Annotated in this window: 47 protein-coding genes and 1 tRNA gene; 37 read left to right on the plus strand and 11 right to left on the minus strand. The window is 70.2% G+C overall.

Annotated features, from left to right (window positions below; translation table 11 throughout):
* From KDK95_RS17415 to KDK95_RS17435, 5 genes are all read left to right on the plus strand, one after another.
* Positions 1–1,008: CPBP family intramembrane glutamic endopeptidase (locus KDK95_RS17415; RefSeq protein WP_212519244.1), on the plus strand; the 1,008-nt coding region annotated here is incomplete at its 5' end.
* 116 nt (positions 1,009–1,124) lie between these two features.
* On the plus strand, positions 1,125–1,823 hold the full coding sequence (locus KDK95_RS17420; protein ID WP_212519245.1) for a WXG100-like domain-containing protein: 699 nt from the start codon (positions 1,125–1,127) through the stop codon (positions 1,821–1,823).
* On the plus strand, positions 1,820–2,722 hold the full coding sequence (locus KDK95_RS17425) for a hypothetical protein (protein WP_212519246.1): 903 nt from the start codon (positions 1,820–1,822) through the stop codon (positions 2,720–2,722). Before KDK95_RS17420 ends, KDK95_RS17425 begins: the two co-directional genes overlap by 4 nt.
* Positions 2,719–3,123, plus strand: coding sequence for a hypothetical protein (locus KDK95_RS17430; protein WP_212519247.1), 405 nt, complete (start codon positions 2,719–2,721; stop codon positions 3,121–3,123). The genes KDK95_RS17425 and KDK95_RS17430 overlap by 4 nt, the downstream gene beginning before the upstream one ends.
* Positions 3,120–3,845 (plus strand): hypothetical protein, encoded by a 726-nt coding sequence (locus KDK95_RS17435; protein WP_212519248.1) that lies wholly within the window; start codon positions 3,120–3,122, stop codon positions 3,843–3,845. The genes KDK95_RS17430 and KDK95_RS17435 overlap by 4 nt, the downstream gene beginning before the upstream one ends.
* 70 nt (positions 3,846–3,915) lie before the next feature.
* Here the strand turns inward: KDK95_RS17435 and KDK95_RS17440 are convergent, their stop codons facing one another.
* Both KDK95_RS17440 and KDK95_RS17445 read right to left on the minus strand, forming a co-directional pair.
* Positions 3,916–4,563 carry a TetR family transcriptional regulator gene (locus KDK95_RS17440; protein ID WP_212519249.1) on the minus strand — a complete coding sequence of 216 codons (648 nt, stop codon included), beginning with the start codon at positions 4,561–4,563 and terminating at the stop codon, positions 3,916–3,918.
* A 51-nt stretch (positions 4,564–4,614) separates the two neighbouring features.
* A complete protein-coding gene (locus tag KDK95_RS17445; protein ID WP_249161446.1) occupies positions 4,615–6,906 on the minus strand; it encodes an FdhF/YdeP family oxidoreductase in 2,292 nt (763 codons plus the stop codon).
* Between the two features lie 154 nt (positions 6,907–7,060).
* Here KDK95_RS17445 and KDK95_RS17450 point away from each other — a divergent pair, with 154 nt between their 5' ends.
* From KDK95_RS17450 to KDK95_RS17515, 14 genes are all read left to right on the plus strand, one after another.
* The gene (locus KDK95_RS17450) at positions 7,061–7,792 is read left to right on the plus strand and encodes a hypothetical protein (RefSeq protein WP_212519251.1); all 732 of its coding nucleotides are present in this window, start codon (positions 7,061–7,063) and stop codon (positions 7,790–7,792) included.
* 94 nt (positions 7,793–7,886) lie between these two features.
* On the plus strand, positions 7,887–8,309 hold the full coding sequence (locus KDK95_RS17455) for a hypothetical protein (RefSeq protein ID WP_212519252.1): 423 nt from the start codon (positions 7,887–7,889) through the stop codon (positions 8,307–8,309).
* Positions 8,306–8,890, plus strand: a complete 585-nt coding sequence (locus tag KDK95_RS17460; protein WP_212519253.1) for a hypothetical protein — start codon at positions 8,306–8,308, stop codon at positions 8,888–8,890. The genes KDK95_RS17455 and KDK95_RS17460 overlap by 4 nt, the downstream gene beginning before the upstream one ends.
* Positions 8,887–9,198, plus strand: coding sequence for a hypothetical protein (locus tag KDK95_RS17465; RefSeq protein WP_212519254.1), 312 nt, complete (start codon positions 8,887–8,889; stop codon positions 9,196–9,198). Before KDK95_RS17460 ends, KDK95_RS17465 begins: the two co-directional genes overlap by 4 nt.
* A 26-nt stretch (positions 9,199–9,224) precedes the next feature.
* Entirely contained in the window at positions 9,225–10,322 is a 1,098-nt protein-coding gene (gene cds1, locus KDK95_RS17470) for an L-cysteine desulfhydrase Cds1 (protein ID WP_212519255.1), read from the plus strand.
* Positions 10,323–10,367: 45 nt separating this feature from the next.
* Positions 10,368–11,702, plus strand: coding sequence for a GlnX family signal transduction membrane protein (locus KDK95_RS17475; RefSeq protein WP_212519256.1), 1,335 nt, complete (start codon positions 10,368–10,370; stop codon positions 11,700–11,702).
* 100 nt (positions 11,703–11,802) lie between these two features.
* Positions 11,803–13,338, plus strand: coding sequence for an efflux RND transporter periplasmic adaptor subunit (locus tag KDK95_RS17480; RefSeq protein WP_212519257.1), 1,536 nt, complete (start codon positions 11,803–11,805; stop codon positions 13,336–13,338).
* The gene (locus KDK95_RS17485) at positions 13,335–14,147 is read left to right on the plus strand and encodes an ABC transporter ATP-binding protein (protein ID WP_212519258.1); all 813 of its coding nucleotides are present in this window, start codon (positions 13,335–13,337) and stop codon (positions 14,145–14,147) included. The genes KDK95_RS17480 and KDK95_RS17485 overlap by 4 nt, the downstream gene beginning before the upstream one ends.
* Positions 14,148–14,152: 5 nt before the next feature.
* Positions 14,153–15,382 carry an ABC transporter permease gene (locus KDK95_RS17490; protein ID WP_212519259.1) on the plus strand — a complete coding sequence of 410 codons (1,230 nt, stop codon included), beginning with the start codon at positions 14,153–14,155 and terminating at the stop codon, positions 15,380–15,382.
* Positions 15,383–15,401: 19 nt separating this feature from the next.
* Positions 15,402–16,082 (plus strand): hypothetical protein, encoded by a 681-nt coding sequence (locus tag KDK95_RS17495; RefSeq protein ID WP_212519260.1) that lies wholly within the window; start codon positions 15,402–15,404, stop codon positions 16,080–16,082.
* A complete protein-coding gene (locus KDK95_RS17500; RefSeq protein ID WP_212519261.1) occupies positions 16,079–16,687 on the plus strand; it encodes a hypothetical protein in 609 nt (202 codons plus the stop codon). The genes KDK95_RS17495 and KDK95_RS17500 overlap by 4 nt, the downstream gene beginning before the upstream one ends.
* 129 nt (positions 16,688–16,816) lie before the next feature.
* Positions 16,817–17,518: a response regulator transcription factor gene (locus KDK95_RS17505; RefSeq protein ID WP_307844427.1), complete on the plus strand. Its 702-nt coding sequence runs from the start codon at positions 16,817–16,819 to the stop codon at positions 17,516–17,518.
* A 7-nt stretch (positions 17,519–17,525) separates the two neighbouring features.
* Positions 17,526–19,004, plus strand: coding sequence for a sensor histidine kinase (locus tag KDK95_RS37750; RefSeq protein ID WP_212519262.1), 1,479 nt, complete (start codon positions 17,526–17,528; stop codon positions 19,002–19,004).
* A gap of 45 nt (positions 19,005–19,049) precedes the next feature.
* Positions 19,050–20,057 carry a hypothetical protein gene (locus tag KDK95_RS17515; protein ID WP_212519263.1) on the plus strand — a complete coding sequence of 336 codons (1,008 nt, stop codon included), beginning with the start codon at positions 19,050–19,052 and terminating at the stop codon, positions 20,055–20,057.
* An 83-nt stretch (positions 20,058–20,140) separates the two neighbouring features.
* Here the strand turns inward: KDK95_RS17515 and KDK95_RS17520 are convergent, their stop codons facing one another.
* Together KDK95_RS17520 and KDK95_RS17525 are read right to left on the minus strand one after the other, a co-directional pair.
* The gene (locus tag KDK95_RS17520) at positions 20,141–21,307 is read right to left on the minus strand and encodes a glycosyltransferase family 4 protein (protein WP_212519264.1); all 1,167 of its coding nucleotides are present in this window, start codon (positions 21,305–21,307) and stop codon (positions 20,141–20,143) included.
* A complete protein-coding gene (locus KDK95_RS17525; RefSeq protein WP_212519265.1) occupies positions 21,307–24,180 on the minus strand; it encodes a bifunctional glycosyltransferase/CDP-glycerol:glycerophosphate glycerophosphotransferase in 2,874 nt (957 codons plus the stop codon). Before KDK95_RS17525 ends, KDK95_RS17520 begins: the two co-directional genes overlap by 1 nt.
* A 145-nt stretch (positions 24,181–24,325) precedes the next feature.
* Between KDK95_RS17525 and KDK95_RS37755 the strand changes: the two genes are divergently transcribed.
* The 11 genes from KDK95_RS37755 (at position 24,326) to KDK95_RS17580 (ending at position 35,189) form a co-directional block, all read left to right on the plus strand.
* Positions 24,326–26,017, plus strand: coding sequence for a DUF5941 domain-containing protein (locus KDK95_RS37755; RefSeq protein ID WP_212519266.1), 1,692 nt, complete (start codon positions 24,326–24,328; stop codon positions 26,015–26,017).
* A gap of 97 nt (positions 26,018–26,114) precedes the next feature.
* Positions 26,115–27,101 carry a UDP-glucose 4-epimerase GalE gene (galE, locus tag KDK95_RS17535; protein WP_212519267.1) on the plus strand — a complete coding sequence of 329 codons (987 nt, stop codon included), beginning with the start codon at positions 26,115–26,117 and terminating at the stop codon, positions 27,099–27,101.
* A gap of 139 nt (positions 27,102–27,240) precedes the next feature.
* Positions 27,241–28,002: a phosphocholine cytidylyltransferase family protein gene (locus tag KDK95_RS17540; protein ID WP_212519268.1), complete on the plus strand. Its 762-nt coding sequence runs from the start codon at positions 27,241–27,243 to the stop codon at positions 28,000–28,002.
* Complete coding sequence (locus KDK95_RS17545) at positions 28,003–29,073, plus strand: iron-containing alcohol dehydrogenase family protein (RefSeq protein ID WP_212519269.1); 1,071 nt, start codon at positions 28,003–28,005, stop codon at positions 29,071–29,073.
* Complete coding sequence (locus KDK95_RS17550; RefSeq protein WP_212519270.1) at positions 29,051–29,818, plus strand: CDP-alcohol phosphatidyltransferase family protein; 768 nt, start codon at positions 29,051–29,053, stop codon at positions 29,816–29,818. Before KDK95_RS17545 ends, KDK95_RS17550 begins: the two co-directional genes overlap by 23 nt.
* Before the next feature lie 21 nt (positions 29,819–29,839).
* On the plus strand, positions 29,840–30,724 hold the full coding sequence (locus KDK95_RS17555; RefSeq protein WP_249161451.1) for a glycosyltransferase family 2 protein: 885 nt from the start codon (positions 29,840–29,842) through the stop codon (positions 30,722–30,724).
* Positions 30,725–30,754: 30 nt separating this feature from the next.
* Complete coding sequence (locus tag KDK95_RS17560; RefSeq protein WP_212519272.1) at positions 30,755–31,735, plus strand: ABC transporter permease; 981 nt, start codon at positions 30,755–30,757, stop codon at positions 31,733–31,735.
* 103 nt (positions 31,736–31,838) lie between these two features.
* Complete coding sequence (locus tag KDK95_RS35910) at positions 31,839–32,642, plus strand: ABC transporter ATP-binding protein (RefSeq protein ID WP_372463340.1); 804 nt, start codon at positions 31,839–31,841, stop codon at positions 32,640–32,642.
* Positions 32,643–32,767: 125 nt separating this feature from the next.
* Positions 32,768–33,730, plus strand: coding sequence for a hypothetical protein (locus tag KDK95_RS17570; RefSeq protein WP_212519274.1), 963 nt, complete (start codon positions 32,768–32,770; stop codon positions 33,728–33,730).
* Positions 33,727–34,932 (plus strand): alpha/beta hydrolase, encoded by a 1,206-nt coding sequence (locus KDK95_RS17575; RefSeq protein ID WP_212519275.1) that lies wholly within the window; start codon positions 33,727–33,729, stop codon positions 34,930–34,932. The genes KDK95_RS17570 and KDK95_RS17575 overlap by 4 nt, the downstream gene beginning before the upstream one ends.
* Before the next feature lie 32 nt (positions 34,933–34,964).
* A complete protein-coding gene (locus tag KDK95_RS17580) occupies positions 34,965–35,189 on the plus strand; it encodes a hypothetical protein (RefSeq protein WP_212519276.1) in 225 nt (74 codons plus the stop codon).
* Positions 35,190–35,549: 360 nt separating this feature from the next.
* Here KDK95_RS17580 and KDK95_RS17585 read toward each other — a convergent pair whose 3' ends face one another.
* From KDK95_RS17585 to KDK95_RS17605, 5 genes are all read right to left on the minus strand, one after another.
* Positions 35,550–35,963, minus strand: a complete 414-nt coding sequence (locus tag KDK95_RS17585; protein ID WP_212519277.1) for a VOC family protein — start codon at positions 35,961–35,963, stop codon at positions 35,550–35,552.
* Positions 35,964–36,001: 38 nt separating this feature from the next.
* Positions 36,002–36,400 carry a hypothetical protein gene (locus KDK95_RS17590; RefSeq protein WP_212519278.1) on the minus strand — a complete coding sequence of 133 codons (399 nt, stop codon included), beginning with the start codon at positions 36,398–36,400 and terminating at the stop codon, positions 36,002–36,004.
* A gap of 613 nt (positions 36,401–37,013) precedes the next feature.
* Positions 37,014–37,086, minus strand: a tRNA-Arg gene (locus tag KDK95_RS17595).
* 251 nt (positions 37,087–37,337) lie between these two features.
* Positions 37,338–38,777: a hypothetical protein gene (locus tag KDK95_RS17600; protein WP_212519279.1), complete on the minus strand. Its 1,440-nt coding sequence runs from the start codon at positions 38,775–38,777 to the stop codon at positions 37,338–37,340.
* A complete protein-coding gene (locus KDK95_RS17605; protein ID WP_212519280.1) occupies positions 38,767–39,729 on the minus strand; it encodes a site-specific integrase in 963 nt (320 codons plus the stop codon). The genes KDK95_RS17600 and KDK95_RS17605 overlap by 11 nt, the downstream gene beginning before the upstream one ends.
* Positions 39,730–39,843: 114 nt before the next feature.
* On the opposite strand from KDK95_RS17605, the gene KDK95_RS17610 reads away from it, so the two are divergent.
* Entirely contained in the window at positions 39,844–40,206 is a 363-nt protein-coding gene (locus KDK95_RS17610; protein WP_212519281.1) for a helix-turn-helix domain-containing protein, read from the plus strand.
* A 179-nt stretch (positions 40,207–40,385) separates the two neighbouring features.
* Here the strand turns inward: KDK95_RS17610 and KDK95_RS17615 are convergent, their stop codons facing one another.
* Complete coding sequence (locus KDK95_RS17615) at positions 40,386–41,243, minus strand: hypothetical protein (RefSeq protein ID WP_212519282.1); 858 nt, start codon at positions 41,241–41,243, stop codon at positions 40,386–40,388.
* 436 nt (positions 41,244–41,679) lie between these two features.
* On the opposite strand from KDK95_RS17615, the gene KDK95_RS17620 reads away from it, so the two are divergent.
* The 4 genes from KDK95_RS17620 (at position 41,680) to KDK95_RS17635 (ending at position 45,340) form a co-directional block, all read left to right on the plus strand.
* Positions 41,680–42,657 (plus strand): hypothetical protein, encoded by a 978-nt coding sequence (locus KDK95_RS17620; protein WP_212519283.1) that lies wholly within the window; start codon positions 41,680–41,682, stop codon positions 42,655–42,657.
* A gap of 243 nt (positions 42,658–42,900) precedes the next feature.
* Positions 42,901–43,767 carry a hypothetical protein gene (locus KDK95_RS17625; protein ID WP_212519284.1) on the plus strand — a complete coding sequence of 289 codons (867 nt, stop codon included), beginning with the start codon at positions 42,901–42,903 and terminating at the stop codon, positions 43,765–43,767.
* A gap of 61 nt (positions 43,768–43,828) precedes the next feature.
* On the plus strand, positions 43,829–44,761 hold the full coding sequence (locus KDK95_RS17630; protein ID WP_212519285.1) for a hypothetical protein: 933 nt from the start codon (positions 43,829–43,831) through the stop codon (positions 44,759–44,761).
* Positions 44,762–45,340: a hypothetical protein gene (locus tag KDK95_RS17635; RefSeq protein WP_212519286.1), complete on the plus strand. Its 579-nt coding sequence runs from the start codon at positions 44,762–44,764 to the stop codon at positions 45,338–45,340.
* A gap of 20 nt (positions 45,341–45,360) precedes the next feature.
* Here KDK95_RS17635 and KDK95_RS17640 read toward each other — a convergent pair whose 3' ends face one another.
* Positions 45,361–46,245 carry an IS5 family transposase gene (locus tag KDK95_RS17640; protein WP_212519287.1) on the minus strand — a complete coding sequence of 295 codons (885 nt, stop codon included), beginning with the start codon at positions 46,243–46,245 and terminating at the stop codon, positions 45,361–45,363.
* 520 nt (positions 46,246–46,765) lie between these two features.
* On the opposite strand from KDK95_RS17640, the gene KDK95_RS17645 reads away from it, so the two are divergent.
* Both KDK95_RS17645 and istA read left to right on the plus strand, forming a co-directional pair.
* A complete protein-coding gene (locus tag KDK95_RS17645; protein WP_212519288.1) occupies positions 46,766–47,428 on the plus strand; it encodes a tyrosine-type recombinase/integrase in 663 nt (220 codons plus the stop codon).
* Between the two features lie 151 nt (positions 47,429–47,579).
* Positions 47,580–49,084: IS21 family transposase (gene istA, locus KDK95_RS17650; protein ID WP_212519289.1), on the plus strand; the 1,505-nt coding region annotated here is incomplete at its 3' end.

The following is a 49,084-nucleotide window of genomic DNA, read 5'->3' on the forward strand; positions in this document are numbered from 1 at the left end:
AACGTGCTCCCGCCGCCCCAGCCCCAGGCCGGTGACCCGCGGCAGCCCGAGGGCACGCCGGAGTTCCAGCAGCACGGTCCGCCGCCACCCGCACAGCCCCGGCAGCAGGCCCCGAACGGCGGCACCGTCCCGAACGGCGGCACCGTCCCGAACGGCGGCACCGTCCCGAACGGCTACTTCTGGCCGGGCTACGCCCACTACATGCCGCCGCGGCCGCCGGCCCAGCGCGGCCGGGCCTGGCAGTTCAGCCGGTCCTACTTCCTCTCGATGGCGGGCGTCGTCGGCTTCCTGCTCTCCGTGGTCATCTACACCGCGATCACGAACTCCCAGACCGGCGCGCCGAGCCAGGGCACCAGCGTCTTCCTCATCCCGGTGGGCTTCTTCGTCGCGCTCGCCGCGGGCTTCGGCGAGGAGATGCTCGTCACCGGCCTGACCGTGAACGCGCTGGAGTCGGCGGGGGCGGTCGGGAAGAAGGCCTGGCTGATCTACGTCGTCGCGATCTGCCTGCGCATCCCGTTCCACCTGTACTACGGCTGGGCCTCGCTCGGCGTGATCATCTTCACCGTCGTGAACATCTGGGTCTACCGCCGCTGGCGGCTGCTGTGGCCGATCGTCCTCGCGCACGCCACGTACGACTTCGTCGAGTACCTCGCCTCGGTCGCGCCGAACGCGGTCGGCGGCCTGCTCATCCTCGCCCTGGGCCTCGGCACGCTGGTGATGCTCATCGTCGTGGTCTGCATCGAGCTGTCCGACCGCGCCTCCCGCCGCCGCTACGCGCGCTACAACGCCGCGACCCGGGCGGCCTACGCCGCGCAGGGCGGATACCCGGCCCAGGCCGGGTACTCCGCGCAGCCTGGATACTCCGCGCAGCCCGGGTACCCAACCGAGCCGCCGCCGCTGCCGCCGACGGCCGCCCAGATCGCTCCGGCATCACCCCCGGTACCGCCGACGGCACCCGCCGTACCCGGCGGGCGCCCGGGCCCGGAAACGGCCGCCGAACCCGAGTAGGCCGATCGCCGAACTCTGGTACTGTCCGAATTCCGGCGGCTTCCGTACGGGACGCGGGGGCTGACAACTCAATGAAGGGGAGGGGACTCGTGGCGCTTGACCCACCAAGCGAGGTCGTGTCGTTCTTGCAGGTCATCGGCATCAACTGGCCGGCCGTGAACGAGGACTCGGTCCGCGATTTCGCAACCCACGTGCGGGACTTCGCGAACAACCTCACTTCGGCGCACGAAGAGGCGACCGCCACCGTCAACCAGATCGGCGGGTCGTACACCGGGGCGGCGTACGACGCGATGAAGGATCGCTGGAACAACGTCACCACCAAGCACACCAACGACATGGTCGAGGCCTGCCACATCGTGGCGACGGCGCTGGACGCGGCCGCCGACGTGATCGTCGCGATGAAGGGCGTCGCCATCGCCGAGCTCGTCGCGCTGGCCGTCAGCTTCGTCGCCGACCAGGCGGCGGCCGTGCTCACCTTCGGCATCGCCGAGGCGGCCGAGGCGCTGGTGATCGAGGCGGCGGAGAAGGCCTGCGACTTCCTCGAGAACCAGATCGAGCAGTACATCATCGGCGAGGTGATCGAGGCCGCGATCAAGCCGCTCGTGGCGAAGATCGAGACCGTCATCCAGGGGCTGGAGTACACCGCCACCTCCGTCGCGACCGGCGGCGTGTCCACCACCCCGATCGGCTCGGGCTTCTCGATCGACACGGAGGCCGTGCAGCGGCACGCCGCCACCTTCCAGGACCACGCGGCGACCGTGCGCGGGCACACCCGGACCCTGACGTCGAACCTGTCGGGGGTGAGCTTCGCGTGAGCAAGATCACCGAGGCACTGGACGACGGCCTCAAGGACGTCGTCAAGGCCGGCGAGGAGGGCGGCGAGGGGCTCGCCAAGCACCTCGAGGAGACCGGCACCCGGGTGGGCGACGGCGCCACCGCGCACGCCGAGACCGAAGTCAAGAACACCGAGGAGCTGACCAAGGCGGGCTCCAAGCCGGCTGACCCGGTCACCGACGCGAAGCCGAAGGACGAGACGCCCGAGGCCACGGACTCCACTGCTGGCTTGTCGGCCGAGGACAAGGCCAAGGCGGAGGCCGAGGAGGCGGCGCGGGCCGCCGCGCTCAAGGCGAAGGTAGCCGAGCTGCGCTCCGAGGGGCACGCCCCGCAGCGCCACCTGGACTCGAGCGACGACCAGCTCAAGGGCCGGCTCGGCCAGCCGCTGTTCAAGCGCGACGGCAAACCGCAGACGGACGCGAACGGCTACGTGGTCTCCTCGAAGAAGATGGACCCGGCCCGCACCGACGCGCTCTCGCTCCCGGACACGGACCCGCTCAAGTACAAGGACATGTACACCGCGGACGCCTCGGGTGCCCTGAAGAACCACAAGTGCGGTGCGTTCGCCACGAAGTTCGGCGACGAGGAGTCCCTGGCCAAGGCGGACGCGGCCTCCCGCGCGGCGATACCCGCCGGCGCGACCGGGCGGATATCCACCTCGATCGACGCGAAGGCCGCGATCGGCGACGACGGCATGGCGAAACTGTCCGGCAAGTACATCGACCCGGCCAACCCCGCCGACTCCGCCGGTAACATCAACTACAAGGACGTCGACTTCACCGGGTCCACGCTGACCGGCGTGTTCGACCACGACCCGGCGACCGGGAAGTACAACCTGGTCACCCTCTACCCCGAGCCGGACAAGGCGGTGAACCCGTGAGTCGGGAATGGCAGCAGCGGGTGCCGAACATCGACGACGGCAACGTGCGCTGGTCCGTGGTCAACCTGCACAGCGTCGAGTTCTCCAACGAGTTCGAGCAGAGCGCGAAGCGGCTGCGCGACGAGGTCAGGCGCGATCCCGCGATGCGCGCCAAGCACGAGGAGGCGTACCGCTACCTCCTGGAGAACACGCCGACGGTGCGCGAGTGGGCCGAGTCGACGGACACCAGCTTCTGCAGCCGCGCCCAGCTGCACGAGTACCTGCAGGCCTTCTCCGACTACGTGTTCGGCGACCGGACCGCACCGATCGCCCCGCCGGACAGCGACGAGCCGTGCGAGCACGAAGAGCGCGATGAGAACGGCGAGTGCGTGCCGTTCGACGCCGAGGACGGAGAACGATGAGCCAGCCCACCGAGACCAACCGCTCCGACCTGCCGCACCGGGTCGGCCCCTGGGCCACCCGCTTCGACTCGGCGCAGGCGCTGGCCACGGCCGACGACGTCGCCCGCGAGTACGCGCTCAAGCACCGCGACCTGAACCCGATCCTGCCGTTCGCCCAGGTCTACGGCCCCGGCCTGCACATGGACAAGGCCACCGCGATCGGGATCAGCCCGCAGATGCCGGTGAACGAGGACGGCAGCACGAACTACACCCGCGGCGACTTCATGGGCGGGCTGGTCTACTCGGTCTACCGGCCCGCCGACACGGCCTCGCCGGGCGAGGGCCCGGCCGACGGCGAGCAGCTGTGGAACACCACGATCTACCCATACCCGGCCGGCCACGTCGACCCGGTCTCGGTGCCGCTGGCGGCCCTCGGCCTGGACGAGGTGCCCGGCGTGGACCGACGCTTCGTCAACTTCTGCGCTGCCGCCCTCGGCTGCGAGGCCGTGGACGACCTCGGGATGCTCCAGGCGACGTTCCACCTGGCCTGGCCGGACTACCGCGAGTGCGTCGGCGCCGGGCTCAAGCACCTGCTGGCGCAGCGCACCGTCTCCCCGGACTTGTGGTACGAGCTGACCTACGTGCCCTTCGACTCGGCGGACCGGCTCGCGCTCTACCTCGCGCAGGTCTACGCCTACCTCTTCGACGGTTTCGGCGCGATGCCGGTGGCGCCCAGCCAGTAGAAGGCGGCGTCCCCTCATCCCGGCGCCGCGCGGGCATCGGGGTGAGGGGACGCGGGCTGCTGCCGGGACGTCAGACCGTGGTCGGCTTCTTCCCGGTGACTCCCCAGGTCACCAGGCGGATCAGCGCGTTGCGCAGGTCCTTGTCCTTGACCGACCAGGACTCGAAGCTCTTCGGGTGCGCGGCCGAGGCGGCGAGCATGGTGACCAGCGCGCCGGCGGTCGCCGCGGCCGGGACCTCGCGCTCCAGCTTGCCGCCGCGCTGCAGGTCGGTGATCGCCGTGCTCAGCGCCTTGTGCACCGCGTCGAGCACGCGCATCCGGTGCCGGGTGAAGCGCTTGTCGCCCTCCGCAGCGGCAAGGTCCACCACCCGCAGGATGGAGTCGTGCTCCTGCCAGAAGTCCATCAAGCCGTTGACCAGCTCGGTCGCCGAGACGGTGCCGGCCCGGCCGGCCCAGCTGCGCTCGGCGGCCAGCTCCTTGAGCTCGGCGGCCTCCTTGACCACGTCGGCGGCGAGCTCCAGGATCGCCGCCTCGATGTCCGGGAAGTACTGGTAGAAGGTGGCGGGCGAGGTGCCGGCGTCCCTGGCCACGTCGATGACGGTGACGTCCCGGTAGGACCGGGCCGCCAGCAGTTCGGCGAGGCACTCGAGGAGGCGCGCCCGGGTCTCCTGGCCGCGCCGGCCGGCTATCCGTCCATCGACGGTACGTACTTGTGTCATACCGTCAGTTTATCTACGTATGAGCAGTTAGCTCAGGTGATGACCTGCCACTTACTCCGTTCGGGTCGGCTCCAGTCTCACCACCACCGACTTCGACGTGGGGGTGTTGGAGGTGTCCGCGGTCGAGTCGAGCGGCACCAGCACGTTCGTCTCCGGGAAATAGGCCGCGGCGCAGCCCTTCGCGGTGGCGTAGCTGACGATCCGGAAGGCCGCTGCGCGCCTGGTCAGGCCGTCGGACCAGGAGGAGACGAGGTCCACCGACTGCCCGTCGGACAGCCCGAGCTCGGCGAGGTCCTCCGGATTGACGAAGACCACCCTTCTTCCTTGCTTGATACCGCGATAGCGATCATCGAGCCCGTAGATAGTGGTGTTGTACTGGTCGTGCGAGCGGACCGTCTGCAGCAGCAGCGAGCCCGCCGGGACGCGCAGCACCTCGAGCTCGTTCACGGTGAAGTTCGCCTTGCCGGTGGCGGTCGGGAAGGTCCGCGAGTCGCGCGGGCCGTGCGGCAGCTGGAAGCCGTCCGGCTGCCTGACCTTGGCGTTGAAGTCGGCGAAGCCCGGGATGACGCGGGATACATGGTCCCTGATCAGGTCGTAGTCCCCGGCCAGCGACGTCCACTCGACCGCGTCCCCGGCGCCGAAGAGCTCCTGCGCCAGGCCGGCCACGATCGAGACCTCGCTGCGCAGGTGCTTGGAGGCCGGGGCGAGCCGGCCGCGCGAGGCGTGCACCATCGACATCGAGTCCTCGACGGTGACGAACTGCGCGCCGCCGTCCTGCTCGTCCTTCTCGGTGCGGCCGAGGCAGGGCAGGATCAGCGCCGCCTCGCCGGTCACCGCGTGCGAGCGGTTCAGCTTCGTGGAGACCTGGACCGTCAGCCTGCAGCCGCGCATCGCGGCCTCGGTGACGGCGGTGTCCGGGGTCGCGGCGACGAAGTTGCCGCCCAAGCCCATGAACACCCGCACCTTGCCGTCGCGCATGGCCCGGATCGCCTCGACGGTGTCGTAGCCGTGCTCGCGCGGCGGCTCGAAGGAGAACTCGGCGCCGAGCGCGTCCAGGAAGGCGGCGGCGGGCTTCTCGTAGATGCCCATCGTCCGGTCGCCCTGCACGTTGGAGTGGCCGCGCACCGGGCACACGCCCGCGCCGGGACGGCCCACGTTCCCGCGCATGAGGAGGAAGTTGACGACCTCCCGGATCGTCGGCACGGAGTTCTTGTGCTGCGTCAGGCCCATCGCCCAGCACACGATGACGCGCTCCGAGCGCAGCACCCGCGCGGCCACCGCCTCGATCTGCCCGCGCGTCAGGCCGGTCGCCTCCAGGACGTCCTCCCAGGACGTCTTGCGGACGTCCGCGGCGAACTCCTCGAACCCGTGCGTGTGCCGCTCGATGAACTCCCGGTCCAGCACCGTGCCGGGTGCCGCGTCCTCGGCCTCCAGCAGCAGCCGGTTGATCCCGCGGAACAGCGCCAGGTCCCCGTTGAGCCGGATCTGCAGGAACTCGTCGGACAGCGCCGTGCCCGAGCCGAGGACCCCGCTCGCCTTCTGCGGGTTCTTGAAGCGGATCAGGCCCGCCTCCGGCAGCGGGTTGACCGACACGATCGCCGCGCCGGCCTTCTTCGCCCGCTCCAGCGCGCTGAGCATCCGCGGGTGGTTGGTGCCCGGGTTCTGACCGGCCACCAGGATCAGGTCCGCCTTGTACAGGTCCTCCAGCGAGACCGAGCCCTTGCCGACGCCGAGGGTCTCGGTGAGGGCGGAGCCGCTCGACTCGTGGCACATGTTCGAGCAGTCCGGCAGGTTGTTGGTGCCGTGCCGCCTGACCAGCAGCTGGTAGAGGAACGCGGCCTCGTTCGAGGTGCGGCCGGAAGTGTAGAAGACCGCCTCGTCCGGCGTCCCGGCCCGCAGCTCGTCCGCCGCGATGCGGAACGCGGCGTCCCAGCTGACGGGCCGGTAGTGGTCCTCGCCGGGAGCCTTGTACATCGGATCGGTCAGCCGGCCCTGCTGGCCCAGCCAGTAGTCCGTCTTCCCGGCCAGCTCGTGCACCGAGTGCTCGGCGAAGAACTCCGGAGTGACGCGGCGCACGGTCGCCTCCTCCGCCACCGCCTTCGCGCCGTTCTCGCAGAACTCGAAGTGGCTGCGCTCCGGACCCTCGGGCCAGGCGCAGCCCGGGCAGTCGAAGCCGTCCTTCTGGTTCACCCTCAGGAGCGTCAGCGCGGTGCGCCGCGCGCCCATCTGCTGCTGCGAGATCTGCAGCGCGTGCGCGACGGCCGGCGCGCCGACCGCCCAGGTCTTCGGCTTGCCGACCTGCAGCTCGCGGTCGTCGGGGTCGTGCACGGGAGGCTTGGACATAGCACAGACTCTAGTGCTCGGACTGGATTTCGCCATGTTCACGCCTTTGGGTGATTCGGGAACGATAAGCCTTCGACCGGCGTGTCGCAGCCCGTGCAATGGAAGCGAAGGTCCTCGTGGTCGCCCGCTTTCAGCTGAAGGGATCCGTGACGTCATGGGCTCGCACGCCAAACCTCGCACCACCGGCCGCAAGGCCGCGCTCGGGGCGCTCGCGCTCGGAGCGTCGCTCACCGGCGTGGGGCTGATCGCCGCCGCGCTCGATCCGGCCACCGCCGTGCTCACCGCCTCCGGTCCCGACGACGAGGGCGCCACACAGCTGTCCGGCCTGTCCTCGCCGGTGAGCGTGGATCTGAGTCCGACCGCGGACTCGATCGCGAACCTCTCCTCGGCCCCGCTCCCCTCGGCCGGCGCCCTGGCCGCGACGAGCCGGCAGAGCGCCGCGGACTCGGCCGCCTCCGTGGTCCGGCACGCGCGGCCGGCGGCCGGATCCGACGGCTCCTCGGGCTCGCAGGACGCGGTGAAGCCGAGCGGCGGCTCGAACTCGGCGTCCGGCTCCGGCGACGGCTATACCGGCAAGCACAAGGCGAGCGGTTCGGGCACGCCGCCGACCGGGACCGCCGCGGTCACCTCGGCGATCCAGGACGCGGTCTCGCCGGTCACCTCGACCGTGCAGAGCGTCGTCGCGCCGGTCACCTCGACTGTGGAGACCGTCGTATCGCCGGTGGTCTCGACCGTGCAGAGCGTCGTCGCGCCGGTCACCTCGACCGTGGAGACCGTCGTGACGCCGGTCACCGTGGTCGTGCAGAGCGCCGCGTCCCCGGTCACGTCCACGGTCGGCAGCGTCCCGGTGGTCGGCAGCCTGCTCGGCGGCACCGGGCTGTTGTAGAGAGCGGATCTCTCACCGCTTCGAGTGGTCCGCGATCACCCGATCTGATGATGAAGTCTGATATGCCGGTCGGCGGCTGGCAGCATGGACTGCCATGAGCAACGGCATGGAGTCGCTCATCCACCGCGACTACGCGGCGCTGGTCGCCGCCGTGCCGCTGATCGCGGCGGGCGCGGTGGCGAGCTTCGCCTGGCGGGACCGCGGCCGGATGCCCGTCGGCGCGCACGAGCCGGAGCCGGCCGTCGCGGCGCTTCCGCAGGACGTGGAGTACGCGCTGATCGGCGTGCTGCTCGCGGTGATGGCGGAGCGGCTCGAACACGATCCGGCCGCGTACCCGCAGCTCGCGGGCGCCGCCTCCCGGCTGCTGCCGCCGGGACGCCGCGCCGGCACCGGGCCGCACGGGTGGACGGGGCTGACCGAGCAGGCCAGGCAGGCGGCGGTGCAGGTGCTGCGCCCGACCGCGCTGAGCACGCTGGTCCGTGCCGCGACGTACGACTACCTTGGGGGCCTCGCATGAGCGAAACGGCTGACCCGGACACCGATCCGGACTACGGCGAGCGCTGCGCCGACTGCCCGGCGACGGTGATCGCCGAGCCGGTTCCGGTGCTCGGTCCGTTCATCGGGCTCGTCGCCGCGGTGCTGTGCGCCCTGGCCGGGGCGCTGCTGCTGCTCGCCCCCTTCGCCTTCGACTACCGCCAGGGCGCGGGCTCGATGCCGCGCAGCAGCGTGGTCGACCTGGCCACCGGCGGCGCCGTGCTGGTCGTCGGCGTGCTGACGGCGCTTCTGTTCGGCGGCTCGCTGCGGCGCCGGCTGCAAGCGCTCGTGCCGGCGGCTTCGCCGGAGCCGCTGCCCTCGATGCCGCCGCGTCCGGCGGCCGGACCGGAGCTCGGGGCCGTGCCCGAGCAGCGGCATTCCGAGCCCGAGCCCTGGCGGGAGGAGCCGCGACGGGAGGAGCCGCGGCCGGCGCCGCCGCCCGCCGCCCCGGCCGTCGATCCGGGCGCCGCGTTGCGCGATCTGCTGGCGCCGCTGGTCGCCGCCCTGGCCGCGGATCTGCGGGCCCGGGAGACGAGCGTCGAGTCCGAAGGAAGGCAATCGTGACGTACGACCCCTACGCGCAGACCGAGTCCATCCCCATGGTCACGGTCGCGATCCGCCGCCCCGCCCCGCCGATCGCCGCGCTGCTCGGCCTCGGCGCGCTCGGCCTGGCCGGCGCCTGGCTGATCGCGGCGCCCTTCGTGCTCGGCTACCGTGGCCCGGGCGACCAGCAGCGCGGCGCGGCCTGGACGGACGCGACCCGGGTGGACGTGAGCCTCGGTGCGGCTATCCTCGCGATCTCGCTCGCGGCGCTGCTCGGCTACCTGGCGGCTGCGGTCACCTGGCTGGCGCGGTACCGTCAAGCGGAGTGAGTCAACGGATAGACCAGGGAGGCGCCGTGCGGGGCGACCGGACCGACGCGGACTGCCAGGCCGGACGCGGCTGGATCCACGAGGCGATCGAGACCGTGGAGGCCGACGGCCACCGGTCCGCGGACACCCATCTGCTGAGCGTGCCGCTGCCGCGCGACTGGGGCGTGGACCTCTACCTGAAGGACGAGTCCACCCACCCGACCGGCTCGCTCAAGCACCGGCTCGCCCGCTCGCTGTTCCTCTACGCCCTGTGCAACGGCTGGATCCGCGAGGGCCGGCCGGTGATCGAGGCGTCCTCCGGCTCGACCGCCGTCTCCGAGGCGTACTTCGCCCGGATGCTGGACCTGCCGTTCATCGCGGTGATGCCGGCGAGCACGAGCAAGGAGAAGTGCGCGCTCATCGAGTTCTACGGCGGCCGCTGCCACCTGGTGGACGACCCGACGCAGGTGGTCGAGGAGTCGAGGCGGCTCGCGGCCGAGACCGGCGGGCACTTCATGGACCAGTTCACCTATGCGGAGCGCGCCACCGACTGGCGGGGCAACAACAACATCGCCGAGTCGATCTTCGACCAGATGTCCAGGGAGCGGCATCCGATCCCGTGCTGGATCGTGGTCGGCGCGGGCACCGGCGGGACCAGCGCGACGATCGGGCGGTACGTCAGGTACCGGCGGCACCAGACCAGGCTGTGCGTGGTGGACCCGGAGAACTCGGCGTTCTTCGAGGGCTGGGCGCAGGCCGACCCCGAGTTCAGCACCGGCCTCGGCTCGCGGATCGAGGGCATCGGGCGCCCGCGGGTCGAGCCCTCCTTCATGCCCGCGATCGTGGACCGGATGATCCAGGTCCCGGACGCCGCCTCGATCGCCGCGGCCCGCTGGCTCGCCGAGCACACCGGCCGCCGGGCCGGCGGCTCCACCGGCACCAACCTGTGGGGCGTGTTCCAGATCGTCGCCGAACTGGTCGCCGCCGGCCGCCGCGGCTCCGTGGTCAGCCTGCTGTGCGACGGCGGCGAGCGCTATCAGCACACGTACTACGACGACCGCTGGCTGGCCGAGCACGGCCTGGACCCGGAGCCGTACGACGTCGCGATCCGCCGCTTCCTGACCAGCGGGCAGTTACGCGCCTGATCGCTCCGGAGGCCCCCGGGCAGAACTGTCGCTAGGGTGGCGAATGTGCCGGGGATCATCGGGGAGCGCTTCGGGAATCTCAAGCCGGGCACGCCAGGACGCCTGCTGACGTGGATCGCGGTGCCGGTCCTCGCCGTGCTGGCCTGCGGGCTGCTGCTGGCGGCCAGCGTCGGCGGCCTGCGCGGCACGCTCGGGGTGGTCGGCGCGCAGGAGGAGCCGGAGGTGGTCGCGGCCTCCCGGCTGACCTACGACCTGGACTCGATGGACGGCCACGTCGCCGACGTCCTGCTGCTCGGCGGCGCCGCCGGCCTGGGCGAGAGCCAGACCGGCGCCTACCGGAACTTCGAGAAGGACCGGTCCGACGCCGACATCCAGCTGGAGCTGCTCGGCAGCGGCATCGACACGATCCCGGACGGCCCCTCGACCTTCGTGTCGATCGAGGACCAGCTCGCCCAGTACACGCAGTACGTCTCCTACGCGCTGTACGTCGACCTCGAGACGCACAACACGACCGCCGCGGCGGGAGGCCCGCCGGCCGGCGTGGTGCAGGCGTACGAGCACGCCTCGACGCTGATGAATCAGGACACCACCGGCATCCTCGCGCAGGCGCAGTTCCTCTACAACGCCGAGCAGCTGGCCGAATCCGCGCCGGTCAACGGCGGACTCGACACCATCTGGCACCTGCAGCTGGCCTGCGGCCTGCTGATCGCGTTCATCGTGCTGAGGCTGGTGGTCGCGCAGCGCAGGCTCAGCCGCGCCTTCCGCCGCACGGTGAATCCGCTGCTCGCGCTGACCACGGTCACGTCGCTGATCTTCGGCGTGCTGCTGTTCACCGCACTCGCCGGCGCGAAGACCGCGTACGACGCGCAGAATCTGACCGGCCCGGGTTCGGTCTCCACGCTCTGGCAGGCGCGGGCCACGGCCGCGAACATGCACGCCGCGGAGAGCCGGTGGGTCCTGCAGGCCGAAAGCGGAGGCGGCCGGCCGACGGCCGCGATGAGCACCGAGCAGGACGCCTTCACGTCCGGCGCGAAGTGGATCAAGGCGATACCGCAACTCCCGGCGAATGCCTCGGGCGAGCTGAACTCCTATCTCGCGACAGAGAGAACCCTGACATCGATGGTTCCCGGCCCGGGGACGGTCGGCGCGTGGACCCGGGCGCTCGCCGCGTACGACACCGGTGACTCCGCGACGGCGTACGCGGCCTTCGACACCGACCTCGCCAAGGTGATCGACACGGACCAGCAGGCCTTCTCCTCCGCCACGGCGAAGGGCGAGAACGGCCTGGTCGCCTGGTTGTGGCTGCCCTGGTTCTGGATGGCCGCGACGATCGCCCTGATCGCGCTCGGGTTCGCCCCGCGCTTACGGGAATACCGATGATCTGACACAATGTAATAGCGGCGTAACAGTTGGCTGAATAAATCCTGTGAAACGAATGTGCTTCACCGGATTTTCAGCCGCCGTCCGGACACTCCGCCTCATGAAGTCTTCACGGACCTCGCGCCGCCGACTGGCGCTGAACGGGGGTCTCGCGGTCGTACTGGCCGGAGCCGCGGCCACCGCGTATCTCGAGGTGGGTGGCACGGGCGCGGCGTCCGCCAGCGCGTTCACCCGCGACGCCACGGTCGCCCGCGGCACGGTGCTGGCCCAGGTCTCCGCTTCCGGGAACCTGGCGCTGGCCGCCCAGTCCTCGCTGGCCTTCGGCGCCGCCGGCAAGGTCACCGCGGTCAAGGTCGCGGTCGGCCAGCAGGTCACGGCCGGCCAGGTGCTCGCCACCATCGACCCGACCGGCGCCGACCTCGCGCTCACCGAGGCCCAGCAGCAGCTGACGGTCGCTCAGGACAACCTCGCCAAGGCGCAGGACGGTCCCAGCGCGCAGCAGCAGGCCGTGGACAACGACCAGCTCGCCGCGGACGAGAACGCCGTGACCACGGCCCAGGACAACCTGAACGCCGAGCAGGCCCTGCCGGCCTGCTCGACCGCGACGTCCGGCGCGGCGAAGGGCTCGACCGGCTCGTCCTCGACCGGCTCGTCCTCGGCCAACTGCTCGAGCGCCGCGCAGCTCACCCAGGACCAGAACGCGCTGACCAGCGCCGAGGACGCGCTGCGGACCGCCAGGGACACGCAGGCGCTGAACAACACGGTCGACCCGAGCACGATCGCGCAGGATCAGGAGGCTGTCACCCAGGCGCAGGCGTCGGTCAACACCGCCCAGCAGGAGGTCGCCGGCACCACGATCACCGCGCCCTCCAGCGGCACGATCCTGACCATCGCGGGCCAGGTCGGCAGCGAGGTCAGCGCCGGGTCCAGCACGACGGGCGCGACCGCGGCGTCCGCGAGCTCGGGCACCGGCTCCGGCACGGGGAGCGGCTCGTCCTCCTCGTCGAGCTCGTCGTCGGGGTCCTCCTCGTCGTCCGGCAGTTCGTCCTCGGGCTCCGCCTTCATCACGATGGCGAACACGAGCCAGCTGCAGATCACCGCCGACGTCTCCGAGACCGACATCGACTCGATCAAGGACGCGCAGGATGCGACGATCACCCTCAACGCACTGCCGAACACGCCGGTCGGCGCGACGGTCGCGTCGATCTCGCCGACGTCCACAGTCGTGTCCAACGTCGTCGAGTACGCGGTGACCCTGGACCTGGTCGGCGACGTGCCGAGCGGTGTGCGTCCGGGCCAGTCGGCGTCGATCGTGATCACGACCGGCGAGGCGACCGACGCGCTGTACGTGCCGAGCTCGGCCGTCACGACGACTGGCGGCAGCTCGTACGTGACCGTGGTGCAAGACGGCAAGGACGTGGCGACGAAGGTGACCACCGGCGTCGTCGGCACCACCGACACGCAGATCGTCTCCGGTTTGACGCAGGGTGAGACCGTCCTGGAGACGATCAGCGCCGCCAGTACCGGGTCGGGCACGACCGGTCGCGGCTTCGGCGGGATCGGCGGCGCGGGCGGCGGCGGCCTGACCTCCGGCCTCGGCACCGGCAACGGGACCGGGACAGGCGGCCGCGGATGAGCACCGGCTTCGCCCACGGCACCGGCGGCGGCGTCGCGCCCGGCGCCGTCCGCCCGAGCGCCGTCCACATCAGCGGGCTGACCAAGGTCTACGGCGAGGGCGAGTCCGCCGTGCACGCCCTGCGCGGCGTGGATCTCGACGTCCCGCACGGCGACTACGTGGCCATCATGGGCGCGTCCGGCTCCGGCAAGTCGACCATGATGAACATCATCGGCTGCCTCGACGTGCCCACCGGCGGCGGCTACCGGCTCGACGGCATCGAGATCGGCAGCCTCGACGAGGCGCAGCTGTCCATCGTGCGCAACCGGAAGATCGGCTTCGTCTTCCAGTCCTTCAACCTGCTGCCGCGCACCTCGGCCTTCGAGAACGTGGAGCTGCCGCTGGTCTACGGCGGCGTGCGCGGGGCCGAGCGGCGCCGGCGCGCACTCGCGGCGCTCGAACTCGTCGGGCTCTCGGACCGGGTCGACCACCTGCCGAACCAGCTCTCCGGCGGCCAGCAGCAGCGCGTCGCCGTGGCCCGGGCGCTGGTCAACGCGCCGTCGCTGATCCTCGCCGACGAGCCCACCGGAAACCTCGACACGCATTCGAGCTACGAGGTGATGGGCCTGTTCGACCGGCTCAACGCCGTCGGCCGCACGATCGTCGTGATCACCCACGAGGAGGACATCGCCGAGCACGCGAAGCGCTTCGTGCGGCTGGTGGACGGCCGGATCGTGGAGGACCGCAGGCTCAGCCCGGTCGACGGCCTGCCGCCGAAGCTGGGCGCCGCCGAGCGGGACCGCACGCCGCGCGTCGTCACAGGAGGCTGATCCCGATGCGGATTCAAGAGGTCTTCCGCTTCGCGCTGCGCGGGCTGCGCGCCAACAAGCTGCGCTCCGGGCTGACCACGCTGGGCATCCTGATCGGCGTCGGCGCGGTCATCCTGCTCATCGCCGTCGGCCAGGGCTCCGGCGCGGCCGTGCAGGCGCGCATCGACAGCCTCGGCTCCAACCTGCTGCTGGTCACCCATCAGACGGGCGCCGTCGGCCGGGCCGCCTCGACCCGCGGCGGTACGCAGAGCTCGACGGCGAACCTCACCCCGGCGATCGCGCAGGACCTGGCCGACTCGGACCAGGACCCCGACGTCTCCGTCGTCGCGCCGGTCGCCTCGACGTCGGTCACCGCCACGTACGACGGCGCCTCGACCACGATCTCCCAGGTCGTCGGCTCGTACCCGGCGTACCTGCCGATCTCCAACGACGTGGTCGCGCAGGGGGCCTCGTTCACCGCGAACGACGTCGACCACGCGAACAAGGTCGTGGTGATCGGGCAGACCGTGGTCACCGACCTGTTCGGCTCGATCGACCCGATCGGCCAGACGATCCAGATGAACAACGTGCCCTACACCGTGGTCGGCGTGCTCGCGAGCAAGGGCGGCGGCAGCACGTTCAACGACCCGGACGACGTCGCGATCGCCCCGCTGACCACCGTGCAGGACAGCCTGACCGGCTTCGGCTCGCTGAGCGAGATCGCAGTCCAGGCCACGAGTGCGGGCGCGACCGGCGCCGCTCAGGCCGAGGTCACCAACCTGCTGCTGGACTACCTCGACGAGACCGCGAGCACCGAGCAGTTCACGGTGACGAACGAGGCCTCGCTGCTGTCCACCGCGCAGAGCACGACGCAGACCTTCACCGTGCTGCTCGCCGCGGTGGCCGCGATCTCCCTGCTGGTCGGCGGGATCGGCGTCACCAACATCATGCTCGTCACGGTCACCGAGCGAACCCGCGAGATCGGGATCCGCAAGGCGCTCGGCGCCCCGAAGGGCGCGATCCTCGGCCAGTTCCTGATCGAGGCGGTCTTCCTCTCCGTGATCGGCGGAGCCCTGGGCGTGCTGGTCGGCGTCGTCGGCTCCCGTTTCACCATCGACGGCATCCAGCCGGTGCTGGTCCCATCCTCGATCGCGCTCGCGTTCGGGGTCTCCGCCGTGATCGGCCTGGTCTTCGGCTCGCTGCCGGCCAACCGCGCGGCCAAGCTGCACCCGATCGAGGCGCTGCGCCATGAGTGAGGCCGAGTCAGGAGGAACGATGTCACAGGGAACGTCACAGGGGACCGCGCTCCCGGAGTCCTCCGAGGGCACCGTCGAGCTGCCGCGGGCGGACGTGCCGGCGGCGCCGGCCGATGAGGACGGCGCGACGGCCGAGTTCGGCGACGGTTTCGCCGAACCCGGCGAACCCGGCGAACTCACCGCCGAGGAACTGCTCTCCATTCCGCCGCGCGCGGACAACCTGGCCGAGGAGCTCGCCGCGCGTCCGCCGCGCGCCAGGCTGCCCAAGGTCACGCTCGCCCTGTCCGCCGGGATCCTGATCGCGGCCGGCTTCGTCGGCGGCGTGCTGGTGCAGAAGCACCTCGGCGGCGGCACCGGCTCCGGCGGCGCCCGGGCCGGCGCGCTCGCGTCCTTCGGCGCCGGGCGCGGCCGGGGATCGTTCACCGGCGGCACGGGCTCCGCCGGCTTCGGCGGAGCCGGCGCGGGCACCGGCGCCGGCTCGATCACCGGCTCGATCACCGTCGTCTCCGGCGACACCCTCTACATCACCGCGAGCAACGGCTCGGTCTACACGGTCAGGACCTCGGGCAGCACGTCCGTGCAGATCTCGTCGACCGGAAGCCTGAGCCAGCTCAAGCCCGGCCAGACCGTCACCGTCTCCGGGACCCAGGGCTCCGCGGGCACCGTCGACGCCACCACGATCACAGCGGGGAACCGATGAACCTGATCAAGCACAGATACCTGGTCAGCGCGCTGGTCTCGGCCACCGCGGGCGTCGCCGCGCTCGGCCTGATCGCGGGCTGCTCCTCCGGCTCGGGATCGGCCGCCGCGGCCGGGGCCGCGACCGGGAGCGCCGGCAGCGGGTACACCGCGTACCTGTCCTGCCTCAGCCAGCACGGCGTGAAGGTGCCGACCAACGGCGCGTTCGCCGGGCGGCGCAGCCACTCCGCCGGCGCCGGCTTCACCCCCGTCGCCCGGCGCAGCGGTTCGGGCGGGTTCCCCGGCCTCGCGACGTCCGACCCGACGGTAGCGGCCGCCGTGCAGGCCTGCGCCTCGCTGCGGCCCACCGGCGGCGCGGGCTTCGGCGGCGGCACCCGCCTCGCCGCCTTCCGCGACTGCATGACCCAGCAGGGCGAGACCGTCCCCACGACGCGGCCGGCCTTCGCGGCCTCCGCGACCGCCCGGCCCACCGGCGACGCGCGCTACCTCGGCGGGCTCGACCCGGCCGATCCGAAGGTCGCCGCGGCGCTGAAGGTGTGCGAACCGCTCATCCCGACCGCCTCGGCGCACGCCGCGCCGAGCGCGTCCGGCACCTCGACAAGCTGACCACTTCTCAGCATACTCGCAGGTGAGCAGCCTCATCGAGGCTGCTCGACCGCCCCTGGGGCGGCTGTCGAGGCCAAGCCGTGACACTCTTCTCAGCCGTTTTTTGGGCGGTTCGTCCATTCTGGTGAGGTGATTGGAACGGATACGGCTCAGCTGCTGATCGTCGAGGACGACAGCGAGGTGCGCGAGGCCCTCGGCCGCGCGCTCAAGCTCGAAGGCTACGGAATCCACCTGGCGGCCGACGGCCAGCAGGCGCTGAACTCCGTGAGCGCCAGCCCGCCGGACCTGATCGTGCTGGACGTCGCCATGCCCGGACTGGACGGCCTCGGCGTGGCCCGGGCGCTGCGCGCGGCCAACGACCGCACCCCGGTCCTCATGCTCACCGCGCGCGACGCCGTGCAGGACCGCGTGCTCGGCCTGAACGCCGGCGCGGACGACTACCTGGTCAAGCCCTTCGCGCTGGCCGAGCTCGTCGCCCGGATCAATGCCCTGCTGCGCCGCGCCATCGTCGAGCCGCCGGTCGACCCGGGCCTGCTCAGCTGCGGCGACCTGGTGCTCGACCTCGGCGCGCGGCAGCTGCGCCGGGCCGGGCACACCGAGGACCTGACGAAGATCGAGTTCGACCTGCTCGAACTGCTGCTGCGCAACGCCGGCCGGGTGGTGACCCGCGAGCTGATCCGCGACCGCGTCTGGGGATACGACGGGGTGCCGGGCTCGAACTCGATGGAGGTCTTCATCTCCGTGCTCCGTCGCAAGACCGAGCCCGGACACGCGCCGCGTATGATTCACACTGTGCGAGGTGTGGGCTACACGGTGCGGACCCCCGCGTGATGGCGCGGTGAGGAGCCGGCTCAGGCAGGGCGAGTGGCGCTGGGGAAAGCGCAAGCTCCGGACCCGGATGATCATCGCGGCGGCGGTCGCGGTGTCGGTGGGGATCGCGGCCTGCGTCGTCTTCGGCTATGTCGCCGTGCGCACGGAGCTCCTCGCCAACATGGACGCCCAGCTGGCCCGGCAGGCCACCGGCCTGTCCGCGATGGCCAAGTACCAGAACAAGGCCAAGCCGGGCGGCACGAAGGGCAAGAGCGGCACCAACTCCCCGGCGGCGCAGCGGGCGTACGAGATCGCCTACGGCCACCGCTTCGGCGACTCGGTCGGCATCTCGCAGTTCGTCTACGCGAACGGCCGGACGGTCCCCGCGCAGTCCCCGACCGTGATGAACCAGGGCAACAGCTCGACCATCCCGCTGATCCCGGACGATCTGCAGGTCGCCGCCGGCAACTCGGCGGACGGCTACCGGACCGTGCAGCTCAACGGCGTCGCCGCGCGCGTCTACACGATGCACATAGGCGGTACCCGGGAAGCCGTGATGGTCGCGCTCCCGCTCTCCGGCATCGACACCGAGCTCAAGCAGCTCGAGCTCAGGCTCGGCCTCGGCGGCGTGGGCGCCATCTTCCTGGCCGCCCTGCTCGGCTGGTGGGTCACCCGCACCGCGCTGCGCCCGGTCGCGCAGCTGACGACCGCCGCCGAGCGCATCGCCAGGGAGCCCAGGGAACTGGCCCACCGGATCGACCTCGGCAAGCGCTCCGACGAGGACGAGCTCGGCAGGCTCGCAGTGAGCTTCAACGCCATGCTCGCGGCGGTCCAGGACGCGGCCATGAAGCAGCGTCAGCTGGTCGCGGACGCCTCCCACGAACTGCGCACGCCGCTCACCTCGCTGCGGATGAACGCCGAGGTCCTCGACAAGTTCGACCGCCTCGACGACGTGGACCGCAAGCGCGTCATCGACTCGCTGCTCACCGGCATCGACGAGCTGACCGGCCTGGTCGCGGACACGATGGAGCTCGCGCGCGGCGAGGAGCCCGAGGCGGTCATCACCCAGGTCCGCTGGGACGAGCTGACCAACCGCGTCGTCGACCGAGCCAGCCTGCACTGGCCGGAGACCGAGTTCCGGGTCTTCACCGAGCCCTGCACCGTCCGCGGCGTCCCCGAGCGGCTGGAACGCGCCGTCGGCAACCTGATCAACAACGCGGCCAAGTTCTCCGGCGGCGCCGGCCTGGTCGAGCTCCGGCTCGCCGCGCACGGCGTGCTGACGGTCCGCGACCACGGCCCCGGCATTCCCGAAGAGGACCTGCCGCACGTGTTCAACCGCTTCTACCGGTCCGCCGAGATGCGCGACCGCCCCGGCTCCGGCCTCGGCCTCGCGATCGTCGCGCAGGTCGCCGAATCGCACGGCGGCAAGGTCACCGCGCGCAACGCGCAGCCCGGCCCCGGCGCCCTGTTCACGCTCGAAATCCCGACTGTCGGCGGCGCCGTCTAGATTCGACCCGGCAAGTCAGGATTTCTCCTAAGGAGGCAGGGCCTGATGGATGCGGTCGGATGGCTGCTGGAGGGTGACCCGGCGATCCGCTGGCAGGTGATGCGCGACCTCACCGCGGCGCCCGCCGACGAGGTAGCGGCCGAGCGGGCGCGGGTCGAGCACGAGGGCTGGGGCGCCCGGCTGCTGGGCCTGCAGCTGCCGGGCGGGCAGTGGACGAACGAGACCCCTGAGGGCCTGTCGCAGGCCGCTGCGGCCTGGTGGGCCGGGATCGGGCCGGCGCGGCAGGGCACGTTGTTCCCGCAGGGCACGTCGACGACCGCCAGCCTGGCGCTGCTGCGCGACTTCGGGCTGCCCGCGGACAGCGCCGCGGCCCGGCGCGCGGTCGGGCTGGTACGCGAGCACGTGCAGTGGGAGCACGACGGAGAGCCGTACTTCGACGGGGAGACCGAGCCCTGCATCAACGGCCGGACCGTGGCGATCGGCGCGTACTTCGGCGAGGAGGTCAGGCCGGTGGTCGAGCGGCTGCTCGGCGAGCAGATGGACGACGGCGGCTGGAACTGCGAGCAGGAGAACGGCTCGACCCGCGGCTCCTTCCACACGACGATCGGCGTGCTCGAAGGGCTCTCGGAGTACGAGCGCTCGCTCGGCGAGCAGGACCCGGCGTGGACCGCCCGGGTGCGCGCGGCCCGGTTGCGGGGGCAGGAGTACCTCGTCGAGCGCCGGATGCGCCGGAGCCTGTCCAGCGGCGAGGTGGTCGCGTTCGATCGGAAGACCGAGGCGCCGGCCGCCTGGGACCAGTTCTCGTATCCGACGTTCTGGTACTACGACGTGCTGCGCGGTCTCGACTACCTGCGCGCGGCCGGGGCCGAGCCGGACGAGCGGCTGCGCGAGGCGGTCGAGCTCGTCGAGTCCAAGCGGGACGCGAACGGCGTGTGGGTGCTGGAGAATCCGCACGCCGACCGGCTCCACTTCCCCCTGGACGAGGGCGAGGGCAAGCCCAGCCGCTGGAACACGCTGCGGGCGCTGCGCGTGCTGGACTGGTACGGGCACTGATTCGCGGTCGGCGGCTCGCGATCCGCCGTTCGCAATCCGCCGTCCGTTATCCGTGGCCCGCGATCCGTGATTCCGTTACCTCGTCAGCGGTGCACGAGCGCGAACAGCCGCTCCCAGCGCAGCGCGATGACGTCGGGCGCGTAGCGGGCCACGGAGTCGGGCGCGGCCTTGGCGAGCGCGCCGCGCAGGTCGTCGTCGTCCATCAGGGCGCCGAGCCGGTCGGCGAACGCCTCGGTGTTGCCCAGGGAGACGAGCACGCCGTCCTGCAGGATCTCGCGCACGCCGGGGGCGCAGTCGAACGCGACGCACGGCAGGCCGCAGGCCTGCGCCTCCAGCAGCGTCATCGGGAAGCCCTCGGCGCGCGAGGTGCTCACGAAGATCGAACCGCTGCGCAGGGCCTCGGGCACCTGGTTCGTGGCGCCCTCGAACGAGACCGAGGAGGCGATCCCCAGGGCCGCAGCCTGGGCTTCGAGCGCCGGGCGGTCGGGGCCGTCGCCGTAGATCTTCAGGCGCCAGTCCGAGCCGGGCCGGGCCTTGGCGACGTAGGACCAGGCCTCGAGCAGCAGGTCGAAGCCCTTCTCCTGGGACAGCCGGCCGAGGGCGACGCAGACGTGCGCGTCCGGGTCGGCGCCGCCGGTCGCCGGGAACGGCAGCGGGTTCGGCATCGAGGCGGCGTTGTTCATGCCGCCCTTGGTCGTCCAGTCGCTCGCGTCCTGCTCCGTCAGCGCGACGAAGCGCGGGAGGCCCGTGTAGAGCTTCTTCACGCGCGTGCCCCGGCTCGACGCCATCGACGCGGCGTACGACTCGTGGCTCATGCCGATGACCGGGATGCCGTGCGTGTCCGCCTTCGCGATCCACTCCATCGCGAAGACCTGGACGCAGATGATGACCGCGTTCTCGGTGTCGAGCGAGCCGACCAGGTGGCTGAGCCGGTCCGCGCCCTCCTGCTGGAGGCTCAGGTACGCGCGGTGCCGCAGCCCGGCACGCGGGTGGCGCAGCCGGACGTCGATCGCGGGGCGGTGGACGACGTGCACGGGCTTCTCGTGCAGCAGGGCCGTGCGATAGGGCGGCCGGCCGTCCTCGTACTCCGCCGCGTAGTCGTGCGGATTCGCCACTCCGGCGACGCCGATGAGCAGCACGCGGTGGCCCTCGCCGCTGAGCAGTTCGCCCATAGAACGGGCCCAGCGCTGCGCGCCGCCCGCCTCGTCGATGTTGTTGCAGACGATGACGATGTCGCGGATCGGGGCCATCACTTGCCGCCCTTCGCGAAGAACCGCTGGTAGACCTGCTCGGCGGCGGTGCCCTTCTCGTACTCGCCGAAGCGCTGGGCGAACGCCCGGCGCTCCTCGCGGTGCGATTCGGGGGTGAGGGCGGCGAGCGCCTTGAAGAACGACTCCTGGTCCGTCGTGTACGGGCCGGGCGCCTCGGCCTCCAGGTCGAAGTAGGTGCCGCGGTCCTGCGTGTAGCCGGCCTTGTCCGGCGCGAAGAAGACCATCGGCCGGTCCAGCAGCGAGTAGTCGAACATGACCGAGGAGAAGTCCGTGATCAGCGCGTCCGAGGCGAGGAAGAGCTCTGTCACATCAGGGTACTTCGACACATCCTGCACGGCGCCGCGCGCTTGCTCAGGCACCGATACCGAGTTGAGGTAGTGCGCCCGCACGAGCAGCAGGTGCGTGTCGCCGAACTCGCGAGCGAAGTCCTCGAAGGAGAAGTCCGGCTTGAACGGCCCCGAGGTGTTGCGGAAGGTCGGGGCGTAGAGCAGCACCGTCTTGTCCTCGGCGAAGCCGAAGCGGGCCCGCAGCGCCGCGGACAGCTCGGCGCGCTCGGGGGACAGGAGCAGATCGTTGCGCGGGTAGCCGACGCGCAGCGGCTCGGCGCGCATCTCGAAGGCCTCGACCAGGGTCCTGATGTCGTACTCGCCGCGGACCAGGAAGTGGTCGAAGCGGTTGACGGCCTTGGCGAGCGCCTTGCGCTGGCCGGTCAGCATCGCCTTGACCTGCGGCGTGTTCACGCCCATGGTCTTGAGCGCGGTACCGTGCCAGGTCTGGATGTACGTGGTGTGGCGGCGCTTCGCCATCCACTGCGGGAAGCCCTGGTTGTCCACCCAGAACTCGGCGCGGGCCAGCGCGCGCAGGTACGCCCACGAATTGCGCGCGACCAGGCTGGCGTCCTTGGGGAAGCCGTTGGTGTTCTCGGCGTACGACCAGGTCACGCGGCCCTGGTAGCCGTGGTGCCGCAGCGCCTCGTAGATGTACTTCGGGCTGTCGCTGTAGGACAGGCCCATGTGCGACTCGAAGACGACCGAGCCCTTCTTCACCGGAAGCCTGCACAGCGCGGCGTAGACCTTGCGCTTGAGCCGCGGATCGTTGGCCTTCTGCGCGGTCCGCATCGCCTTCTGCACGAGCCGCAGCATCCCGCCGCCGCCGGTGCCGGTCGCGTTGCGCTCGAAGGAGGCGTTGACCCGCTTGGCGATCGGGTTGCGCGACACGATCTGCAGCGTGACGACGCCGCGGTGGTTGATGCGCACGGCCCAGCGGTCGCCGACGGCCTTCGTCAGCAGCGGCCGCGCCGGCAGTTCGAGCTCGGCGGCCGCCTCGGGCAGGTGGATCGCCGTGACGCGCGTCGCCATCGTGCCCAGGTCGCCGGCCTTGAGGCGGAATCTGACCTCGAACATCTGGTCCACCACGCCGACCGGGCGGACCGTCCTGGCCACGTCCACCTCGCCGGACCAGCGGATCCGGTCGCCCTCGTGGCTGACCTCGGCCACCTTCACCCGGTACTGGCGCAGCGCGCGCTGGCCGGGCCGGAACTCCAGCTGCGCGCTCAGCGGCACGTCGGCCGGTACCTTGCCGAGCGGGTTCACGGTCTCGCCGGACAGCCGGATCCGGCCGTTCCTCCGGGTCACGGACACCACGTCGAGGCCGGTCAGCCGGGTCGCCAGGTTGGACTCGGGCAGCGAGAGCTGGTGGTAGCCGGCCTCGGTCACGTCCAGGGCCAGCCGGCCGAAGTCCTCGTCGAGATAGCCCTTGTCGCACCAGTAGATCCGGCCGTCCCGCTCGACCAGGTCCGTGCTCACCCGCGTCCGGTCGAGCAGGTTCTCCGAGACCGTGACCAGGCCCGGCCAGTCCTGCCTGAGCATCAGGAACGCGCCAGCGACGGCGACGCGGTGCCGGCAGCGCGCGAAGGCGGCCTCCAGCGGCAGCGTCTGCAGGTAGTCGCGGAACAGCTGCCGGCACTCGGCGATGTACTCGTCCGTCTGGTACGGCAGCTCGCGCAGGTAGAGCACGAGGTCGTGCTCGATGAACTTGACCGCCTTGGCCAGCCGGATCTGCGCGCGCCCGGCCTCGTCGGGGAAGCCGTCGAGGACCGCGTCCACCTTGCGGTGGATGCCGATCCGGTCCCGCACGTTGCCGATATTCGAGCGCTGATTCGAGATGGACTTGGCCGCGACCCTGACCATGACCTCCCAGTAGTACACCGGGTTCGGGATCAGCACGATCTTGCGGGCGTGCAGATAGGCGGTGGCCGAGAAGAGCAGGTCCTCCCAGTGGAAGCCCTCCGGGAAGCGGATCGCGTTCTCGCGCAGGAAGTCGAGGCGGTAGCACTTGTTCGTGGAGAGCGTGTCGCGCAGCAGGTCCGGGTCGTCGGCCGCTGACTCCAGCACCCGGCGCTCGGTGTACATCTCCGGCCACCACGGCACGTCCTCGACCAGTCCGGAGCGGTTGACGTGCCGCCGGATGCACAGCCCGGAGACCAGGTCGGCGTCGTACTCCTCGGCCGCCTGCAGCATGTTCAGGCCCGCGTGACGGTCGAGCACGTCGTCCGAGTCGAGGAACATCACGTAGCGGCCGCGCGCGTGCTCGATCCCGGTGTTGCGCGGCTTCGAGCAGCCGCCGCTGTTGCTCTCCAGGCGCACGAACCGCACCCGCGGGTCCTCGGCGGCGAGCCGGGCCACCACCTGCGGGGTGTCGTCCGAGGAATGGTCGTCGACCACGACGACCTCGAGATTGTGCAACGTTTGATCGAGGGCCGAGCGCACCGCCTCCGGCAGCCGGGCGGCATCGTTGTACCCGATGACCACGACTGTTAAGTCAGGCGTCGCGGTGTTGTTCTGCTCCGGCAAGACTTCCTCGCTAACCAGCGCGTCCAGCGTTTTAGGGATGGTATCGGATCGGGTGGCGGGCTACGGTTGCTGACCGGATCCACCGCACCCACACGGACCCATAGGGACCCACAGGGACCGAACCGGCCTAGGAGTGAAACACCCCGTGCGCACGACCGCCGCCACCCACGTCACCGCCATACTGAGCGGTCCACAGCCTGTGGACGGAGACAGCCACCTGCGCACGGCGCTCTCCGGCCTGGGCGTCACCGTGATCACGGCGGACGGGCCGGCCGCCACCGCCCGCGCCGTGGCCAGCTCCTCGCACTCCGGCAAGATCGCCCTGGTCGACCCGCGGCTGGCCGCCCACCCGCACGCGCTGCGCCTCGCCCTGCTCGACCCGAGGTGGGAGGCCGCGCACGCGCCGGGCGTGCTCGTCGTCACCGGCGCGGCCCGGGAGCGGCTGGCGGCGGAGCTGCGCGCGATCCCCGACCTGACGGCGCACCGGGTGGACGGCACCTCGCCCGCCGCCCGGCTGACGGCGCCGAAGCCGCTGCTCGCCGACGAGTTCGCCGATCTGCTGCGCGCCCAGGGCATCGCCGTGCACGAGACCGTCCTGCCGACGGAGCTCGTCGCGCGCCTGGTCGCCGAACCGCTGTCCGCGCGCAAGGACGTGTACGCCGAGATCGCGGCCGTGGACGACGAGGCGATCCGGCTGCGCCGCGCGGTCAAGGGCGACGACGGCCTGTTCACCACGTACTGCGTCTCGCCCTGGACCCGCTACCTGGCGCGCTGGGCCGCGCGCCGCGGCTGGACCCCTAACCTCGTCACCACGCTCTCCCTGCTGGTCGCCGTGGCCGGCGCGGCAGCCGCCGCGACGGGAACCCGCGCCGGCTACATCTGCACCGCGGTCGCCCTCTACTTCTCCTTCGCGCTGGACTGCACCGACGGCCAGCTCGCCCGCTACTCGCTGCAGTTCTCGCGCATCGGCTCCTGGCTCGACGCGACCTTCGACCGCGCCAAGGAGTACGCGGTCTACGCCGGTCTCGCGCTCGGCGCCGCCCGCGGCGGCGGCCACGACCACGGCGTCTGGCTGCTCGCCGCGGCCGCGATGGTGCTCCAGACGCTGCGCCACCACATCGACTTCGCGTACCACGAGTCGCTGCGCGGCCAGCCCGCCGCCGCGAAGCCCGTCACCGCGGCCGACGCCCCGCGCCGCAGCCCGGGCTACTGGGCCCGCAAGGTCGTCGTGCTGCCGATCGGCGAGCGCTGGGCCCTGATCGCGATCCTCACGGCGCTGACCACCCCGCGCGTCGTCTTCAGTGTTCTGCTGATCTGGGGCGTGCTCGCCGCCGCGTACACGACCGCCGGGCGGGTGCGGCGTTCGTTGGCGGGCAACGGAAGCCGCACCGAAGAGGCCGTCGACGCGCTCGAGGCGATGTGCGATCTGCCGCTCGCGATCAAGGTGGCGGCCCGCGAACCGCTGGCCGCGAAGCTCGGCTGGCTGACGCCTCCGACGATCCAGTTCATCGCGTACGTCGTGATGCTCGGCCTCATCGTCAACGACGCACTGCTCGGCGCCGCCACGTTCACCATGCTGGCCGCGGTGATCTACCACCATTACGACGTCGTCTACCGGATCCGCGCCGACGCGGGGCAGCCGCCGCACTGGCTGTCCGTCGCGCTCGGCGGCAACCTCGGCCGCTCGGTGCTTCTCGCGGCGCTGGCCGTCACGATCGGCTCCGCGCAGACGCTGAGCCTGATCGTCTGGCTGCTCGCCGCCTACCTGGCCGTTCTCGCGGTCGGCGAGTCGGTGCGCTTCTGGACCCGGCCGGCCGCGCCGGTCCTGCCCGACTAATTCTTCGTGATGGATCTCGCGCGTTCATGTTGGATTTTGTTAGAATCTGTCAGGGACAGCGGGATGCAGCTGACGTAGGCGAAGGTAGGGTCGAGGTATGACGACGTGGCTTGTTACCGGCGGGGCCGGGTACATCGGATCGCACGTGACCCGGGCGCTGCTCGCGGCCGGCGAGGGGGTCGTCGTGCTCGACGACCTGTCCACCGGTGCGAAGGACCGGATCCCGGACGGCGTGCCGGCCGAGATCGCCCGGGTGCACGACCGGGCCGCGGTGGCGAAGGTGATCGCCGAGCACGGCGTCGGCGGCGTGATCCACGTCGCGGCGAAGAAGCAGGTCGGCGAGTCCGTCGACCGGCCCACCTGGTACTTCGAGGAGAACCTGGAGGGCCTGCGCACGCTGCTGGACGTGGCCCTCGAGGCGGGCGTGGGCAGGTTCGTCTTCTCCTCCTCCGCCGCGGTCTACGGCGAGGTCGACGTCGAGCTGGTCACCGAGCAGACGCCGTGCACCCCGGCCTCCCCCTACGGCGAGACCAAGCTCGTCGGCGAGTGGATGATCAAGGACGTGGCGCGCGCCCAGCGCCTGGCGGGCAAGGAGTTCGCCTTCGCGAACCTGCGCTACTTCAACGTCGCCGGCGCCGGGGCCCCCGAGCTCGGCGACCCGGTCGCGCTGAACCTGATCCCGATGGTCTTCACCAAGCTCGAGGCCGGGCAGAACCCGCTGATCTTCGGCGACGACTACGCCTCCCCGGACGGGACCTGCATCCGCGACTACATCCACGTCGCCGACCTGGCCGAGGCGCACGTCGCCGCCGCGCTGCGGCTCAACCGGGACGCGGAGGCCTCGCTGACCCTGAACCTGGGCACCGGGATCGGCGCCTCGGTCAAGGAGGTCATCGACACGATCCTGGAGCACACCGGCATCGACCTGCCGCCGGTGATCGTGCCGCGCCGTCCCGGAGACCCGGTCAAGCTGGTCGCCTCCGCCGAGCTGGCCGGGCAGGAGATCGGCTGGAGCGCTAGCCGCGACCTGCGTGACATGATCGTCTCGGCCTGGGCCGGCTGGCGCTTCCGGCACGATCGGTAACACCTGTGCGGTAATCGTCATCGGGGCGACAGCGGAAGTGGGGTTGCAGGACATCCACCGATAAGCTGTCGGCCATGATCGGACTCATCCTCGCCGCAGGTGTCGACAGTCGGGCCGCCGCCTCCCCAGGCGGCGCCCGATGATCGGACTCATCCTCGCCGCCGGCGCGGGCCGCCGCCTGCGCCCGTATACGGACACACTGCCCAAGGCCCTGGTGCCGGTGGACGAGGAGCGGGGCCTGACCGTCGTCGACCTGACCCTCGCGAACTTCGCCGAGGTCGGCCTGACCGAGGCCGCGATCGTGGTCGGCTACCGGGCCGAGGCCGTGCACGAGCGCAAGGAGCGGCTCGAGGAGAAGTACGGCCTCGAGTTGCACCTCGTGCACAACGACAAGGCCGAGGAATGGAACAACGCGTACTCGCTCTGGTGCGCGCGCGACCTGCTCAAGCAGGGCGTGATCCTGGCCAACGGCGACACCGTGCACCCGGTGTCGGTCGAGCGCGCGCTGCTGGCCGAGCGGGAGAAGCCGGGCTACTCGTCCCGCGTCCTGCTGGCCCTGGACACCGTGAAATCCCTCGCCGACGAGGAGATGAAGGTCATCTGGTCCGCCGAGGCCGGCGTGAAGCGCATCACGAAGCTGATGAACCCGGCGAACGCGACCGGCGAGTACATCGGCGTGACGCTGATCGAGCCCGAGGCCGGCGAGGACCTGGCCGACGCGCTGCGCACCACGTTCGAGCGCGATCCGCAGCTCTACTACGAGGACGGCTACCAGGAGCTCGTCGACCGCGGCCTGCGGGTGGACGTCGCGCCGATCGGCGAGGTGTCCTGGGTCGAGATCGACAACCACGACGACCTCGCCAAGGCGCGCTCCATCGTCGCGGCGGTGCGGGGACAGTAGATGGCCGTCCTCAGCAGGCTGATCCAGGCCCCGGCGGCGGTGCGCATCGGCCCGGGCGTCGCGGCCGAACTGCCCGGGATCCTGGCCGACCAGCGCATCTCCGCCTCCGGCCGGCTGGCCGTCGCGATCAGCGAGGGCTCCGGCACGCAGCTGCGCGAGCAGCTCGCCGGCGACCTGCCCGCGGACGTCGGCTGGTTCACGGTCTCCCGGGCCAGCCTGGACGCCGCGGTGGACCTGGCCGACCGCGTCCGCGCCGACAAGGCCCCGTACGACACCCTCGTGGCCATCGGCGGCGGCAAGGTGATCGACGCCGCGAAGTACGCCGCGGCCCGGCTCGGCATGCCGCTGGTCGCCGTCGCCACGAACCTGGCGCACGACGGGGTCTGCTCGCCGGTCGCCACCCTGGAGAACGACGCGGGCACCGGCTCCTACGGCGTGCCGAACCCGATCGGCGTCGTCATCGACCTCGACCTCATCCGGCAGGCCCCGCCCCGCTTCGTGCGCTCCGGGATCGGCGAGGCGCTGTCGAACCTGTGCGCGCTGGCCGACTGGGAGCTCTCGCACCGGGAGACCGGCGAGCCGATCGACGGCCTGGCCGCGGCGATGGCCCGCACCGCCGCCGAGGCGATCCTGCACCACCCCGGCACGATCGACGACGCCGGCTTCCTCGGCGTGCTGGCCAACGGCCTGGTGCTCTCCGGCCAGGCGATGGCCGTCGCCGGAACCAGCCGCCCGTCCTCCGGCGCCTGCCACGAGATCAGCCACGCGATCGACCAGCTGTTCCCGAAGCAGGCCGCGCAGCACGGCGAGCAGTGCGGCGTCGGCGCCGTCTTCGCCACCCACCTGCGCGGCGAGCACGCGCTGGCGGCCGAGATGGCCGCGGTGTTGACGCGGCACGAACTGCCGGTTACCCCCGGGGATCTGGGACTTGATATCGATCAGTTCGCGGACGCGGTAACGTACGCGCCGCACACAAGACCGGGCAGGTTCACCATCCTGGAACATCTGGACCTGTCCCGCTCGCGGATCGATGACGCGGTGAAGGGTTATGTCGCTACCTACGCTCGATGAGCTCCGTGCCGTCGTTCAGCCGCCGGAGAAGATGCAGCGCCGCAACGGCGAGCACTGGGCCGGCCGGCTCTACATGCGCAAGATCTCCCTGCGCACCACCAGGCTCCTGGTCAACTCGCCGATCTCGGCGAACGGCTACACCTACCTGATGATCGTCGCCGGGGTGCTCGCGGGCCCCGCGCTGCTGATCCCCGGCATCGCCGGAGCGATCCTCGGCGCCTTCTTCGTGCAGCTGTACCTGCTGTTCGACTGCGTCGACGGCGAACTCGCCCGCTGGCGGCAGCAGACCTCGATCGTCGGGGTCTACCTCGACCGGATCGGCGCCTACTTCGCCGAGGCCGCGTTCCTGGTCGGCCTGGGCTTCCGGGCGAGCAGCCTGCACCTGGACGGGTGGGCCGTGCTCGGCCTGGCCACCGCGCTGTTCGTGATCCTGGTGAAGTCCGAGAGCGACCTCGTCGACGTGGCCCGCTCGCGCGCCGGGCTGACCGCGGCGACCGAGGGCTCCGTCGTGCCGCGCGCCGCCGGTGCCGCGAAGCTGCGCTCCGCCGCCCAGATCTTCAAGGTCCACCGGCTGATCGTCGGCATCGAGTCCTCGATGCTGGTGCTGCTGGCCGGCATCCTCGACCTGTTCGCGCACGGCCAGCCGTTCACGAAGGCCGCGCTGGTGATCCTGGCGGTCATCTCGGCGATCATGGTGGTGCTGCACTTCGTCTCCATCGTGCTCTCGAGCCGGCTCAAGGCCTAGAAGGTGGCTGACGTGACCGAGATGCGTCTGGGCGCCGTGATCCTCACGATGGGCAACCGGCCCGCCGAGCTGCTCGAGCTGCTGGAGTCCGTCGCCGGCCAGAAGGGCGACCCGATCGACGTGGTCGTGGTCGGCAACGGCGTCAAGGTCTCGGAGCTGCCCGGCCTCGACGGCGTCCGCACGCTGGACCTGCCGGAGAACCTGGGCATCCCGGGCGGGCGCAACCGCGGCTTCGAGGTGCTGCTCGCGCTGCCCCCGGACCAGCGCCCCGAGGCGATCCTGGTGCTCGACGACGACGGCAAGCTGGACGGACCCGAGTCGGCCGAGCACGTGCGCGCCGCGTTCGCCGCGAATCCGCGCCTGGGCATCGTCTCCTTCCGCATCTGCGACCCGGTCAGCCGCGAGGTGCAGCGGCGGCACGTGCCCCGGGTCCGGGTCGGCGACCCGAACCACTCCTCGCAGGTCACCACGTTCCTCGGCGGCGCCAGCGCGATCCGCTCCGCGGTCGTCGACCAGGTCGGCGGCCTGCCCGACGACTGGTTCTACTGCCACGAGGAGACCGACCAGGCCTGGCGGGCGCTGGACGCGGGCTGGAGCATCGAGTACCGCTCCGACGTGACCCTGCTGCACCCGAAGACGCTGCCCAGCAGGCACGCGACGTACAACTACAACGTGGCACGCAACCGAGTCTGGCTCGCCCGGCGTAATCTTCCTGGGGCCCTGGTGCCGGTGTACCTGGGCGTCTGGACGGTGCTGACCGTGGCCAGGCTGCGCTCCCCGGCGGCGCTGAAGGTCTGGTTCCGCGGCTTCGCCGCGGGCTGGCGGACCCCCTGCGGCCCCCGGCAGCCGATGGGCTGGAGTACCGTGTGGCGGATGACCAGGCTCGGAAGACCCCCGGTCATCTGATGGATCTCGACGAGGACATAAGGCGAAGCAGTGAGTGAACCCGGCGGCATCGTGCTGGAGGAGTTGCCTCCCCCCGCGCTCGATCCCGAATACGCCGATCTCGGCGGCGTCGCGCTGGCCGCCAAGTACGGGCTCAAGCAGAGCGGCAAGCGCCCTCCGCTGTTCGAGTACGCCGCGCAGCTGTGGCAGCGGCGGCACTTCATCACCGGCTACGCCACCGCGAAGAACCGCTCGCTGTACTCCAACGCGCGGCTCGGCCAGCTCTGGCAGCTGCTCACGCCGGTGCTCAACGTGGCGGTGTACTACTTCGTCTTCGGCATCCTGTTCACCCAGAGCCGCGGCGTGCCGAAGTTCCTGCTCTTCCTGGTCATCGGCGTCTTCCTGTTCAACTTCCTGCAGACCTCGATGATCAACGGCTCGCGCTCGATCAGCGACCAGCTGGTGCTGATCCGCGCGCTGCACTTCCCGCGGGCCTGCCTGCCGATGTCGGCGACGATCATCCAGCTGCAGCAGCTCGGCTTCTCGATGATCATCGTGGTCGGCGTGGCGCTCGGCCTGCAGGAGACCCCGACCCTGCGCTGGCTGCTGGTGATCCCGGCGCTGATCCTGTTCAGCGTCTTCTGCAACGGCATGGCCATGATCGTCGCGCGGATGGGCTCGGTGCTCACCGACACCGCGCAGCTGCTGCCGTTCATCAGCCGCACCTGGATGTACCTGTGCGGCGTCATGTACAGCATCGCCTCCGTCACCGACCGCGCTGGCATCCCGCACTGGGTGAAGCTGGCGCTCTACTACGACCCGCCGGCGCTGTTCATCACCGTGGTGCGCAACTGCATGATCAGCATGCCGTCGCGCGCGTCGTACGCGACGGCGGCCGACTACCAGGCCGCGGTCAACTCGCTGCACCAGCCCGCGTTCGCCTGGGCCTTCCTGGTGTTCTGGGCGCTGCTCGCCGGTGTGGGCGGCTTCGTGTACTTCTGGAAGGCAGAGGAGCAGTACGGCCGTGGCTGACACCCCCAAGGTCCTGCCCAGTCAGGTGCTGCGCGCCATCCAGGGCAAGGAGGGCGAGCACAGCTTCTCCGAGGAGGAGCTCGCCGCCCTGCGCGCGCAGATCATAGAAGAGCGGGCCAAGCGGCGCGCCGAGGCGGCGACCAACCAGCCGACGGTCGTCGTGGACAACCTCAACATCGTCTACCGGATCCACGGCGCGGGCACCGGCCGCGGCTCGGCGACCGGCGCCCTGTCCCGGATCGTCTCGCGGCGCACCTCGCCGACGATCCGCGAGGTGCACGCCGTGCGCGGGATCTCCTTCGTGGCCCGGCGCGGCGAGAGCATCGGCCTGATCGGCCGCAACGGCTCCGGCAAGTCGACCACCCTGGCGGCCATCGCGGGCCTGCTTCCGCCGGAGAAGGGCGGCGGCGTCTACACCGACGGCCAGCCCTCGCTGCTCGGCATCAACGCCGCGCTGATGCCGGACCTGACCGGCGAGCGCAACGTCATCGTGGGCTGCCTGGCGATGGGCATGTCCAAGGCCGAGGCCAACGCGCGCTACCAGGGCATCGTGGACTTCTCCCGGATCCAGGAGACCAACCCGCACGCCATGAACCTGCCGATGAAGGCCTACTCCTCGGGCATGGCCGCGCGGCTTCGGTTCGCCATCGCCGCCTCGCGCGACCAGGACGTGCTGATGATCGACGAGGCGCTGGCCACCGGCGACGCGAAGTTCCAGGCGCAGAGCGAGCAGCGCATCCGCGAGCTGCGGGCCAGCGCGGGCACCGTGTTCGTGGTCAGCCACTCGATGGCCGCGATCCGGGACACCTGCGACCGGGCGATCTGGATCGAGGCAGGGAAGATCCTGATGGACGGCGACGTCGACGAGGTCGCCGACGCGTATGAAGCCTGGTCGAAGCAGGGATGAACCAGGATTTGACGCAAGGCTAAGGCTGATTTAATACAGGTCTGTTACGCATTTCGCGCGCCAGGCGCCGCCCGCTCGTTAGTCTCTGTTCCAGAGAACTCGGGACAGAGCTAGGCGGACGCGGCGTGAACATCGTGGGCAAGGGGTTCTTGCTCCTGCTGGGCTTCGTCACGCTCGCCTCCGCCGGCCTGACCCTCTGGCTCTGGCCGCGGCTGGCCGGGCGCGGCGTGAAGCCGGTGGCGGGCCGGATCGGCCTGCTGCTGGGCACCCAGCTGAGCCTGGCGGCGACGTTCCTGTTCACGATCAACGCGCTCGGCGGCTTCTACACGTCCTGGGCCCAGCTTTTCGGCGACTCCTCGACGCAGTACCACCTGAACAACGCGGGCGTGCCCGGCGCGGCCGTGCACGACACCCAGCAGCTCGTCATCGCCTCGGACGGCCGCGGTCGGCTCACGGGAGTCCGCAGCGGCGTCACCGCGCAACTCGACGTGTACACGCCGGCGGACTACGCCTCCAGGTCCGAGGCCGCCAAGCACTTCCCGGTCGAGATCGTGGACCTGACCGGCTACACGGCGACCGGCATGCTGCCGAACTACCAGCAGCTGGCGACGTCGTACCACGTCATCGTGGCCGTGGTGACGTCCGCGGCCGTCGTGCCCGGCGTGAACGTCCCCGCAGGCACGCAGGGCGAGCTGTTCTGGTCCCAGGATCTGCGTACCGCGCTGACGTCGCACTACCGGGTCGCCACGTCCGCCGCCGACTGGGGCGTGGCGGGCGTGGGCCAGTCCGGCGGCGCCGCGATCAATCTCGCCGTGCAGGACTCGACCCACTACGGCCTCGCCGCCGCCGTCGGCGACTGGACGAGCGCGCCGCCGCAGGACAGCTGGCCCGGCATCGACCGCTACCTCGGCGGCGTGCCGATCCCGTCCGTCCGGGTGCTCTACGACCCGGCCGCCCCGGACATCCCGCGCAGCCTCCGGCCGGCCGGCGGCCCGCTGCAGGTGGCGACCCAGTCGGGCCTGACCCTGAACAGCGCGCTGACCTGGCTCGGCGCCTCGATCCAGGCGAACGCGGGGGTGTCGGCGTGACCCTCACCGGCAACTGGCTCCTTGCCCTGCTCACGCTGCTCGTGATCGGCGCGTTCACCGGCGTGGTCCTGCTGTGGCGCAAGCTGTCCGGCAAGACCTGGAAGCACGTCGTGGGCCGCCTCGGCGTGCTCGGCGGCGCGCAGCTCGTGCTCGTCCTGCTGCTCGCAGCGTTCTGCAACGACTACTTCGGCTTCTACAGCAGCTGGCACGACCTGCTCGGCTTCGCCTCCCAGGCGGTGAACCAGAACCAGGCACACCCGCTCGGCCCGGCCCCCGGCGCCGACGCCCCCGACGGACCGGGCGGCGGCGGCCCCGGCCAGCCGCACCGCAGGCTGCTGACGGTCCAGTCCGTCAGCGGCTTGAGCCTGCCGAGCGGCAGCGTCCCCGACTCCACCGGCGAGACCCAGAACGTCACCCTCTACGGCGCGAGCACCGGCCTGAGCACGCAGGCGATCGTCTACCTGCCGCCGCAGTACTTCCAGAGCGCGTACAAGGGCTACGAGTTCCCGGTCGCCATCGTCTCGACCGGCTACCCGGGAGACCTGACCGCCCTCGAGGACCGGCTCAAGTACCCGTACCGCCTGCTCACCGGCATCAACAGCCACCAGGACAGGCCGATCGTGCTGGTGATGATCCAGCCCTCGCCCAGCAGCGTCGGCGGCGTGGACACCGAGTGCACCGACGTCCCCGGCGGCCCCCAGGTGAACACCTTCTGGGCCCAGGACATCCCGCGCGCCGTCGAGGACCAATACCGCGTAACCCCCGCGGCGAGCGGCTGGGGCATCATCGGCGACTCCACCGGAGGCGACTGCGCCCTCAAGGTCGCGATGATGAACTCCGACAAGATCAGCGTCGCCGTCTCCCTGTCGGGGGACTACAACGCCCCGCAGGACCTCACCACCGGCGACCTCTACGGCAGCCCGCAGAACCGGGACCTGAACAACATCATGTGGCGCGTCCGCAACCTCCCCAAGCCACCGGTCTCCGTGCTGCTGGCCAGCAGCCGCAGCGGCGAGAGCGACTACGGCGACGTACTGCGCTTCCAGCAACTGACCGCCGGAACCCCGACGCACACCTCCACCCTGATCCGCAACGAGGGCGGCCACAACTTCACCACGTGGAACGCCGAGATACCGCCCGCGATGCAGTGGCTGACCAACACCCTGCGATCCTCCACCCCGCTTCCCCCGCCCGCCGGATAGCCGCGCGGGCGACCGGAACGCAAGGAGCCTCGGTGACCCATGTCCTCGACGTCCACCCGTTCGCGCTCGTCGAGATTCCCAAAATCAAGGCGTCCCGGGCGATCGATAAACGGTCGCTGCTCAGCGAGGAGTCGGCGATGCGGATGCTCGGGTGGGTAAGACCCACGCCCGAACCGGCGAGACCGGCTGTTCAGCGGGGAGCACGGCGACGAACTCGCCGACGTCGTCATCCGCCGCAACTGGAGAAACGCGCGTGATGAAGTCCTCACCGACGAGGATCTCGACACGCCACTCGCGCGGCAGGTGTACGACCTTCGGCACACCTGCCTCACCAACTGGCTGAACAGCGGTGTGCCGGCCGCTCAGGTCGCCGAATGGGCTGGGAACAGCGTCCCCGTGCTGCTGTCGACTTACGTCAATTGCATCGCGGGCACCGAGAAGGAGATGAAGCGGCGGGTGCTGGTGGGCGTACCCGCTCTGGACTACTTTGCTTGCTTCCCGGAACTCGGTGCTGCATCTGAGGTCGTTGCAGCCGTCGAGTTACGCGCCTGCCACGTCTACATGAGCCGTGGCAGGGCAGGATGCCCCCGGCCTGGCCCAGGGGCATCCTTTGTGGATTATCGATTCAGGATGACTGCTTCCATTGCGGCAATCTCCGCCGCATTCGACTCGACCCGAAACTGATTGCCGACCGGGTCTGCCAGGAGTACCCAGCCAGCGCCGAGGAAACCCTCTCGCCTGCGGTCATCGACTAGCGTCGCACCAAGTGCTAGAAGTCGTTCGACCTCTTCTGACAGTGTGCCTTCGCGAACGGTAAACAGGACGTGCGAGTGAGCCGCGCCTGTAACTATCGTCGGGAAGTCATCGGTGAATTGTGATTCAAGCTCTGACTCCATGGGCACTGGCACTTGAATAGCACAGTTGGCGGCCTTTACTGAAGTTCCCAGTGCGGTGCTCCAGAATTCGGCCAGGTGCTGTGCTTGATCACTATCAGCGCAATCAAAAAGAAGAAGGCGGGCGACTAGAGTCATCCGGGCTCCCCACGGTCGGCGATTTCCTGTTTCTCAGACTACTCGCACGGGATACTCTCGGTGCCCGACGTCCACGTCGACTCCCCGGTCGTTGAAGCCGTGACGATCAGAATGCCGTAGCTCCTGAAGTCGTGATTCGCCAGGTTGCTGAGGCAGGTGTAGCTAGGCGTGACGGTGTAGCCGACCGCACAAGCATGCGGGTTTCCCCCCGCCGCCGAGACCGTTTGCCATGACTGGCCACCGTACTCGTTGTTGACGAGCTCCTGCATATCCACAGACAGGGAACACGAGGTCGGGGGCGGGCTGGAGCATTCGGTGATCTTTCCCTGGCTGTACCACGTGCTGTTGGCGACGATGCGGTACGGCGCCGTGATGAGCGCCTGGCACTCGACAACGACGTTGGGCGAGGCGTGGGCACCGTGCGAGTGGGCCGTCACGGTGGTGGACGAGCTGCCGTTGGTCGACGACGCGGCCGCAGCCGTCGCCGCCCCTGCCCCTACCAGGGCAAATGAGCCGGTCTATCAGAGGACGGAGAAAGCCGTCAAGAAAATTGGAGTTTTCGGTCTATTGGAACTGAGGCCTAAGGGATTTGAGTTGCGTTATGTGACTACCGTAGTCTCGGCGCTCTTCGAGTACTGGCGCGTCGTTCTCCGCGCGCGCCCATCATGTCGCTGGAAGTTCTCGCTCCATCGAGACAGGAGCCCGGCGGCGCGCCGGCCGCTTTGGCTGCGGCGCGTCTAGCGGGCGCGTGGCTGTGAAAGGCGGCCGCGTAGTCGTATCGCGACGAAACGCTGCGCGCCGTAACTTGACACTTGGCGCCCGTAGACGCGCGCCGATGTATGCCGTCGTCGTCTCCGAGCGACCGATAATTTGGGGACGCCCTCGGGACAGCCGCCCGTAGAATCCCGGAATCAGCCGGAGTGGCCCGGATGCTGACGGAGGCCCCGCGTGTGGTGGGCATGGAGACTTTATCGGCATCCTGGCATCTCACCATGGCGCTGACCTGCAAGAAGAGCAATAATGAGATGGGGATGCTGCCCCCAGCTTGGGTGCCCTTGGCGCGATTCGAACGCGCGACCTACCGCTTAGGAGGCGGTTGCTCTATCCCCTGAGCTACAAGGGCGGGATGTGCTGAAAACCTGGATGAAAACCCTGGGGACCAGCGCCCCGGCGGATCTTGATCTTGGATTCAGCAACTCCTGCAGGCGCCCGTGCGAGGGCGCGACCCATGTTGCCACGCTAGGTCGCTTCCGTGCCCGGACAGCGGACAGCTTACAGGCTGGCGTTGGAGTTCTTGAACCTTGTTACCGGGGTCAACGCATGCGGCCGCGAGTCGAAGGAGCGCGGAACTCGTCGAGCCACCCTGGTCAGGGTCTATGCGGCACTGCGAAGCTGTTGGTCGGTGGCGGTGCGCCTGAGGTAGCAATGGCGTGCGATCGCGTTCTGGGTCTGGGCGAAGGCCAGGACGGCGAGCGTCTGGCGGTCGGCGCCGTACGCGATGATCCTTTTGTGGCGCCAGGTGGTGTCGAGGAGCGCGTTGAGGGACTCCGAGTCGGGCCTGTGGCCGTACAGGCGGTCGAAGGTTGCGGTGCCGGGCGGGATCTGGCGTAGGTGTTCGGCGGTGTTGAACGCGCGCTTGGTGTCTTCTTCGTTTTGGTCGAGGCGGACTCGGTGGATGTGCGTGACGCCTCGGTAGCAGGGGATGGCCAGGACGTGGTACCAGCGGCAGGAGTCTGAGGACTCGCGGCGTTCGACGCGGGTGACGGGGATCGGACGGTATTCGGCGGTGCCGTCCTCGGTCAGCGTGCGTTCGGTGACGCGGCCGTCGGCGGCGTAGAGGTCGTGGTAGCACGCAGGGCCTCGCAGTGCAGTGATCTTTTCGGGCTTGGCGCCTCGGTGTTGCTTGTTGATGGCGAGCAGGCCCGCCTTCGCCAGGGAGTTGCGGTGCACGCCGCGTAGGGCGCCGTCCCAGACGACCCCAAGCATCCCGGGTGCGAAACCGGCGAGGCGCACGGCGCTGTCCACTGCGAGGGCGGCCTCGCCGCCGGGGTGGCGCGGGCGCTGGTAGCGCAGGTCGAGGACGACGCGTTCGTGGTAGTGCGGGCTACGGCTGCTCAGGAAGACGAATTTCGGGCCCCACACCTTGGTGTTCTCGTCTCCGCCCTCGGAGTGCAGTCCGGCTCCGGGATCGACCCGGTGGTGGCGCAACTCGCCGGTGCGCTCGTCGATCGAGGTGGGTTTTTGCGCTTTGGTGGGGCTCTTCGGGATGGTGCCGTCGCCGACGACCAACTGGGTCTGGCCGGGGGCGCTCCAGGATCGCGGGGCGTTCGGGTCGAGCAGGCCTTGGGAGAGCGCCTGGGCCAGTGCCCGCTCGCGGAATGCGTCGAGCAGCGCGGGCAGATGGTCGACGAGCTTTTTCCGGTTGTAGAGCCACTGGTTTCGTGTGGGGCCGGTTTCGGGGAGGGCGTCGGCTGCTGCCTGGTCGAGGCATTGTGCGACCCCTTCGCGTACGAGGGACCAGTAGGTCGGGTCTGCCAGATGCGCTTCGGTTGCGCGGGCGGACTGGAAGACAGCGGTCAGGGCGTTGTAGAGGAGGTAGATGTAGAGCGGGAAGTCGGCGGGGCGTCCCGGCGAGCCTGCTTCCTTCTCGGGCAGCTGAGCGGCCAGTGCGTAGATGGCGGGGTCGTTGACCACAGCTCTGACCCTGGCCAGGACGATCACGGACTGCTTGGCGTTGGCTTTGGCGGTGGCCGTCTGTTCCTTCTTGCCGCCGGGCGGGCGCGGTGGTGCGTCACCGAAGATGTCAGCGGGCACCGGCGCCCCTGACGTTCTTCGCTGCCCGGGGGGCGTCGGGTTCGGCCGGTCGGGGCCGCCACTCGTATCCAATCGCGGCTGCTGCGCGGTCCAGGGAGGCCAGGCCGAGGCGCACTGCGGCGTCCTCGATGCGCCCGGTGCGGGCGAAGACGACGGCCGCGCGGTGCGCGGTGATGGAGGCGGGACGCAGGTCTGCCTCGCCGGCGAGCCCGGCCCAGGTCATCACGTCGTTCAGGGCGACGCATACGCGTGCCTGGAGTTGCGCGTCAGTACCGCGTCCGCTGGTGGCCACCGGAATCTCCCGGTCGGGTAGCTGCGTATGGCGTGATCGCAGCGTTTCGGCGCGATCCGACAGGACGTGCAGCTGCCAGGTGTCGAGCGGGCACCAGCGCGCGGCCGTCTTGCTGCTGCCGTGCACCCGCACGCGTGCGCGCTCGAAGTCGAGGTCGGCGAGGCTGATGTGCCCGATCTCGCCGGTATGCGCGCCCGCGTCGGCCAGCGCGACGACGGCCGCGTGCCGGGTGTGGTGAATGCGGGATTCGGCGTATCGCCGCACCAGCTGAATCTCGTCGTCGGTGAGCGGGCGCGCGGCCTGACCGGTCTTGGGCGGCAGGTGGATGTCCATGGTGGGGTCGGAGGTGACCAGGCCGAGGCCGCGGGCGGTACGGAAGAGCGTGCGCAGGACGGTGCGGCGAAGGTGCTGGGTGGCCAGCGCCGAGTCGGAGACATGGCCGTGCCGGCTCCTGCCGCGCGCCGTGATGAATCCTTCGGCGATCCGTCGGTCCACATCGTCCAGCCCAGCTGCGCCGCTGGCGGCGGCGTAGCGGGTGAAGCGCCGCGCGAGCAGGGCGAACTTGTCGGCGCTCTGCAGGGACATCAGCCCGTCGGCGGCCTCGCGCACCCAGCTTCGGCACACCGCCTGGACCTCGGCGTGAAGGCGTCGGTCATCCACGGCGCGCCCGGCCGGATATCGCGTACGGCATCGAGGTGACTCCCCGTCAGAGTATGGTGCATACATGCACCACCCTGGGGCGGGGTGGGGAGTCCGACAACCTGGAGGAGCCAGATGGAGGTATGGGAAGATTCGCAGGTGCGCAGCGACGACGTCCCCGAGGCTTACGTAGCCGATGGGACGTGGCCGAATGTCACACTGCGCGAGGACGCGCCGGTTTCGGCCTACTACGGGCTCGCGCTCGCGCGGAAGCTGGCGTACGCCATCGCGGCGTCCGACACCAGCCTGCGCGCCCTCGGTGAGCGGGCAGGGGTGAGCCACACCACCGTTTCCCGGCTCCTGGCCGGGCGGGTGCTGGTGGATATCGGCACGGTCGCGCGGATCGAGGCCGCGTTGGGCGCGGAGATCTGGCCTGGTCTCGGCGCGCTGGCGCAGCGGCGCACGGACGCCGGAACGGGTGACGGGACAGGCAGCTGACGGGTGAATCGCGCAGCGATATTCACCCGTTCGCGGGATTTTGTGCTTAGAGCACTGGCATGATGTTCACGTGGACGTAGAGGGACTCGAACCCTCGCCGGCTTGGCTTCCAGGCACCGCCGGCGCACCTGCACGCCCATGCTTGGTGCCCGCGTCGTACGGCGCGGGCACCGCCTTTCTCACTCGCAGCGATGGAGCACCGATTCGCCGTTGCCCTGGGACAAGACCGCCAGCGCCTTCATGAAGGCCGGGATCTCCTCGGGGGCGAGTGTGCTGACAGCCTCGTAGGTCAGCTCCATCAGGACGGACGCGCGGCGCTGTGCCGGAATCGTCACGCGATGCCGCGGCTCGGTTTCCACGCGCACGTCCTCTCGGGGATCCTCGGCAGCCGGGGCTGCGAAAGTCTCGGGCTCGGTTTCCGGCCTAGCCCCAGCCTCGGACTCGGTTTCCGGCCGAGCTTCACCTGTGCCGGACTCGGTGCCAGTCGTCGCATCGATCGCCAGCAACCGCCCCGCCGCAACCATGCCGTCGTCTCCGATCTCGATCAGCACCGCCACGCTCAGCCACTCAAGCAGGCTCCTGAGTAACTTAATGTGCTGCTGGTGGCCGCCGCCGTCGGCCAGGAGCGCGGCTTCGAGCTTCTCCACCGGGAGAGGCTCGCCTGCCAGCTCCCGCTGGAGCGTCGGGTAGAACCACATGCGGCGAAAGCGGTCGGCGAGTACGGCCCGCGCACGGTCACGCGAGGAATCCCAACACATTCCGAAGTCACGGCCGGCCTGCGAAGGCGCGAAAATCCCGCTTCCGATCGTGTCCCACAGTCCGGCTTCGACGAAGAAGCGCGTGCTGTAGCGCGCCTGCCCGATCGCCACGCCGACCTGGCTGGTCGCGTCGTGGATGCTGAAGGCCTTCAGGCGCGGGCCGCCGAGTATCGCCGCGGCAATCAGGAGCTTGATCTGGTTGGTGACCGACACGCGGCGCGAGGGCATCGGGTGCTGCGGGGGCTGGGTCGGAGCATGGGGTACCGCGTACGTCGTCATGCCGCCACCTCGCCTCTTACTCTGCGTGCCTGATCGGGAACGGTACTGACGGCGATCGGCTGCGGGCAAATAACCGTCACCCAAACGTGGCCCGCCTTGTGGTGCACGGCGCGGCCCCACCACCTCTTGAGCGTCTCGTCGACCTGCGGAAAGTCGGATCCCGGCGTCGAAGAATGGCCAAGCACGCAACGAGGGTCGACCAGTGACGGGCGGCTGCGGCCTTCGGTGTCCGCTTCGGTTCCCGGGCGCCAGGCGATTGCCTGGCGCCCAGGGCGCGGCGTCGCGGGCGGGCCGCCTCGGCGTCCGCGGGCCTTCGAGTCGCGGCCCTGCCACCACGATCAGTCGGCTCCCCGCACTGCGTCCGGCCACTACCTCGCCTCAGGGTTCTGCTTCAATCGCCGGCGGCGGCTAGGATGCACCCTTGTGATGGGGGCGGGTGCAAGCTCAGGCGGGGATCGGCAGCGTCGGCAGGCGGTGGCCGAGGCGCGCGGGCAGGGCACGTCGCATCGCCCGCGCGCAGGCTGTGGACCAGGCGGCGCTGGCGCGCAAAGTCGAGGACGCCTACCTCCGCTGGTACGAGCATTACGACGCGGGCGCAGACGAGCGTGCCGCCTTCCGGTTCCTGCTGCGCGCCGCCGAGGCGTGCATGGGCGCACTGGTGGTGCTCAGCGCTCTGTCCACGCTGCTGCCTTCGGAAGACGCCGTGCTCCGCGGCGGATTACGCGTCTCGCTCGTTGGCCTTCTCGCGGCTCTCGTGAGGCTCTGTGCGATGTGCCTCGCGAAACGCCTGGGGCCACGGCGAATCCACGAACTCGCGCTGGCGAGTCATGCCTCGGAGCCAGGAGCGCCCGCGCCGCAAGAGGCGATGCTCGTGCTCGTCGCGTTCGCGCTCCGCGCGCAACGCGTCTGCGCTGAAGGCGCGATCACGCCGTGCACGGCCGAACTGCTTGTGCTCGCGCAGTCACTGCGCTCCTGCGCCGCCAGGGTGCTGGCGGACTACGCCACCGCCGAGCTCCGGGGCCGCATACCCCGGAGCCTGCTTTCGGCGCGCCGCCACAGGAACGAGAAGCTCGCCGCGCACCTGCTCGCGCAGGCGGCGACGGTACTCACCGCGGATTCGACCGCAGATCTGACCCGGGCCTGCGCGCCCGCCCAGGACATGCTCAGGGCATGGGCGCACGGGGAGCTGAACACCTACGCGCAGACGCTTCCCGAGAGTCGGCGGCGCGGCATCGTCGCACGAGTCGGAGCGCGTGTCCCGGCGCTGGCACTGATCGCCGTCGGACTGGCCATAACGGCGATCACCCGCCGGCTGACCGGCGCCGGGCTGCCGTTCCTCGAACTCGGCACGGTGCTCGCCGCGAGCCTGCCGACCCCGCTCGACACCATCAGGTTCCTGATCCCTGACCGGTAGCGTGCAGCAGCGCATGCGGGAAAGCGCGTGCAGCGCACTCCACTGGCGAACGCTGAAGCGCGCTCGCCCGTAAGGGTGGAATCGCCTGACGTCCCGGGCGCGATCGCGGCCGATCACAGCGCTGCGCCGTGCCTTCTCAGCGCGGAGCCGCGTTGACGGAGCGCGATCCGGTTCGCCCACACGGCAAATACACTGCGTGCCGATTGAAGTACTCTTCGCCGTCTCGTGGAGGTCGCCGTGGGCATGACAGAGCTGGAATTCACCCGCGCGCTTCGCGATGCCGCCGGTGAGCGCGATAGCAGGCTCTGGCTCGGCGACGTGTTCGGACGCATGCCGAGTGCCGAGATGCGCGAGGACGCCCACCGGTTGGGCAAGAGCCTGCGCAGCGCGCAGGAGTACGCGCACACCTCGAGGATGTGCACGCCGCCCGTGCGCGAGCGGATCAGCGCGAGCCCGGTCCTGGTGTCCTACACGGTCCTGCGTATCGGCGCGCGGGCGAATCGGCTCAAAGTCCCGTACGACGAGAGCTACCACACCCTGCTGCGGATGATCGAGGAGGCGGAGGCTTCGGGCGTCGCCCAGATCACCCCGACCGCCTACCAGATGGCGATCGGCCTCGGCCCGAGGCTGGAGGATCTGTTCGGGCCGGACGGCTCCGAAGAGGGATTCCTCGCCCACCTCGAGGAGACCGCGCCCGGGCCCGATCGCGAGCAGTTCTTCAGCTACCTGGCCGCACAGCAGCGCGAGAACGCGGAGAGGGACCGCGCGATCGCAGACGTGGTGTCGGCCAAGCGGGCCAAGCAGCGCGAATGGCGCGAACGGGAGGAGGGCCGCCTCGGGCTCGCCCCGGATCGCGCCGTGGCTGAGGAGACGGCGTTCGCCCGGGCGGTGTGCGCGATCGACGAGAGCATCAGGGCGCTGAATGCTCGATTCGGTCACCTCATCTCGGCCGACCTCGAAGACGAGCGAAACCGGACCGCCGTTACCCTGGCCCATGCGAGCATCGCGATGTTCGCCAAACGGCTCGGCGCGCGTATCGCTCCGAACGCCGAACCCGCCGTGCTTATCCCCGCCCAGCACGACGGGCGCCTCGACGAGGTGGCGGCGTGATGTCCGGTGGCAACCGGCGGCCCGCCCGCTCGACGGGCGACGCGGGTCGGGCGGGGGCGCTGTGGCCCTCGATGTGATCGAAGACAGCGAGCAGGACCTTGACGAGGACGTCACGCTGTTCACGTCCCTGGACCGCAACGTCGGCTGGAGGCAGGCCTACCTCGTCGCCCGGCGCGTCGAGCCCGTCGATGACAGCGTCGTGGGCCTCGGACAGCCGCGCGCGCGTACCGCATATCGGCGCATCAGCGTCCACGAGTTCGCGCGCCGTGCCCGCACCTCCGACAAGCGCGTGAGGGCTTACCTGCGCGCCTGGGAGCGCGCCGCCGCAGACGGCATTGTGCCCGCCTCGGCCTCCTTGGACCGGGAGACCGCGGTGCAGCTGCCCGACGCGGCGGCGACCCCGTTCTACGGCGAGGAGGGCTACTACCGCGGGCACGAGGCGTACAACATGTCCGAGGCCCGCCTGGAGGCCATCGAACGCGAGTCGGAGTCCCTCGGCATCCGGCCCCAGTCCTGTGCGTTCGTGGCAGCCCACCCGAAGGCGGTGACGGCTGCGATCATCGCCGACGAGCGCACGTACAAGGCGGCGAAGAAGGCATTCGAAGAGTACGAGAGGCGCCAGCAGCAGTCGGACCGCACCGACCGCGAGGCCAACCGGGTGGCGCTCGAAGAGCACCTTCGCAGCGAAAACCAGCCCGAACAGGACGGCGCTGCCACCGGACACGGCGGCCGCGAGGATGAGAGCCTCGAGGGGCAGTGCTCGTCCCGGGTGCTCCAGGATCTCGGCGCCGCCCGTATGAGCGTGCTCAACGCCCTGGCGCTGCTTAGGAAGCACCCCGGAGCCCTCGCTCCGCAGCAGGTTGCCGCGATCACCGACTTCTGCGAGACCACGCGCTCCGCGCTCGAGGACGTGCGCGACCTGGTCGCCACGAACCACCCCGACTTGAGCGACGCAGCCTTGAAGGCGTTCCTGGAAGAAAGCGAGACCCCGTAGATGCCCCGCGACCGTGCAACCCAGACCCCCTTGAAGTCGCAGGTGAACCGCGACGCGGCCGACGTGCTCGCGTTCCTGGAGAAGTTCCCCTTGACGGAGTTCACGAGCAGTCAGATCGCGCGCGGCTCCGGCGTGCCAAAGCACCGGCTCGGCCCCGCGGTCCGCCTCGCCCGCGCCGCGGCGGAGCTGCGCCATGCGCGGATCGAGGACTACGGCTACTCGCAGGATCCCGCCCGCCGCCGGGAGAAGACGCTGCGCTACGTCCCCGAAGGCAAGGGCGACGCATACGGCGCGCGCGACGCCAACCGGTCCTCGCGCGCCGCGATCACCCAGATGGAGAACGCGCGCCGCGCCTGCGACTCCGCGGCCAAGAACCCCCACATTGACAAACGCGCCGGGTACAAGCAGGTCGGGAACGCCTTCGGGTCCTGCCTGAGCACGGTCGCGGGCATCCAGGAAATGGCCGATGAAATCTGGGACCAGAACAGGAAGCTGCTCGAGAACGCGGTGACCATCGCCGCCTACGAGGCGGCGGAGTCGAAGCCGCCCACCCTCTCGATCGTCAGCGATCTGCCCTAGGGTGCGTTTGAATAGTGTGCTCATGACCAGTCGTTGATGGCTGCGATCTGTGCGGTGGCCTCGTACCGGACGGTGAGCTTGTCGTAGCGGGTGGCCACCGCGCGGTGCCTCTTGAGGCGGTTGATCCCGCACTCGACGGCATGGCGCAGCTTGTAGAGCTCCCGGTCGAAGGCGTGCTTGCGCCCACCGCGCGAGCCCTTCTTCTTCCGGTTCGCCTTCTGGTCTTCTTTGACCGGGATCACTCCCTTGATCCCTCGCCGAGACAGGAAGCGCCGGTTGGCCCATGACGAGTAGGCCTTGTCCGCCAGCACCAGGTCCGGGCGCGTGCGCGGGCGCCCGGGGCCGATCCTCGGCACGCGGATGCGGCGCAGGACGGGCGCGAACTGGGGGCTGTCACCGCGTTGCCCGGCGGTGAGCACCAGCGCGAGCAGCCTCTGGCCCTGCTCGATGGCCACGTGCAGTTTCGAGGTCAGTCCGCCCCGTGAGCGCCCGAGCCCGTGGTCGGCCGGCTCGCCGACGGGCGGTTCGACCTGGGCGCCCGGATCGCGCCGGGCGCCCGCGGCGTGCTGGTGTGCGCGGGTGACGGTGGAGTCCACCGACAAGTTCCACGTGATCAGCCCATTCGCATCCGCCCCGGCCTGCAGCGCGGTGAGGATCGCGGACCAGACACCGTCGAGCTGCCAGCGGCGGTAGAGCCAGTACACGCACTGCCACGGCCCGTAATACGGCGGCACATCCCGCCACGGCACCCCGGCCCGGGTGCGCCACCGGATGCCGTCGATCAGCCGCCGCTTGCTGTGCACCATCGGGCGACCAGGCCTTTTGCCGTGCGGAAGCAGCGGTTCGAGCACCGCCCACTGTGCGTCGGTCAGGTCATGGCGCGCGAAAGCAGGTATCGTCTCCACCCGAGGTCTCCGTGCAGGTGAGAGTCTTCTTGGTCGATGAACTCACCTACCGGAGACCTCGTTCATACGCATGCTGCGACACACTGCAGTGATCGGATCGTGACCAGCGCCTTCGTGCGCAACCCACTTTTCAAACGCACCCTAGCCCTCGGCGTGCCGCTCAAGGTAGGTGGCCGCGCCGCGCCTGCAAAGACGTGGGGCACCGCTCCCCGAGTCCACCTGCGCCGCCATTGGCCCCATGCGGCCTAAACGGCGTGTGCCTGGCCTCGCGGGAGTCCGCGAGATCATGAAAAGATGATCTTCTGTGCAGAGGGTGCCACTCGCCTGCCCGCATCTGCTCGCGGCCAGGCAGCGCACGCTGACGTATTGGTGGAGAAAGAGCATGGGTCGACGTCGTAACGGTGAATCGTCCTGCTACCTCGGATCGGATGGCCGGTGGCACGGCCGCGTGAGTGTCGGCCTCAAAGTCGACGGCTCACCGGATAGACGCCACGTCAGCGGACCAGACCAGGACACAGTCTTGGAAAAGATCGGGAAGCTCGAAGCGCTACGGGATGCCGGGAGCGTGGTGGGCCCCGCACGGATCCCGACCGTCGCTCAGTGGATGCGCACGTGGCTCGAGACCATCGCGCCGCGCACGGCTCAGCAGAGCACGGTGGACGAGATCTACCGTCCCAAGGTTGAGCGGTGGATCATCCCGGCGCTGGGCCGTCACCGACTCGACCGGCTCTTACCGCAGCACCTGGACGAGTTCTACACCTCCTGTGCGCGGGCAGGTCTCTCATCCAAGAGCGTGCTGCTGCTGCATCAGATCATCTCGCGCGCTCTGAAAATGGCGCTGAGCCGCGGGCAGGTCCAGCGCAACGTTGCCGGACTTGTCGATGCCCCAACGCACCGGGACGCGGAGATCGAGCCGCTCAGTAGAGCCCAGGCGCGCGCCCTGCTCGATTCCGCTGCTTCGTTGCGCAACGGCGCGCGCTGGTCGGTCGCGTTGGCTCTCGGACTGCGCCAGGCCGAGGCCCTCGGCATGCGCTGGGGATGCGTTGATCTCGATGCCGGCACGGTGCGTGTCTTCCAGATCAAGCGTTCGCGCTACCAGCACGGCTGCGGTGACCCGGCCGCCTGTGGCGCCGCCCGGCACGTTCGGTCATGCAAGCACCCGTGCATGCGCCACTGGCTGTGACGTCTTCTGCGGAGCCCGCTTTGACGTCCTGATCTGAGCCCATCGAGGGGGCGTGCGCGGGGGTACGCCATGTGTGTCGTTTCGAAGTGGACCCGGACTTTCTCTTGCGGTGCAATGCTTTTCCCATCTCACCGCATCAGGGAGGGTTCATGTGGGATTGCCCGTAGAAGAACTGATACGCCGGGTTCGCCGGGATCGCGAAGTCGAAGGCCTGTCGATCCGGGCGCTCGCGCGCAAGCACCGGGTCGGGCGCAAGTTCGTCAGACGCGCCCTGGCCTCGACAATCCCACATCAGCGCAAGACTCCCGAGCGCCAGGCACCGGTGCTGGGACCGTTTCACGAGATTATCGACTCCTGGTTGCGGCAGGACGCGTCGTTGCCGGTCAAGCAGCGCCAGACGCTCGTGCGCATGACCGCGCGGCTGCGCGAGGAGCACGGCTGCCCCGCCGCCTACGGGGCGGTGCGCGACTACGTCGGCAAGCGTCGCCGTCAGTTGGAGGCCGAGCTGTTCTCGGTGCCGGCGGCGCTGCCGGGATTCGTTCCGCGCTTCAACGTCCCCGGCCAGGACGCCGAGGTCGACTTCGGCGAACTGTTCGTGCGCATCGGCGACCAACTGGTCAAGTGCTACCTGTTCGTACTGCGCCTGTGCTACAGCGGCTTCGCGATCCACCGCGCCTATCCCTCCAGCTCACAGGAGGTCTTCCTCGACGCGCACGCGCACGCCTTCCGGGTGCTCGGGGGCGTTCCGGCCGGACAGATCCGCTACGACAACCTGACCCCGGCCGTCGTCAGCGTCGTCTACCGCTCCCGGGACCGGGTCGAGAACCCGCGGTGGAAGGCGTTCCACGAGCACCACGGGCTAACGGTCTGGTACTGCCAGCCCGGCAAGTCCGGGGCGCATGAGAAGGGCGGGGTCGAAGGCGAGATCGGGTATTTCCGCCGCACCTACCTCTCCCCGCCCCCGACCGTCACCGATCTCGACGAGCTCAACTCGATGATCGACGAGTGGCAGGAGCGGGAACTGCACCGTCATATCGGCCAGCGCTCCCGCTCGATCGGCCAGGACTTCGCCACCGAGGCGAAGCTCCTCAAGCCCCTGCCGACAGAACCCTTCGACACTCGCCTGCAGCTCTCGTGCGTCACCGACCGCTACGCGATGATCAACGTTCGGGCCAACCGGTACTCAGTGCCGGCCAGGTTCATCGGCCGTCGCCTGCGGGTGATGCTGGGCGCCGAGGACCTTCTCATCTACCACGGCGTCACCGAGGTCGCCCGCCACCGGCGGTTGATCGCCCGCGGAGAAGAGAAGGTCGAACTCGACCACTACCTCGGGATCCTGCTCGGCCGTCCCGGAGCCCTCCAAGGCTCACGCGTGCTCCACCACGCCCGAGCACAAGGGGCCTTCACCTCCGAACACGAGGCGTACTGGGCCAAGGCGCGCAAAGACCTCGGCGACCAAGACGGAACACGGGCACTGATCCACATCCTGCTGCTGCACCGCCACAACCACCCGGCCGACGTCCAGCACGGCATCCGCACAGCGCTCGGACTCGGCACACTCTCGCTCGACGTCATCGCGCTCGAGACTCGCAAGGCCGCTCAGGCCGCCGGGCGCGCCCCCACCGTCACCGCCCCGCCCGGCGAACATCTCCAACC

Origin of the sequence: Actinospica acidithermotolerans (assembly GCF_018139625.1) — a bacterium.
Lineage (GTDB): Bacteria > Actinomycetota > Actinomycetes > Streptomycetales > Catenulisporaceae > Actinospica > Actinospica acidithermotolerans.

Excerpts from the sequence above, each read along its gene's own strand:
- KDK95_RS17495 (WP_212519260.1), top strand. The coding sequence starts at position 15,402 with ATGTCACAGGGAACGTCACAGGGGACCGCGCTCCCGGAGTCCTCCGAG.
- KDK95_RS17445 (WP_249161446.1), bottom strand. The coding sequence starts at position 6,906 with ATGTCCAAGCCTCCCGTGCACGACCCCGACGACCGCGAGCTGCAGGTC.
- KDK95_RS17585 (WP_212519277.1), bottom strand. The coding sequence starts at position 35,963 with ATGACTCTAGTCGCCCGCCTTCTTCTTTTTGATTGCGCTGATAGTGAT.
- KDK95_RS17635 (WP_212519286.1), top strand. The coding sequence starts at position 44,762 with ATGCCCCGCGACCGTGCAACCCAGACCCCCTTGAAGTCGCAGGTGAAC.
- KDK95_RS17490 (WP_212519259.1), top strand. The coding sequence starts at position 14,153 with ATGCGGATTCAAGAGGTCTTCCGCTTCGCGCTGCGCGGGCTGCGCGCC.
- KDK95_RS17500 (WP_212519261.1), top strand. The coding sequence starts at position 16,079 with ATGAACCTGATCAAGCACAGATACCTGGTCAGCGCGCTGGTCTCGGCC.
- KDK95_RS17455 (WP_212519252.1), top strand. The coding sequence starts at position 7,887 with ATGAGCAACGGCATGGAGTCGCTCATCCACCGCGACTACGCGGCGCTG.
- KDK95_RS17460 (WP_212519253.1), top strand. The coding sequence starts at position 8,306 with ATGAGCGAAACGGCTGACCCGGACACCGATCCGGACTACGGCGAGCGC.
- KDK95_RS17540 (WP_212519268.1), top strand. The coding sequence starts at position 27,241 with ATGATCGGACTCATCCTCGCCGCCGGCGCGGGCCGCCGCCTGCGCCCG.
- KDK95_RS17610 (WP_212519281.1), top strand. The coding sequence starts at position 39,844 with ATGGAGGTATGGGAAGATTCGCAGGTGCGCAGCGACGACGTCCCCGAG.
- KDK95_RS17520 (WP_212519264.1), bottom strand. The coding sequence starts at position 21,307 with ATGGCCCCGATCCGCGACATCGTCATCGTCTGCAACAACATCGACGAG.
- KDK95_RS17515 (WP_212519263.1), top strand. The coding sequence starts at position 19,050 with ATGGATGCGGTCGGATGGCTGCTGGAGGGTGACCCGGCGATCCGCTGG.
- KDK95_RS17435 (WP_212519248.1), top strand. The coding sequence starts at position 3,120 with ATGAGCCAGCCCACCGAGACCAACCGCTCCGACCTGCCGCACCGGGTC.
- KDK95_RS17615 (WP_212519282.1), bottom strand. The coding sequence starts at position 41,243 with ATGACGACGTACGCGGTACCCCATGCTCCGACCCAGCCCCCGCAGCAC.
- KDK95_RS17480 (WP_212519257.1), top strand. The coding sequence starts at position 11,803 with ATGAAGTCTTCACGGACCTCGCGCCGCCGACTGGCGCTGAACGGGGGT.
- KDK95_RS17485 (WP_212519258.1), top strand. The coding sequence starts at position 13,335 with ATGAGCACCGGCTTCGCCCACGGCACCGGCGGCGGCGTCGCGCCCGGC.
- KDK95_RS17545 (WP_212519269.1), top strand. The coding sequence starts at position 28,003 with ATGGCCGTCCTCAGCAGGCTGATCCAGGCCCCGGCGGCGGTGCGCATC.
- KDK95_RS17440 (WP_212519249.1), bottom strand. The coding sequence starts at position 4,563 with ATGACACAAGTACGTACCGTCGATGGACGGATAGCCGGCCGGCGCGGC.
- KDK95_RS17450 (WP_212519251.1), top strand. The coding sequence starts at position 7,061 with ATGGGCTCGCACGCCAAACCTCGCACCACCGGCCGCAAGGCCGCGCTC.
- KDK95_RS17625 (WP_212519284.1), top strand. The coding sequence starts at position 42,901 with ATGACAGAGCTGGAATTCACCCGCGCGCTTCGCGATGCCGCCGGTGAG.
- KDK95_RS17555 (WP_249161451.1), top strand. The coding sequence starts at position 29,840 with ATGCGTCTGGGCGCCGTGATCCTCACGATGGGCAACCGGCCCGCCGAG.
- galE (WP_212519267.1), top strand. The coding sequence starts at position 26,115 with ATGACGACGTGGCTTGTTACCGGCGGGGCCGGGTACATCGGATCGCAC.
- KDK95_RS17550 (WP_212519270.1), top strand. The coding sequence starts at position 29,051 with ATGTCGCTACCTACGCTCGATGAGCTCCGTGCCGTCGTTCAGCCGCCG.